This is a genomic window from Streptomyces sp. SCPE 10 (assembly GCF_051980735.1).
Taxonomy (GTDB): domain Bacteria; phylum Actinomycetota; class Actinomycetes; order Streptomycetales; family Streptomycetaceae; genus Streptomyces; species Streptomyces misionensis.
The window spans coordinates 7789735-7845918 of sequence record NZ_CP197069.1 but is presented as its reverse complement, the minus strand read 5'-3'; the positions used below and the strand labels follow the sequence as shown (position 1 = coordinate 7845918).

At 71.5% G+C, this 56184-nt stretch carries 49 protein-coding genes and 2 pseudogenes (2 of these 51 cut by a window edge); 25 read left to right on the top strand and 26 right to left on the bottom strand.

What is annotated here, in order from left to right; translation table 11 throughout:
- A protein-coding gene (locus ACSP97_RS35570; protein ID WP_440555930.1) for an NAD-dependent epimerase/dehydratase family protein crosses the window boundary here: on the top strand, positions 1–538 show its 3' portion. It extends 356 nt beyond the left edge of the window; only the last 538 of its 894 coding nucleotides appear in the window; its start codon lies beyond the left edge, outside the window; it ends in the stop codon at positions 536–538.
- A 136-nt stretch (positions 539–674) separates the two neighbouring features.
- On the opposite strand, the gene ACSP97_RS35565 is transcribed toward ACSP97_RS35570, so the two are convergent.
- Positions 675–1364: a DUF4166 domain-containing protein gene (locus ACSP97_RS35565; RefSeq protein ID WP_440555929.1), complete on the bottom strand. Its 690-nt coding sequence runs from the start codon at positions 1362–1364 to the stop codon at positions 675–677.
- The gene (locus tag ACSP97_RS35560; RefSeq protein ID WP_440555928.1) at positions 1361–2113 is read right to left on the bottom strand and encodes a hypothetical protein; all 753 of its coding nucleotides are present in this window, start codon (positions 2111–2113) and stop codon (positions 1361–1363) included. The genes ACSP97_RS35565 and ACSP97_RS35560 overlap by 4 nt, the downstream gene beginning before the upstream one ends.
- A 305-nt stretch (positions 2114–2418) precedes the next feature.
- Here ACSP97_RS35560 and ACSP97_RS35555 point away from each other — a divergent pair, with 305 nt between their 5' ends.
- Positions 2419–5580, top strand: coding sequence for an amidohydrolase family protein (locus ACSP97_RS35555; RefSeq protein WP_440555927.1), 3162 nt, complete (start codon positions 2419–2421; stop codon positions 5578–5580).
- A 424-nt stretch (positions 5581–6004) separates the two neighbouring features.
- Here ACSP97_RS35555 and ACSP97_RS35550 read toward each other — a convergent pair whose 3' ends face one another.
- Complete coding sequence (locus tag ACSP97_RS35550; protein WP_440555926.1) at positions 6005–6145, bottom strand: hypothetical protein; 141 nt, start codon at positions 6143–6145, stop codon at positions 6005–6007.
- A gap of 245 nt (positions 6146–6390) precedes the next feature.
- On the opposite strand from ACSP97_RS35550, the gene ACSP97_RS35545 reads away from it, so the two are divergent.
- The 5 genes from ACSP97_RS35545 to ACSP97_RS35525 all read left to right on the top strand — a co-directional run bounded on the left by ACSP97_RS35545 (position 6391) and on the right by ACSP97_RS35525 (position 10443).
- On the top strand, positions 6391–7509 hold the full coding sequence (locus tag ACSP97_RS35545) for an FAD-dependent oxidoreductase (protein ID WP_440555925.1): 1119 nt from the start codon (positions 6391–6393) through the stop codon (positions 7507–7509).
- Between the two features lie 291 nt (positions 7510–7800).
- On the top strand, positions 7801–7965 hold the full coding sequence (locus ACSP97_RS35540) for a hypothetical protein (protein WP_355151888.1): 165 nt from the start codon (positions 7801–7803) through the stop codon (positions 7963–7965).
- 2 nt (positions 7966–7967) lie between these two features.
- On the top strand, positions 7968–8243 hold the full coding sequence (locus tag ACSP97_RS35535; RefSeq protein ID WP_355151889.1) for a DUF4190 domain-containing protein: 276 nt from the start codon (positions 7968–7970) through the stop codon (positions 8241–8243).
- Between the two features lie 284 nt (positions 8244–8527).
- Complete coding sequence (locus ACSP97_RS35530; protein ID WP_440555924.1) at positions 8528–9367, top strand: SDR family oxidoreductase; 840 nt, start codon at positions 8528–8530, stop codon at positions 9365–9367.
- On the top strand, positions 9364–10443 hold the full coding sequence (locus tag ACSP97_RS35525; RefSeq protein ID WP_440555923.1) for a type I phosphomannose isomerase catalytic subunit: 1080 nt from the start codon (positions 9364–9366) through the stop codon (positions 10441–10443). The genes ACSP97_RS35530 and ACSP97_RS35525 overlap by 4 nt, the downstream gene beginning before the upstream one ends.
- 85 nt (positions 10444–10528) lie before the next feature.
- On the opposite strand, the gene ACSP97_RS35520 is transcribed toward ACSP97_RS35525, so the two are convergent.
- The 4 genes from ACSP97_RS35520 to ACSP97_RS35505 all read right to left on the bottom strand — a co-directional run bounded on the left by ACSP97_RS35520 (position 10529) and on the right by ACSP97_RS35505 (position 15392).
- The gene (locus ACSP97_RS35520; RefSeq protein WP_440555922.1) at positions 10529–11242 is read right to left on the bottom strand and encodes an HAD family hydrolase; all 714 of its coding nucleotides are present in this window, start codon (positions 11240–11242) and stop codon (positions 10529–10531) included.
- A gap of 195 nt (positions 11243–11437) precedes the next feature.
- Complete coding sequence (locus ACSP97_RS35515; RefSeq protein WP_355151893.1) at positions 11438–11899, bottom strand: hypothetical protein; 462 nt, start codon at positions 11897–11899, stop codon at positions 11438–11440.
- 140 nt (positions 11900–12039) lie between these two features.
- Positions 12040–13794, bottom strand: a complete 1755-nt coding sequence (locus ACSP97_RS35510; RefSeq protein WP_440555921.1) for a thiamine pyrophosphate-dependent enzyme — start codon at positions 13792–13794, stop codon at positions 12040–12042.
- A gap of 14 nt (positions 13795–13808) precedes the next feature.
- Positions 13809–15392 (bottom strand): FMN-binding glutamate synthase family protein, encoded by a 1584-nt coding sequence (locus ACSP97_RS35505; protein WP_435644544.1) that lies wholly within the window; start codon positions 15390–15392, stop codon positions 13809–13811.
- Positions 15393–15584: 192 nt separating this feature from the next.
- On the opposite strand from ACSP97_RS35505, the gene ACSP97_RS35500 reads away from it, so the two are divergent.
- From ACSP97_RS35500 to ACSP97_RS35490, 3 genes are read left to right on the top strand one after another with little or no spacing between them, the layout of a single operon-like run.
- Positions 15585–15731 (top strand): hypothetical protein, encoded by a 147-nt coding sequence (locus tag ACSP97_RS35500; protein WP_355151896.1) that lies wholly within the window; start codon positions 15585–15587, stop codon positions 15729–15731.
- Complete coding sequence (locus ACSP97_RS35495; RefSeq protein ID WP_358271913.1) at positions 15728–16339, top strand: PRC-barrel domain-containing protein; 612 nt, start codon at positions 15728–15730, stop codon at positions 16337–16339. The genes ACSP97_RS35500 and ACSP97_RS35495 overlap by 4 nt, the downstream gene beginning before the upstream one ends.
- Entirely contained in the window at positions 16336–16761 is a 426-nt protein-coding gene (locus ACSP97_RS35490; RefSeq protein WP_440555920.1) for a PRC-barrel domain-containing protein, read from the top strand. The genes ACSP97_RS35495 and ACSP97_RS35490 overlap by 4 nt, the downstream gene beginning before the upstream one ends.
- A gap of 238 nt (positions 16762–16999) precedes the next feature.
- Here the strand turns inward: ACSP97_RS35490 and ACSP97_RS35485 are convergent, their stop codons facing one another.
- Entirely contained in the window at positions 17000–17626 is a 627-nt protein-coding gene (locus ACSP97_RS35485) for a TetR/AcrR family transcriptional regulator (protein ID WP_358271909.1), read from the bottom strand.
- Positions 17627–17676: 50 nt separating this feature from the next.
- On the opposite strand from ACSP97_RS35485, the gene ACSP97_RS35480 reads away from it, so the two are divergent.
- Together ACSP97_RS35480 and ACSP97_RS35475 are read left to right on the top strand one after the other, a co-directional pair.
- Positions 17677–18603 (top strand): NADP-dependent oxidoreductase, encoded by a 927-nt coding sequence (locus tag ACSP97_RS35480; protein WP_440555919.1) that lies wholly within the window; start codon positions 17677–17679, stop codon positions 18601–18603.
- Positions 18604–18689: 86 nt separating this feature from the next.
- Positions 18690–18818: pseudogene (locus ACSP97_RS35475) on the top strand (IS630 family transposase); the annotation flags it as partial.
- 111 nt (positions 18819–18929) lie between these two features.
- Here the strand turns inward: ACSP97_RS35475 and ACSP97_RS35470 are convergent.
- The gene (locus tag ACSP97_RS35470) at positions 18930–19943 is read right to left on the bottom strand and encodes a YihY/virulence factor BrkB family protein (RefSeq protein WP_355151899.1); all 1014 of its coding nucleotides are present in this window, start codon (positions 19941–19943) and stop codon (positions 18930–18932) included.
- Positions 19944–20197: 254 nt separating this feature from the next.
- Here ACSP97_RS35470 and ACSP97_RS35465 point away from each other — a divergent pair, with 254 nt between their 5' ends.
- Positions 20198–20545: a VOC family protein gene (locus ACSP97_RS35465; RefSeq protein WP_358271905.1), complete on the top strand. Its 348-nt coding sequence runs from the start codon at positions 20198–20200 to the stop codon at positions 20543–20545.
- Positions 20546–20737: 192 nt separating this feature from the next.
- On the opposite strand, the gene ACSP97_RS35460 is transcribed toward ACSP97_RS35465, so the two are convergent.
- Positions 20738–21319 carry a flavodoxin family protein gene (locus ACSP97_RS35460; protein WP_355325513.1) on the bottom strand — a complete coding sequence of 194 codons (582 nt, stop codon included), beginning with the start codon at positions 21317–21319 and terminating at the stop codon, positions 20738–20740.
- Positions 21320–21755: 436 nt separating this feature from the next.
- Between ACSP97_RS35460 and ACSP97_RS35455 the strand changes: the two genes are divergently transcribed.
- From ACSP97_RS35455 to ACSP97_RS35440, 4 genes are all read left to right on the top strand, one after another.
- Positions 21756–23747, top strand: a complete 1992-nt coding sequence (locus ACSP97_RS35455) for a SpoIIE family protein phosphatase (protein ID WP_440555918.1) — start codon at positions 21756–21758, stop codon at positions 23745–23747.
- 240 nt (positions 23748–23987) lie between these two features.
- Positions 23988–24170, top strand: coding sequence for an SflA family class IV lanthipeptide (locus ACSP97_RS35450; RefSeq protein ID WP_440555917.1), 183 nt, complete (start codon positions 23988–23990; stop codon positions 24168–24170).
- A 2-nt stretch (positions 24171–24172) separates the two neighbouring features.
- The gene (gene lanL, locus ACSP97_RS35445; RefSeq protein ID WP_440555916.1) at positions 24173–26722 is read left to right on the top strand and encodes a class IV lanthionine synthetase LanL; all 2550 of its coding nucleotides are present in this window, start codon (positions 24173–24175) and stop codon (positions 26720–26722) included.
- Positions 26723–27016: 294 nt separating this feature from the next.
- Entirely contained in the window at positions 27017–27667 is a 651-nt protein-coding gene (locus ACSP97_RS35440) for an NAD(P)-dependent oxidoreductase (RefSeq protein ID WP_391869147.1), read from the top strand.
- On the opposite strand, the gene ACSP97_RS35435 is transcribed toward ACSP97_RS35440, so the two are convergent.
- Both ACSP97_RS35435 and ACSP97_RS35430 read right to left on the bottom strand, forming a co-directional pair.
- The gene (locus ACSP97_RS35435; RefSeq protein ID WP_440558525.1) at positions 27651–28535 is read right to left on the bottom strand and encodes an LLM class flavin-dependent oxidoreductase; all 885 of its coding nucleotides are present in this window, start codon (positions 28533–28535) and stop codon (positions 27651–27653) included. The genes ACSP97_RS35440 and ACSP97_RS35435 overlap by 17 nt on opposite strands.
- Before the next feature lie 41 nt (positions 28536–28576).
- Positions 28577–29509: an alpha/beta hydrolase family protein gene (locus tag ACSP97_RS35430; RefSeq protein WP_355325523.1), complete on the bottom strand. Its 933-nt coding sequence runs from the start codon at positions 29507–29509 to the stop codon at positions 28577–28579.
- A gap of 131 nt (positions 29510–29640) precedes the next feature.
- Between ACSP97_RS35430 and ACSP97_RS35425 the strand changes: the two genes are divergently transcribed.
- On the top strand, positions 29641–30270 hold the full coding sequence (locus ACSP97_RS35425; protein WP_355150836.1) for a TetR/AcrR family transcriptional regulator: 630 nt from the start codon (positions 29641–29643) through the stop codon (positions 30268–30270).
- A 177-nt stretch (positions 30271–30447) separates the two neighbouring features.
- On the opposite strand, the gene ACSP97_RS35420 is transcribed toward ACSP97_RS35425, so the two are convergent.
- Positions 30448–31236: an SDR family NAD(P)-dependent oxidoreductase gene (locus tag ACSP97_RS35420; protein WP_440555915.1), complete on the bottom strand. Its 789-nt coding sequence runs from the start codon at positions 31234–31236 to the stop codon at positions 30448–30450.
- 104 nt (positions 31237–31340) lie between these two features.
- Here ACSP97_RS35420 and ACSP97_RS35415 point away from each other — a divergent pair, with 104 nt between their 5' ends.
- On the top strand, positions 31341–32189 hold the full coding sequence (locus ACSP97_RS35415; RefSeq protein WP_440558524.1) for a LysR family transcriptional regulator: 849 nt from the start codon (positions 31341–31343) through the stop codon (positions 32187–32189).
- Positions 32190–32351: 162 nt separating this feature from the next.
- Here the strand turns inward: ACSP97_RS35415 and ACSP97_RS35410 are convergent, their stop codons facing one another.
- From ACSP97_RS35410 to ACSP97_RS35375, 8 genes are all read right to left on the bottom strand, one after another.
- Positions 32352–34991: a PA14 domain-containing protein gene (locus ACSP97_RS35410; protein WP_440555914.1), complete on the bottom strand. Its 2640-nt coding sequence runs from the start codon at positions 34989–34991 to the stop codon at positions 32352–32354.
- Positions 34992–35081: 90 nt separating this feature from the next.
- Positions 35082–37547, bottom strand: a complete 2466-nt coding sequence (locus ACSP97_RS35405) for a beta-L-arabinofuranosidase domain-containing protein (protein WP_440555913.1) — start codon at positions 37545–37547, stop codon at positions 35082–35084.
- 263 nt (positions 37548–37810) lie between these two features.
- Positions 37811–38902, bottom strand: a complete 1092-nt coding sequence (locus ACSP97_RS35400) for an aldose epimerase family protein (RefSeq protein ID WP_440555912.1) — start codon at positions 38900–38902, stop codon at positions 37811–37813.
- A gap of 54 nt (positions 38903–38956) precedes the next feature.
- A complete protein-coding gene (locus ACSP97_RS35395) occupies positions 38957–39982 on the bottom strand; it encodes a LacI family DNA-binding transcriptional regulator (protein WP_355150844.1) in 1026 nt (341 codons plus the stop codon).
- An 84-nt stretch (positions 39983–40066) separates the two neighbouring features.
- Entirely contained in the window at positions 40067–41068 is a 1002-nt protein-coding gene (locus ACSP97_RS35390; RefSeq protein WP_355150846.1) for an ABC transporter permease, read from the bottom strand.
- Positions 41065–42030, bottom strand: a complete 966-nt coding sequence (locus ACSP97_RS35385) for an ABC transporter permease (protein WP_355150848.1) — start codon at positions 42028–42030, stop codon at positions 41065–41067. The genes ACSP97_RS35390 and ACSP97_RS35385 overlap by 4 nt, the downstream gene beginning before the upstream one ends.
- Positions 42027–43676: a sugar ABC transporter ATP-binding protein gene (locus ACSP97_RS35380; protein WP_440555911.1), complete on the bottom strand. Its 1650-nt coding sequence runs from the start codon at positions 43674–43676 to the stop codon at positions 42027–42029. Before ACSP97_RS35380 ends, ACSP97_RS35385 begins: the two co-directional genes overlap by 4 nt.
- A gap of 116 nt (positions 43677–43792) precedes the next feature.
- Positions 43793–44908 carry an ABC transporter substrate-binding protein gene (locus ACSP97_RS35375; protein WP_355150852.1) on the bottom strand — a complete coding sequence of 372 codons (1116 nt, stop codon included), beginning with the start codon at positions 44906–44908 and terminating at the stop codon, positions 43793–43795.
- Between the two features lie 575 nt (positions 44909–45483).
- Here ACSP97_RS35375 and ACSP97_RS35370 point away from each other — a divergent pair.
- The 3 genes and pseudogenes from ACSP97_RS35370 to ACSP97_RS35360 all read left to right on the top strand — a co-directional run.
- Positions 45484–47739 (top strand): glutaminase family protein, encoded by a 2256-nt coding sequence (locus ACSP97_RS35370; protein ID WP_388312020.1) that lies wholly within the window; start codon positions 45484–45486, stop codon positions 47737–47739.
- Between the two features lie 276 nt (positions 47740–48015).
- Entirely contained in the window at positions 48016–48339 is a 324-nt protein-coding gene (locus ACSP97_RS35365; protein ID WP_440555910.1) for a putative quinol monooxygenase, read from the top strand.
- 218 nt (positions 48340–48557) lie between these two features.
- Positions 48558–48767, top strand: a pseudogene (locus tag ACSP97_RS35360) (MFS transporter); the annotation flags it as partial.
- Positions 48768–48864: 97 nt separating this feature from the next.
- On the opposite strand, the gene ACSP97_RS35355 reads toward ACSP97_RS35360, so the two are convergent.
- The 3 genes from ACSP97_RS35355 to ACSP97_RS35345 all read right to left on the bottom strand — a co-directional run bounded on the left by ACSP97_RS35355 (position 48865) and on the right by ACSP97_RS35345 (position 51272).
- A complete protein-coding gene (locus ACSP97_RS35355) occupies positions 48865–49743 on the bottom strand; it encodes an alpha/beta fold hydrolase (RefSeq protein WP_440555909.1) in 879 nt (292 codons plus the stop codon).
- Between the two features lie 73 nt (positions 49744–49816).
- A complete protein-coding gene (locus ACSP97_RS35350) occupies positions 49817–50395 on the bottom strand; it encodes a TetR/AcrR family transcriptional regulator (RefSeq protein WP_440555908.1) in 579 nt (192 codons plus the stop codon).
- Between the two features lie 220 nt (positions 50396–50615).
- Entirely contained in the window at positions 50616–51272 is a 657-nt protein-coding gene (locus tag ACSP97_RS35345; protein WP_440555907.1) for a TetR/AcrR family transcriptional regulator, read from the bottom strand.
- Positions 51273–51388: 116 nt separating this feature from the next.
- Between ACSP97_RS35345 and ACSP97_RS35340 the strand changes: the two genes are divergently transcribed.
- Complete coding sequence (locus ACSP97_RS35340; protein WP_440555906.1) at positions 51389–52396, top strand: N-acyl homoserine lactonase family protein; 1008 nt, start codon at positions 51389–51391, stop codon at positions 52394–52396.
- Positions 52397–52494: 98 nt separating this feature from the next.
- On the opposite strand, the gene ACSP97_RS35335 is transcribed toward ACSP97_RS35340, so the two are convergent.
- The gene (locus tag ACSP97_RS35335) at positions 52495–53346 is read right to left on the bottom strand and encodes a LysR family transcriptional regulator (protein WP_355150866.1); all 852 of its coding nucleotides are present in this window, start codon (positions 53344–53346) and stop codon (positions 52495–52497) included.
- A gap of 81 nt (positions 53347–53427) precedes the next feature.
- Here ACSP97_RS35335 and ACSP97_RS35330 point away from each other — a divergent pair, with 81 nt between their 5' ends.
- Positions 53428–53922: a cupin domain-containing protein gene (locus tag ACSP97_RS35330; protein ID WP_440555905.1), complete on the top strand. Its 495-nt coding sequence runs from the start codon at positions 53428–53430 to the stop codon at positions 53920–53922.
- A 211-nt stretch (positions 53923–54133) separates the two neighbouring features.
- Here the strand turns inward: ACSP97_RS35330 and ACSP97_RS35325 are convergent, their stop codons facing one another.
- Positions 54134–55123: a bacteriocin fulvocin C-related protein gene (locus tag ACSP97_RS35325; RefSeq protein WP_355527575.1), complete on the bottom strand. Its 990-nt coding sequence runs from the start codon at positions 55121–55123 to the stop codon at positions 54134–54136.
- A 443-nt stretch (positions 55124–55566) separates the two neighbouring features.
- Between ACSP97_RS35325 and ACSP97_RS35320 the strand changes: the two genes are divergently transcribed.
- A protein-coding gene (locus tag ACSP97_RS35320; protein ID WP_440555904.1) for an nSTAND1 domain-containing NTPase crosses the window boundary here: on the top strand, positions 55567–56184 show its 5' portion. Its footprint extends 2076 nt past the window's final position; the window shows 618 of its 2694 coding nt (coding positions 1–618); the start codon lies at positions 55567–55569; its stop codon lies beyond the right edge, outside the window.

Below are 56184 nucleotides of genomic sequence, written 5' to 3'. Positions count from 1 at the left end.
GCTGGACGAGAAGTACCTGACCGCGCACAGGGAGGGCCGCGCCCGCGTCGTCATGGGCCGCTCGGCCGACTTCGTCGGCCCCCATGTGCTCAACTCCACGCTCGGCGGCGCCGTCTTCCCCGGCGCGCTCACCGGCACCGAGGTGTACGGGCTCGGTGACATCGATCTGCCGCACAGCTACACCGACATCCGCGACGTGGCCGCGGGGCTTGCCACCCTCGGTGAGCGCCCGGACGGCGACGGGCGTGTCTGGCACCTCCCCACCGCACCGGCCCTCACCACGCGGGAGGTCTTCCGGCTGATCGAGAAGAAGGTCGGTCGGCCGTTGAACGTCGTGACCAAGTCGGAGCCGGAGGCCTTCGGCCCGTTCGACCAGGTCTTCATGGACTCCTACGCCGAGCTGTTCTATCAGCACAGCGAGCCCCAGGTCATGGACTCCAGCGCGATGCAGGAAGCCTTCGTGGTCAAGCCCATCCCGCTCGACACCACGCTCGACGACACCATCACCTGGTATCGCGGCTTCCTCGCTCGACGCTGACCTGCCCGCCCCCGCGCCACGTTCGTGAGGTGGCCGGTCGACGATCGAGCCGTTGCCGCCTGAGGCGGGGGCGAAGTCAGCGGAGGGCCTTGCAGGGATTTGGTCTTCGTCTACGGGGACTTCGCCGTGTCCGGGCTCATGCGCGCATCTCCTCCCGCAGCGGGCGCAGTCCCGGTCGCGTGCCGTGGGAGCGGGCGTCCGTGTACGACGCCGTGAAGGAGCCCTCGTAGCCGAAGAGCGGGCCGAAGCGGCGGTTCACCACGCTCACCCGGACCCGGAAGCGTCCGGTGGCGTCGTCGAACGACTCACGCACCTCGGCCGTGGCGCCGAGGAGTTCGGGGACGCGCACGTCCACCGGGCCCTCCCGGAAGCGGTGCTCGCCGGAGCGGATGAGCAGCGAGCCGTCCGGCTCGGCCGCGAAGTGCAGTTCGCTGGCGAGGTGTTGGTGGGTGCCGAGGTAGTCGAGGATCCGGTCGCCCTTCGGGCTGAGCACCATCTGGGCGTCGAAGCGAGGCGGGCGGCCGGGCAGGTCGAAGGTGCGCACGAAGCTCACCGTCTCACGGCCGAAGGTGTCGGTGTACGGGACGTTCTCGATCACGAAGGGGATGTCGCGGCCGGCCCGCGGGACGAGGATGTTGCGGGTGGCGCCGAGGGCGAGGAACGGCTTCACGTACGCCGGGCCGTGCCAGATCCGGTGCATGACGCCCCGCCCGGTGCAGGCCTCCCCGCCGGCCAGGCCCACCGAGAAGCGGCGCCGCAGCTCGGGATGGAGGCGGTCGAAGTCGTCGCCGAGCACGGTACGGAACATCGAGGCGGGCGCGGTCATCCGTGCTTCTCCAGGGTGTGCAGGACACGGGGGGTTCGGCTCTGGGCCGCGGGGGCGCGTCGGCACCTCCGGGCGGCGGGCGTGCGGGCGAGAGGGGCCTTGAAGAGGGCGATCGACATCACGGACACCAGCACGAGCGGGCCGAGACGGTCTGCGTCGGCCTCGAACGGCCCGAGGACTCCGATGCCGGGGTTCAGCCCCAGGCCGGTCAGGCACCCGGCGAGCAGCAGTGCCCGGACCGCCAGTTCGGCCAGCCAGTTGGCCCGGGCCCGCTCGGGGGTGATGCCCCGCTCCAGCCACAGCCGCAGCCGGTCGAAGGACCAGGCGGTCGCCCAGCCCATCAGGGGGCGGAACACGAGCCGGTCGGTGAGCGCACCGAGGGCGCCCCAGCGGGGCCGGTAGTCGTAGCCGGTGAGGAAGCGCACGCCGTGCGCGTCGGGCACGTAGCGCCAGTAGCCGCTCCCGCGGGCGAGCGGGGAGAGCGGGTGCGGGCAGACGAAGCGCAGGGCGGAGGTGCGGGTGCCGTCGGGGCGCTCCCGCTCGCCGGCGGCGATCCCGGTGCCGGACACCGTCAGGAAGGGCGGAACACGCACGGCGTAACGGAAGCGCTGGGGATCGCCCTCCGCGCGCGGGAGGTAGTCGATCTCCGAGAACCTCAGGTCCCAGCGCCGATGCTGGGCGGGGTCCTGGGTGCGCTCCCAGAGTTCGTCCAGATCGGCACGGATCTGCGCCTCCACGTAGAGACCCATGGTGTTCCCCCACATCTCCCGCGTTTGAGCGATCGCTCAAAATCAACTGGAAGGGAAAGTACACCATTTGAGCGGTCGCTCAAAGTCTGGATACGGAAAGCCCGCTCCCGGGAACGGTGAGATTCGGGCCGAGGCCCCGGACGGGCGGGGTCGCCGCGGCACGGGTACAACGGGAAGACCGTCCCGCGCGGCTGTCCTCCAGCGAGCACGGGCCTCGGCGCCGGTTGGCCAGGGAGCCCGGGCCGCCGGGAGGTGCGGGTGCTGCCGCGCGGGGCCCCGGGCGCCGGCTTGGAGAGGAACACGGCATGGACACGGCTCAGGGGTTCTTCAGCCGGCGGCGCTTCTTGGAGGCGTCCGCCGCGGGCGCCGCCGCGGCGTCCCCGCTGCGGTTGCGAACCTCCGCGGCCGGGCGCGTGCTGACGTACCGCGAGATGACCGGTGGATCGGTCACCGCGCGGTCCGGTGGGAAGTTCCTGATCGCCGAGGTGCAGGGAGTTCTGTGGCGGATCCCGCGCGCGGGTGGCGACGCCGTGCGGCTGACCGGCTGGGAGCTGGAGGCGACCCGGCCCGCGCTCTCCCCTGACGGCCGGACCGTGGCCGTGTGCGGGTACCGCGGCGGCGGCTTCCACCTGTGGACCCTGCGGCCGGATGGCGGCGGGCTGCGCGCCCTCACCGACGGTCCCTGGGACGACCGGGGCGTGGCCTGGTCGCCGGACGGCACCCGGCTGGCGTTCTCCTCCGAGCGCGGCGCGGATCCGGTGGCCGGCGGCGCTTTCGCCCTGTGGACACTGGACCTGGGCAGCGGCCGGATGGCCCGGCTCACCGGCGGCGCCCACGAGGACTACGACCCGGCGTGGTTTCCGGACGGGCGGTCGCTGGTGTGCGTGCGCGCCGCCCACACCGCGGACGGCGGTAACGACGGCGGCCTGTCCCTGGTGCGCGTCCCGGCGGCGGGCGGACCGGCGCGGGTGCTGCGCACGGTCACCGAGGGCCGGCTGCTGTGCCCGGCCGTCTCCCCCGCCGGCCGGATCGCCTACCTCCGGCTGACGGGCTCGAGCGGCTCACCGTCGCTGCCCGCTGCCACGGCGACGCTGATGGTGGACGACCGGGTGATCGCGGCGGGCGAGGACCTGGCGGCCGCCCCGCCTTGCTGGCTGGACGAGGACCGGCTGCTGTACGTGGCGGACGGCCGCATCCGCGTTCGCGGCGTCGATGCCCGTGGCGCCGCAGACGTCGAGGAGATCCCCTTCACCGCACGGATGCCCGTGCCCAGGCCGCCGCGCCGGCCCGCGCGGCGAATCCCCGACCCGGCCGTTCCCGCTCCCGTGCGCGGCCTCCACCGGCCGGCCCTGGCACCGGACGGCCGCAGCGCGGCGTTCGTCGCACTGAACGCCCTGTGGCTGGTCCCCCTCGCCGGCACGGGGCAGGCGGGCGTCCCGCGCCGGCTGGTGCAGGCCGCCGACGTGCACTACCTGCAGATGCCGGCCTGGGCACCGGACGGCCGCAGCCTGCTGTACTGCACCGATCGCGACGGCCTGAGCGCCGTACGCCGACTGCGCCTGGCCGATTCGCACGACGAGCAGGTCACCGGCGGCGGGCGGCTGTACCCGGCGCTGTCTCCGGACGGCTCCCTGCTGGCATGCCAGGACGTCGCCGGGAACGTGCTGGTACGCGACCTGGCCACGGGCGAGGAGCGGGTGGCGGCGCGCCCGCTGGCGGCCGACGGGCCGCCCGGCGCACCCACCTGGTCCTCGGACGGCCGCCACCTGGCGTTCTGCGATCGCAATCGGCTCAACCACCGCTTCCGCGAGGGCTACAACCTCATCCGGATCGTGGATGTGCGCACCGGTGCCGAGCGACGCCGGCTGCCCGCCGACCACCAGTCGCTGTCGGACCGGGTCGCGGCCGGGCCCATGTGGTCCCCCGACGGCCGTTGGATGGTGTTCGTCGCCGAGTCCGTGCTGTGGCTGCTGCCCGTCGCCGCCGACGGCACGCCCACGGGTCCGGCCCGCCGGCTCACCGACGAACCGGCCGACCACCCGAGCTGGGCCGGCGACTCCCGCACCCTCCTCTATCTCTCCTGCGGCACGCTGCGGCTGCTCTTCCTGGACGCCGCGCATTCCCCGGGCCGTCCGCGCACCTTGCCGATCAGGCTGACCGGTCGGCGGGAGCCCGGCGCGCGGGAGCCGCTGCGCGTCCACGCCGGCCAGTTGTGGGACGGCACCGGCAGCCCGCCACGCCAGGACATGGACATTCTGATCCGCGGCGACCGGATCACCGGCGTCGAGCCGCACCGCGCCCGCCGGCCGGGCCACCGCACCTTGGACGCCTCCGAAGGAACAGTGCTGCCCGGCCTGTTCGACAGCCACACCCACCCCTACACCGCCACCTACGGTGCCCGGCAGAACCTGACCTTCCTCGCCTACGGGATCACGACCACCGCCTGCATGGGCGGCCCGCTGTACGAGACGGTCCGGCTGCGCGAGTCGGCCGCCACCGGGCACGGACTCGGCCCCAGGTCGCTGGCGTGCGCCGAGCTGATCGACGGCGCCCGTACCGCGTACAGCATGGGACGCGCGCACCGCACCGAGGCGGGCGTTCGGGCCACGCTGCGGCGGGCCGCTGCGCTGGACGTCGACTTCGTCAAGACCTACGTCCGCGCGCCGGGCAGGACCATGTCACTGGCCGCGCAGGCCGCGCACCGGCTGGGCGTGCCGTGCGGCAGTCACCTGTGCTTCCCCGGCAGGCCCGCGGGCCAGGACCTGACCACGCATCTGCAGGCCACCCAGCGACTGCCGTACGGCCACGCGACCACTCCGCTCGGGCGGGTCCACCAGGATCTGCTCGAGCAGTACGCGGACGGGTCCTTCGCGTTGATCGCCACGCCGTTCACGGCGCAGTGCCTGCTGGGCGCCGACCGGACCCTCGCCGACGACCCGCGGGTGAACGCCCTGATGCCGCCCTGGGACGCCGCCGCCGTTCACGACCGTGCCGCGACCGCGCCCACCCGGCAGCAACTGGACGCCCTGGCGACGGAGATGGCCGACTACCGGCAGCTGACCGCACACGGTGCCGTACTCGCCCTGGGCACGGACTCGCCATTGGTGCCCGTGGGTCTCTCCCTCCATCTGGCGTTGCGCGCCCTGCACGGGCACGGTTTCACCGCCGCCGAGGCCCTGCACACCGCCACCACCGTTCCGGCCCGCCTCTTCGGCCTCGACCGGGACCTCGGCACGGTGGAGGCCGGCAAGCTCGCGGATCTGACGGTGGTCGACGGCGATCCCTTCCACGACTTCGGCACCCTGGTGCACACATCCGTGGTGCTGCGCGACGGCGTCCCCCACCGTCGGCAAGACCTGACCGGTCTCGGTGCGGCGGACACTCCCGCGCCTCCCCACACCACCTGGCTCGAAGTCGCCCGCCACTTCGAGCGGTCCTCCTGCTGCCACTTGGGCGGGGCCTCGTAGTCCGCCCCCCGTCTCCTCGCGACCGAAGGCCAGAGCGCGCCGACTGCGCACACGGCTGCGACGAAAGCGCGGCGGGGGCGTTTCCCTCGCCCGCTCACACCGTCGGCGCGGCGCCGGGGAAGTCCGTGGCGGTACCGGCCCTCGCGCACCACGTCATCCCCAAGCCGGAGCCGTGGGTCCGCCGTCGCCGTCCGCAACCCGCCGGCCGTTCCGCACACACCATGGCCGGTCAAGCCGCTCGTCTTGGGGGCGCGGCGGCCGCGTGGTGGGCCGCTCCCATGGTCGACGCGCGCCCCGTCCCGTCCTCCATGTCCCGGCGGTTCGTGGCGCCCGCCGCAGGACGACCGTTCTGCCGGCCGCGGCGATCGCGGTCGCGGCGGCCACCGGTCCCGCGGTCTGGCTGGTCGTCTGCTTCGCCGTCCTGCTACTCGCCCACCCGCTCGTCACCGACGCGCGGACGGTCGGTGTCACCGCCCCGCCCGGCCGCCGCGGGCGGCACCCGCGCCGGCGCCGCCGCCTCGACCGCAGTGGTGCCGATCGCCGCCCAGGCACCGGTCGCGGGCAACTCATGGGCACGTCTGCCGGAGCCTCACTCGCCATCGCCGCGACCACGATGTGCCTGGTACCGGCGCTGCGCACCGCTGCAACCCGCCTGATCCACCGACGAGTTGTATGAATCCGGCCGGTGACACGCACCCACCGGCCGGGAACTGATTATTCATTGGCTGCTTCCAGCACGGCTGTGCTTTCGTGGCGGAGCGCCGGATCTCCCGGCGGCAACTCGTCACCCTGCCGAGAGACAGTCATCCCATGCCCTCCACAGCCAATGCCCGCATCGCCATCGTGGGCGCCGGTCTCGGCGGCCTCGCCTGCGCCCGGGTCCTGCAACGTCACGGCCGCTCGGTCACCGTCTACGAACGCGAGGCCTCCGCCGACGCCCGGCCCCAGGGCGGCAGCCTCGACATCCATTCCGGTACCGGACAGGCGGCGCTGCGTGCGGCGGGTCTGATCGACGAGTTCCGTGCCCTGGCCCGCCCGGAGAGCCAGGAGTGGCGCATACTCGACCCCGCCACCGCCGCCGTCCTGCCCGTCCCGGGGCCGCCCAGCCATGACGACGACAGCCCCGAGATCGACCGTGGCCGGCTGCGCGCCCTCCTCCTGGACTCCCTCGCCGCGGACACCGTCCGATGGGACCGTGCCGTCAGCGCTGTCACTCCGCTCGAGGACGAAGACGGCACCTGGCGGCTCCTGTTCGAGGACGGGAGCACGGAAGCGGCCGACCTGGTGATCGGTGCCGACGGCGCCTGGTCCCGCGTCCGCCCGTCCGTGTCGCAGGCCGCGCCCGCCTACAACGGCGTCACCTTCGTAGAAGCCGGTTTCCCCGACTGCGACGCCCGCCATCCCTCGCTGGCCGCGCTCGTCGGCGACGGCACCATGCTGGCGAGCACCGGCGACAAGGCCCTGCTGGCGCAGCGCAACGGTCAGGGCCACATCCGCGTCTACGTCGCCTTCCGCGCCCCACAGGACTGGCATGTGGCGGCGGGCGTATCCCTCGACGACGCCGAAGCCGTACGCCGCTACCTGGTGGACCTGCTGAAGGGCTGGGACGAGAGCCTGCTCGACTTCGTACGCCGCAACGAGGGCGGGTTCACCGCCCGGCCGGTGTTCGTGCTGCCCGCCCCGCACACCTGGGAGCACGCCCCCGGCACCACCCTGCTGGGCGACGCCGCGCACCTGATGCCGCCCGTCGGGCTCGGCGCGAACCTCGCCATGCTCGACGGCGCCGACCTGGCCCGTGCCCTCGTCGCCGAGTCCACCGTCGAGGACGCGGTCCGGGCCTACGAAAGCGTCATGCTCCCCCGCTCGGCTCAAGCTGCCCTGGAGTGCGCGAAGGTGCTGGACGACATCCTCCCACCGCAGGGCGCCTGAACAGGCACCGGACCGGACACGGTGCCGCGGGTCTCCGCGGCGCGGCGGGCGGTGTGGGGAAGGTCGGCTGAGCGCCCTGTAGGCCGTAAACGGCCGTCGACAGCGGGGAGTTGGCGCATATGCGTGTGCCCGGGGACCGGTCCGTGGCGCCCCGGGAGCGTGAGACGCGCGCCCGCGGGTAACCGGCGATGTCATGAACGCGTTGAGGATTCGGTCGCAGAGTTCGCCATACGGGCGGGGCACCGAGCCGCCGTCCGTCGTCGCCGGCATCGTCGGACCGAGGAGGTAGCCATGCTCTTCCTGGTCGTCGCCCTGCTTCTGCTGGGGATCGTCCTGGGTTCGGCCGCCTACCTTCCGTGGCCCGTGACCGTGGTGGCCGGTGCGGTGATCGCCGTCTGGCTCGTCGTGTTCGCCGGACGCGAGCGGCGTCGGCGTGGCCGGACAGGGAGGGCCTGACGATGCGGCTGACCGCACCGCCCTCCGCCCGCACGGGCCGGAGGGACACCGAAGGCATGGCGGTGGCCTCCTTCGTCCTGGGTCTTCTGGGACTGCTCGTCCTCAACCTGGTCCTCGGCCCCATCGCCATCGTGCTGGCCCTCATCGCCCTGCGCCGGAACACCCCGCGCCGCTCGCGGGCACTGCTCGGACTGGGGCTCGGCATCGCCGACGTGGTCCTGTTCGCCGTCCTGGCGTCCCTCCACGGAGCCACGTCGTGGACGATCTGGGGCGGCTGAGCACTCCGGGGCGCCCGTGGCCTGTGCGGGCGCCCCGGTTTCGGCGTCCTCCCGCCAGGCGACGCGCCGCTCGTGCCACCCCACCGGGCCCGCCGTGCCGCGGGCAAGGCGGCCGGCAGAGCCGCTCGGCGGCGTGCGAGCGTTGCGCACGCAGTGCGCGCGAGGGCCCCGTGTGCGTGCCGGGACCAGTGGGGTACTCGGCGCCTCGACCGTTTCCACCGGGGCGCCGGTCCGCTTGACACCGGTATGGGCCCCGGCCCGCTCGACTCTTTTCCGGAGCCCACATGTCCCAGCCTCGTCAGCAGCAGGTCCCGCCCGGTACAACGGGCGAGATGACGCCCCGGCCGGATCACGGTGAGCACAGCTACCAGGGCTCCGGACGGCTGGCCGGCAAGGCCGCGGTGATCACCGGCGGGGACAGCGGAATCGGACGTGCGGTGGCGATCGCCTACGCCCGTGAGGGCGCGGACGTCCTGGTCTCCTACCTGGACGAGCACGAGGACGCGGAGGAGACCGCGCGGTGGGTGCGGGAGGCGGGACGCACGTGCGTACTGGTGCCCGGGGACCTGGCCGATCCGGCGCACTGCCGCTCCGTCGTCGACAAGGCCGTCGAGGAGTTCGGCCGGGTCGACGTACTGGTCAGTAACGCCGCGTTCCAGATGACTCACGACTCCCTCACGGACATTCCCGACGAGGAGTGGGACCGCACGCTGGCGATCAACCTCAGCGCGTTCTTCCACCTGGCCAAGGCCGCGGTCCCGCACATGCGGCCCGGATCGTCGATCATCGGGAGCACCTCGGTCAACTCCGACAGTCCCCCGCCGCAGCTGCTGCCGTACAACGCCACCAAGGCGGGCATCGCCAACATGGTCGGTTCGCTGGCCCAGATGCTGGCGTCGAAGGGCATCCGTGCCAACAGCGTCGCCCCGGGGCCGATCTGGACGCCGCTCATCCCCGCGACCATGCCGCCCGAGCAGGTCGAGAGCTTCGGCTCCGAGGTGCCGCTGGGGCGGCCCGGCCAACCGGCCGAACTGGCGCCGGTGTACGTCATGCTCGCGTCCGACGAGGCCGCCTACGTGTCCGGTGCCAGGGTCGCCGTCACCGGCGGGCAGCCGATCCTGTGAGCGCAGAGGACACGGCCCTGTACCCGTTGCGGCTGACCGTCACGGCGAAGCCCCTGGTCTTCGGCGGCCACGCCATCGCCCGCCGCCTGGGCAAAAGGGGCCTGCCCGACTGGAGCGTCGCGGAGACCTGGGAGTGCAGTGACGTCGAGGGCAACCGGAGTGTGGTGACCAATGGCCCGCTGGCCGGCCGGACCCTGCACCAGGTGCTGTCCGAACAGCCCGAAGCGCTCATGGGCGCCGGCTTCTCCGGTGCGCGCTTCCCCGTGCTCACCAAGTTCATCGACGCCGCCGGCACCCTGCCGGTACATCTGCACGCCGACGACGAGGCCGCCCGGCGCCTGGAGGGGCAGCCCAACGGAAAGACCGAAGCCTGGCACATCCTGGAGGCCGCGCCCGGCGCGACCGCCCTGTGCGGCGTCAAGGAGGGGATCACGGCCGACCGATTGCGTGCCGCGCTTCAGGCGCAGGACTTCGACGCCGTACTGCGTCGTCTGCCGGTGCGCGCGGGCGAGACCCTCTACGTGCCCGGCGGCACCCTGCACAGCTTCGGGCCGGACACCCTCGTCTACGAGATCGAGCAGACCTCCGACATCCAGCAGCACGCGATGCGCTGGCACATGGAGGACGGCTCGCCGGTGGACGATCAGGAACACCGGTCCAACCTCGACATGTTGATGCGGCAGGCCGACCTGGAGTACCGACCGGACTTCACGCCGGGATTGAGCATCCCCGTCGGGGACGGGGTGGAGCGGGTCTTCCTCTGCGCGGGCCCCTACTTCGCCCTCGAACGCTGGCGCGCCGGAACCACGGAACCCGTGCGCCACGCCTTCGCCACCGCGCACATCCTGTCGAACGTCGGCGCCCCGGTGCGGGTACGCACCGGGGCGTGGAGCGAAGAACTCGGCCGAGCGGAGACGCTCCTGCTGCCCGCGGCGTGCGGTGACGTCGAGATCACCGGGCCCGCCGACGTCCTGTTCGGCTACCTGCCCGACCTCGACCGCGATGTCCGCGGCCCCTTGCTCGCCGCGGGATACCCCCTGTCCCTCCTGCGACGGTTCACCGCGACGCCGGCCTGACGGGCGAGGAGCGCGCCCGGCGCCCGTCCGCGCTCGCGCGGCACCAGCGTTCCCACGAGCGTCGAGGTGAACCAGCCACCGCCTGCTACCCCTCCGCACGGGTACCGGCGCGACGCCGACCCGCCTCGGCGCGGCCGACGACCGGCGCGAACGCCAGGTCCTCGACGGCGTGGTCGGCCGGCCGGCACGGGGCGGGCGTCCTGGCGGCGCGGCCCACGGCGAAACACCGGGCGCCCGCGCGCCGACCTGCTTGAAGGCCCGCCGCCGAGTCCTCGAAAACCACCGCGTCGCCGGGTGCGACGCCCAGCCGCCGGCAGGCGAGCAGGTAGCCCTCGGGGTCCGGTTTGCCGTGGGTGACGTCCTCCGCGCTCACCACCGTGGAGAAGTGGTCGGCGATGCCGCACCGCGTCAGATGGTCCTCGGCGTAGCGCCGGCCGCCGGACGTGACGACGGCCAGTGCCATTCCGTCGCGGCGCAGGCGCCGGAGAAGCCGGTCGGCTCCGGGGACCAGCCGGACCGGGGGGAGGTCCGGTGCGCCGTTGAGCGCGGTGAGTTCCTCCCTCACCCGGTCCGCCGTGGCGTGCCTGCCGAACCTCGCGAGGTGTTCCTCGATCACCTCCCTGCTGCGCCGCCCGCTCAAGCCGTCGAGCACGTCCTCCCCGCAGTCGATGCCGTGGCCGGCGAAGAGCCGTCGCCACAGGGCCCGGCTCCTGGGTTCCGAGTCGATCAGTGTGCCGTCGAGGTCGAAGAGGGCGGCTTTCGCCGTGACGGGTATACCGGCGTCATTTTGGGCGGACATGGGGCTCCTTGTGCGGTCGTCGGCTCCGGGGAAGGGGCCCGGAGCCAGGTGCGGGACCGGCTTCTTGGCGGGTCTGGTGCGGTCTGTGTACCTGCTGCCGTGTTCCCCTTGCCCCGGCGGGAAACGGGCGGGGTCGAGACGGGCCGCGCGCACCGGGGCGCCTCACCGCGCCCCTACTCGCCGAGCACCGCGTCCCTACTCGTCGAGCGAGCGGACGGCGTCCGGCCGGGTGGTGTGGTCCGGGTGTCCCCGCGTGCGGCGCCGCTCCTTCAGCTCGGCCTCGTACAAGTGGTCCCTGCCTTCGACCAGTTCCCGGCGCGCCTGGCTTTCGATGTCCTTGAACGGCTCGTAGTAGGTGGCGTTGTAGGCCTCGATGATCTGGAACGTCCAGTGCCCGGGAATCACGTTGCGGCCCAGGATCTCCCGCTGCACCCGGTCCGCCCACCCGTGCTGGCCGGCCTCCCGCAGCAGCGCCACCGCACGGTCCAGCGCGAAGTCGGCCCCTCCGGTGAGCTGGTGGAAGGCGTAGAGGTGGCCGCGGGCACGTTCGGTCGTCTCCAGCGCCTTCGACAACGCCCCGAGGGCCTGGACGAGGGTGTCCGAGACATTCGGCGGGCGCTGGTGCGCACCGTCCGGGCCGTCATGGTGAGTGCTCATGCCCTCACGCATCCCCCGGCCCGGCCGGTTTCGCGCTCCAGCGCCGCCACATGGGCAACGGCGGCCACCCGTCCGGCGGGCACCCCCGGCCCTTCTCGCAGCTCAGGCGCGCGGCAGGAAAGGCGGACAGCTCGAAGCGGTCACTGCCCGTCCGTGTCCCCGTGACTGCGTACGGCCTCCTTCAGCTTGGCCACCGCGAAGCCCCAGCCCTGCTCGACGGTCGGCTGGGCCGGAACGGCTATCTCGTCGGGGTTGGTGAGGACGTCCAGCAGGACCGGGCCCGGGGTACGGAAGGCCCGCCGCACCGCGCTCTCCACCTCCGACGGGTCGGTCACCCGGATGCCGGTGATGCCCATGGCCTCGGCCACGGCGGCGAAGTCGGGATTGTCGAGCACGGTACCGAACTCGGGCAGCCCGGCCTGTTCCTGTTCGAGTTTCACCATCCCCAGCCGGCGGTTGTCGAAGACGACGAGCTTGACGGGCAGACGGTGGGTCTTGAGGGTCATGAGGTCGCCGAGGAGCATGCTCAGTCCGCCGTCCCCGCAGAAGGCCACGACCTGGCGCTCACGGTCCAGGCACTGGGCGCCCAGCGCCTGCGGCATGGCGTTGGCCATCGAACCGAGGTTGTACGAGCCGATGAGGCGCCGCTCTCCGCGCATCTCGACGAAACGGGAGAGCCACACCGTGGCCATGCCCGTGTCGGACGTGAAGACGGCGTCGTCGGCGGCGGCACGGTCCACCGCGGCGGCCAGCACCTCGGGCCTGATGTCGTGAGCACGGTTGTCCAGCGCGGAGCGCAGTCGTCCGACGAGGCCTTTGTCATGGCGGGGGTCGGCGAGCCGGGCCTGGCCGGCTCGCCACCGGTCGAAGCGTTCACGCGCCTTGTCCAGGTGCGAACGGTCGCGTGCGTCCCCGGGCGCGGTGGCGAGGTGGTCCAGGAGGTCGCGTACGGTGGCGCCGGTGTCCCCGACGAGCCCGACGTCGACCGGCACCCGGCGTCCGATGTGCGTGGCCTCGGTGTCGACCTGGATCACGGTCCTGCCCTCGGGATACCAGTCCCGGTAGGGGAAGTCGGTGCCGAGCAGCAGCAGGGTGTCCGCGTCCTGGAGGGCCGCCGCTGCGGCGGGGTTGCCGATCAGACCGGTCTGGCCGACCTGGAAGGGGTTGTGGTCGCCTTCGAAGCCCGCCTTCGCCTTCAGGGTGAGCACCATCGGCGCGGCCAGACGGTCGGCGAGCGCGAGGACGTCCTCGCGGGCGGCGCGCGCTCCTTCCCCGACGAGCATGGTGACGCGCTCCGAGCGGTCGAGGAGTTCCGCGGCGCGCCGGCCGGCCGCTGGGTCCGGCCGGCTCACCGGAGGGGTCAGCGAGAACCGGGGCGGCCGGTCGCCGGTCACCTCCCGCTCTCCCAGGTCGCCCGGCACGGTGAGGACGGCGACTCCCCTGCGGCCGAGCGCGTTGCGCACCGCCGTCTCCAGCATCTGCGGCAGTTGGTCGGGCGAGGTGATGGTGGCGCGGAAGACGGCCACGTCACTGAAGAGGGCGTCGTTGTCGACCTCCTGGAAGTAGTCGCTGCCGAGTTCGGCGAGCGGTACCTGGCCGGCGATGGCCAGGACCGGGGCGTGGCTCTTGGCGGCGTCGTACAGTCCGTTGAGGAGGTGGACGGAGCCGGGTCCGACGGTGCCCATGCACACGCCGAGGGTGCCGGTGAGCTGGGACTGGGCGCTCGCGGCGAAGGCCGCGGCCTCCTCGTGCCGGCAACCGACCCATTCCAGGTTCTCCGTGCCGCGGATGGCGTCGGTCAGGGGGTTGAGCGCGTCCCCCACGACACCGAACACCTGACGTACGCCGAGTTCGCTCAGGGCGTCGACGATGACGCGGGCAACGGTACGGGGCATGTGGGTCCTCCGGGTCAGACGGTGAAACGGTCGGGGTCGGCGGCCTTCCAGTCGGTCGCCCATGAGGCCGGTGGCTCGGCGAGCAACTGGCCCGGCCCGAGCCACTCGTACAGTTCTTCGTAGGAGCGTTCGGTGACGGGGTCGACGCGTCGGCGGAGCATGTGCGGACGCAGGTCCGCCGGATCCGTGACGCCCATGGACGCCATGATCTGGAGCGCGCCGGCCACGGTCGCCTCCTGGAAGCGCCGCACGCGAGCCGTCTTGTCGTGGACGTCGAGGGCGCGGGCCCGGCGGGGGTCCTGGGTGGTGACGCCGGTGGGGCAGGTGTTCGTATGGCACCGCTGCGCCTGGATGCAGCCGACGGCGAACATCATGGCGCGCGCGGCGTTGCCGTAGTCGGCGCCCTGCACCATGCGTTTGACGAGGTCGGTGCCGGTGGCGATCTTGCCGCTCGCCCCGATCTTGATCCGGTCGCGGAGCCCCGCGCCCACGAGGGCGTTGTGCACGGTGAGCAGCCCCTCGGTGAGGGGGGTGCCCACGTGGTCCGCGAACTCCAGCGGTGCCGCGCCCGTCCCTCCCTCGGAGCCGTCCACCACGATGAAGTCCGGGGCGGTCCCCTCCTCCACCATCGCCTTGCACACGGCCAGGAACTGCCGGCGCGAGCCCACACAGAGCTTGAATCCGGTCGGCTTGCCACCGGACAGTTCGCGCATGCGGGCGATGAACCGCACGAGTTCACGTGGCGTGGAGAACACACGGTGGTACGGCGGGGAGACGACCGTCCGCCCTTCGGGCACGTCCCGGACCCGGGCGATCTCGGCGTTCACCTTGGCTCCCGGCAGCACTCCGCCGATGCCGGGCTTGGCGCCCTGCGACAACTTCAGGGACACGCACTTGACGTGGTCGTGTGCGGCTTTGTCGGCGAACTCGGCCGCGTCGAAGTCACCGTCCTCGGTGCGGCAGCCGAAGTATCCGGTGCCGATCTCCCACACGAGGTCGCCGCCCGGGCGCAGATGGTACTCGGACAGGCCGCCCTCGCCGGTGTCCTGGGCGAATCCCCCGGCCGCCGCGCCCGCGTTGAGCGCGAGGACCGCGTTGGCGGACAGCGAACCGAAGCTCATCGCGGACACGTTCAGCAGCGCCATGTCGTACGGCCGGGCGCACTCCGGGCCGCCGATGCGCACGCGCGGCGGGTGCTCCGGCACCGGGCACGGGGCCATCGACGGAACCAGGAACTCGTGACCGGGGCGGTACACGTCCCGTTCGGTGCCGAACGGCTCCTCCGCGTCCGTGCCTTTGGCCCGCTCGTAGACGATGCTCCGCACGTCCCGGTCGAAGGGGCGCCCGTCATAGTTCCGCTCGATGAAGTACTGCTGCAGTTCCGGGCGTATGCGCTCCATGAGGAAGCGGGCATGGCCGAGAACGGGATAGTTGCGCAGCACCGAGTGCTCTCGCTGGACCAGGTCCCAGCCGCCCAGCACACCCAGGGACAACAGCGGAAGGGCCGCGAACCACCAGTAGGGCGAGCTTCCGACGGCTGCCGCGGCGCTCGCGAGCGCGGCGATCACGGTCAGGAAGACGATCACAATGCGTGTCACCCCTCGCGCATTGCCCGACAACCGGCCTCCATGCGCCCTGACCTCCCAAGAACCCGTCATTTCCGCGCGCGGCCGGGAAGGGACACGGCCTCGCGCGGAAGGCGTGCGACTCCCCTGCGCGGGAAGCAGGAAGCACAAGGACGCGCCGCACCGGGCGGCGGCCCTCGCGAAGACGTCAGGAGGAGGTCGGCGATGGAATGGTCTGGCTGGATTGTCTTCTTCATCGCGGTGGCGGTGTTACTCGCCGCGGCGGCAGTGGTCGTCCAGGCCAAACGCCGCAGCGGCACGGTGATCGCGGTACGTTCGGGTCGCCGGCCGGGCGGGGAGGGATCGCGGTGATCACCCCCCTGCTCGCCTCGGAACTGACCAAGCGGGTGGTCGTGACCCTGAGCGGCGAGGCGATCGCCCAGGTCAAGGACACCGTTTTCGACTTCACGGCAGGCCGGATCACCGGCTTCACCTTGAGCGGGCGCGGCCTGCTCGCCGGCCCGCTCAAGGTGAGCCTGCCCATGTCCGGAGTACACGCCATCGGCCCCTCCGCCGTGATGGTCCCGAGTGCGGCGGTCCTCGCGGAGCGGAAGGTGGTCCTGGCGGCCCATGAGGCCGAGCACGGGCAAGTGATCGGCGCGCCGGTCCTCACCGACCAGGGAACCGAAGCGGGCACGGTGCTGGACGTCGTGATCGAGACCGGCGGCAGCGGACGTCTGATCGGCTTCGAGATCGCCATGAAGGACGACACCGACACCGGTCACGGGAAGCGCAGGGCGTTCATCCCGCGCGGAGAGGCGCTCTCCGTCTCGGGCCGCGCCATGGTCGTCCCCGCGCACGCCCGCCACTTCGTCGCCGACGACCTGCCCACCTTCGGCGCCCAGGTCGAGGCCTTCCGCCGCTACACCGCGCGGCCGTCCCGGCTCACGCCCACGACCGATGAGGGGGCCCAGGCATGATGCTGGTGAGTCAGGCGCACGGGCTTCCGGTGATCACTGCCGAGGAAGCCGAACAGCTGGGCCGCGTGAGCGGCCTGACCGTCGACCCGCGCACGAGGAGCGTCGTCTGCGTGCGTCTGTCCGGCGCTCCGAAACACGCGACGACGATCGCCTGGGACCTGATCGAAGGAGTGGGACGAAGCGCCGTCGTGGTACGGTCCCTCGCCTCCGCCGGTCTCGGCCGGGACGAGTTCCCCACCCACCACGAGGTCCTCGGCAAGCGGGTCCTCACGGAAGCCGGCACCGAGCACGGCACCCTCAAGGACATCGCCTTCGACACCGCCACCGGGCACATCCACACGCTGTACACGGCTCTCGGCGAGATCTCCGGGAACCACCTCCTGGGCATCGGCGAGTACGCGGTCGTGGTACGCGGTACCTAGTGCTGCATCAGGCAACGTTTGCCCTGTTGACGACTGTGCGTAGGCGCTCCTCCAGAGCGTGCCCGCCCGGTGGGCGCCAGGGTCTTTCGTTTGGATCGGGCCGGATCAGGGAGCGGGGTCCGGTGCCGTGCATCGCAAGGCGGAGGAGGGCGACATGGCGGAGCCATGGCAACCGACGACAACGCCGCGAGGCGCGGTGCCAGGGCCTGCGAGCCCGGCACGATCCAAACGAAAGACCCTAGGTCACAACTGCCGGCGGCAGCCGGACTGCGGGGGGCAGCGGCGGCCTGACCGGCTCGGTCTGCATGCCCTGTATGAGCAGCGCGGCGAAGCGCCGAGAGGCGGCCACCGCAGCGGCCGGCGATGTGGTTCGGATGCCGCCGTTGGCCATGAGCACCATGATCAGGTCGTCCAGGACGAAATCCGGGCGCAGATTGCCCGCCGCCTTGGCCCGGCGGGCGAGCTCGGCGACCTTGCGCAGTGCCCGCTCCCGGGCTGCAGCGAAGTCGATCGCGCGTGGGAAAGCCGAGACGAACGCAGCGGTGAAGCCCCGGTCCTGTGCGTGCAGTTCACACACTTTCTCGATCACCCGGCAGAAGCCGCGCCATGGGTCCGGATCGGCCAGCCCCTCGTCGACGATGGCGGTGCAGGCCGCCATCTGCTCGGTGAAGACCTCGGTGACCAGCGCCTCTTTGGTCGGAAAGTGCCGGTAGAGGGTCGCGGGGCCGACCTCGGCACGCCGCGCGATCTCGCGCATCGCCACGTCCAGCCCCTCCGCAGCGAACACGGTGCGCGTCACAGCGAGGATGCGCTCGCGGTTGTCCCGGGCATCGGCGCGCAGGGAGTGAGGCAAACGGTTCGTCACCGCTCTCACTTTAGCTAAACGGACGGGGTGCTCCGATAGCGTCCGGCGCCATGAGAGCACTGCAATTCTCCGAGTACGGTCCCGCAAGCGTCCTCGAGGTCGCCGAAATTCCGGAACCGCACGCGGGACCAGGCCGCATCCGGGTGGCCGTAAAGGCCTCTGGTGTCACTCCCGCCGACTGCTACCTCCGCTCAGGCCGGTTCCGCGAGATGATGCCGCTGCGCCTGCCCCACGTCCTTGGCGTGGACGCTGCGGGTGTGGTCGACGAGGTCGGCCCAGGCGTCACCGGTGTCCGGCCGGGCGACGAGGTCTTCGGCATCGTCGATCTCGCCGAGCGCGGCGGCGCGAACGCCGAGTACGCCGTCCTGGCAGCCTGGGCGCCGAAGCCGGACGCGCTGAGCTGGGAGCAGGCCAGTGCCGCCGCGAACATCGAAACCGCCACGCGCGCCCTCGACCGGCTGAAGGTCACCGCCGGCACGACCCTGCTGATCGAGGGCGCTGCGGGCGGGGTCGGCACTGTCGCCATCCAGCTCGCGGCGGCCCGTGGCGCGCACGTCTTCGGTACGGCCAGCGCACGCAACCATGCGTTCGTCGCGGGACTGGGGGCGACACCGACCACCTACGGCCCCGGATTGGGCGAACGGGTCACCGCTCTGGCGCCGGACGGAGTCGACGTCGTCCTGGACTGCGCCGGATCCGGCTCGCTGCCCGATCTGGTGGACCTCGCAGGAAGCCCGGACCGGGTGATAACGGTCGCCGACCTGAACGCCGCGAAGTACGGGGTCCACCTGTCACGCTCGGCGGGCCCCGGCGCGGACCCGCAGGCCGTCGAAGGACTCGCCACGGCCGCCGCTCTCGCCCAGCAGGGCCGCTTCACTGTGCCGGTAGCGGCCGCCTTCACCCTCGAGAACGCGGCTGCAGCACACCAGTTGAGCGAGACAGGCCACGCCCGGGGAAAGATCGTACTTACCCTCTAGTGCCGCATCAGAGCACTTTTGCACTGTGGCGATGTGACGCGCCGTTCGGATGCTGGTCCGCACGGCGCGGTCGCCAGGCCGTGTGAGTGGCAGAACGAGTGCGTGTCCGCGAGATTGATGACGACGAGGGAAGGCGCCTGCTGCGGATCATCCGCAGAGGCACGGGGCCGGTGGTGACCTGGCGGCGGGCCCAGACGGTACTGTCCGCCCTCCAGCCCCATTCTGGGCGGCAGTGGGCCGAGCGCGGCGGGAAGCTGACGGCCTGGTCGGCGTCGACGTCCGAGGCGGTGGCGGAGATCGCCGGCCCCGGGTGACCGTAGCCCGCCTCAGCGGGCGTCGTCCGGCGGTTCTCGGTGCTGGGGTTCGGGCGGCGGATCGAAGCGCACGCTGATCTTCTGGAACCCCTTGAATGCCTCGGTGGCGGCGTACGACCGGTAGGCGCGGCGGTCCGCCGCGCTCAGCTGCACCCGGTCCGTGAACGGTGTCAGCAGGCTGCGGGGCCACAGGCGCATGACCCACACGGCCCCCGCCTCGGCCGCCATGATGAAGATCAGGGCCCCGACGTACAGCCAGGCGAGCAGGCCGAGGACGATGCCGAACATGCCGTAGGTGGCGGTGGCCCCGTGCAGCACGTGGCTGACGTAGTAGGAGCCCACCCACTGCAGCGCCTGCCACGCGCAGGCACCCCCCAGCGCGACTCCGGCGAGTCGGCGCAGCGGCAGTGCCCGGTGTGTGAGCAGCCGGTAACTCACGAGCAGCAGGAGCGTGTTCAGGCACACGGACCCGGCGGTAACGGCGAACCAGCTGCCGCCCCGCAGCCGCACACCGAACAGGTACGTCTGTGACGCCGCCACCGACAGCAGGGTGGACGCGCACAGCCCGACCGCGAGGACCAGCAGGAACACCACCCCCTTCAGCCTCGAACGAAGCGGGTCCGGGCGGGCGTGCCGGGGAACCGCCCATATCTTGTTGAGGGCGTACTGCGCGGCCTGGGCGACACCGAGCGAACCGTAGACGCTGCCCGCGATACCGGCGGCGAGCGCGGCCCCGTTGCCGCGGAAGGAGTGGATGTTGTGGCCGAGCTGGTCGCCGATGACCGGGAATTTGCGCAGCGCCGAGTCCATGACCTGCTGGCGCAGGGTGGGATCGTCGCTGAGGAAGGTGCTCAGGACGGCGACGAGAATGAGGAACAGCGGGAAGAGCGAGAGGAAGCCGTAGTAGGTGAGCAGGGCCGCGAGGTACAGGCCCTGGTCGTCGTAGAACTTGTACAGGACGCCGAGCGGCAGACCCACCCAGTGGTGGCGTCTCTGGAAGCCGTCGACGCGCTCGAGGAATCCCATGACCTGCGCTCAACCTAGGTGATCGATTCCAAGGGGGTGCCCTCGGAGACGCAACAGCACCCTATGCGACGCGCGACCATTTATCGAAGAAGCGTCCGGGCCTGCACCAGGGCGGTCGGCCGTGGGGATCGCGCCGCAGTCGGCAGGCGCGGGACGGGTCCGTTACGAAAGCGTGCCCGGTGGGGAAGCGGCGTGGTGGACGCGGCGTAGTACTCCTGGAGGCGGCCCGTCCCGACCTCGCTTGGAGTCGCCCGATGACCGTTCGCCGCGTCGTGCCCACCATCCACTCTCAGGCCGCGCAGGAGAGCCGGGAGTTCTACGGCCTGCTGGGCTTCGAGGAGGTCATGAATCACGGCTGGATCATGACTCTCGCCTCCCCGGCCAACCCGGCGGCGCAGATCAGCGTCACGGCAGGCGACAAGACGGCCCCGGTCACCCCCGACATGAGCGTGGAGGTGGACGACGTGGATGCCGCCTACGCGGTCATGCGGGAGCGCGGTGCGGAGATCGTCCACCCCTTGCAGGACGAGGAGTGGGGAGTGCGGCGGTTCTTCGTCCGCGACCCCAGCGGCCGCGTGGTCAACGTGCTGGGCCACCGCTGACGCCCCTCCCGGACGGCGCCGGCCGCCGGAGGGGACCCGCCGCCCCTGCCGCGTGACCGGCCAGGCCGCGCGGCAGCGCGATGGGCTGCCCCGGCCCGCGCCGGCCCCCGCAGGCGCCGCTCGGCGCGGAGGCTCCGGCCGCCTTCCACCTCGTGCACATGAGTGATGCCTGACGCGCCTGGCGGCGGTGGGTCAGGACTCGTGGGGGAAGCGGGCCAGGGGCGCGTCCTGGGTGAAGAAGGTCTTGGCGCGCAGGAGCGCGGTCTCGTCGGTGAGGACCTGGCCGGGGCGCGTGCCGTTGCCGAGCAGGACGCCGCCGAAGCGCATGCCCATGTAGGCCGCGGTGTGGTGGAGGGTGAGGACCAGTGGCTCGGCCACCTCCTCCTCGCGGTGTGCCATGGCGGTGACGCCCCACAGGGTGCGGCCGGCCATCTTCTCCCGGAAGCCGGGGTCGGGGGTGCGCAGCCACTTGCTCCAGTAGTCGAGGTAGCGCTTGGTGGCGGCGGAGACGGAGTACCAGTAGAGCGGGGAGGCGATCACTATGTCGGTGGCGGCGGCCGTCGCCTCGCGCAGCAGCGTCTCGTCGTCCTCCTCCACCGGCCCGAAGTCCGTGTCGTGGCGCTCGTCCCGGAAGTCGGGCAGGTGGAGCCTGGTGAGGTCGAGCCAGCGCTGTTCCACGTCGGCCGGGAGCTGGTCCGCGGCCGCCCGGGCGAGCAGCTCGGTGTTGCCGCCGGTACGGGCGCTGCCGAGCAGGAAGAGGAACGAACGGGTCATGGTCTGCTCCAGAGGTGCGGCGGTTGGTCCCGCCTGTCCAACCCTGACCGGCCGGCGGGCATTCCGGCGGCACGGCACGCGCCCGAGCGGCGACCGGCTTCGTGATCGGCGCGGCTGTGCCCACGGCCAACCGAGCGCCGCTCGGGCGTACTTCGCCGTCAAGTCGAACATCGGGGCCGGGGGACGCTGAGGGCGATCTCAGCTGATGCGCCCTCGCGTCCAGGCACGACGCACGGCCTCCTACGAGAATGGGTCGTGGAACGGACGGACTCGGGCCGGCGGGGTCGGCGTGGCGCGACTGGTACGGCACTCGTACCGGGAAGATGAGGAAGTCCCCGACGCCGACCATGGGAGAGGGCTACGCGGTGACGACACTGGCCTGGCGGAGATCTCGTCGACCGGACGGTCGGCGGGTGCGGATGCGAACAGGTCGGCCATGAGTCCGGCGAGCTCTCTCGATCCGAAGCTGTTCGACGAGACGGCGGCGGCGGTCGCGCTGTTCACCGGCCCCGAGCACCGGCTGGTCTACCAGAACGCGGCCTGCTGCAGGATGCTCGGCGCACGGCCCCTGGGGCTGCCCGCCAGGGAGGCGTTCCCCGAACCGGACGCCGCGGAGTTCATGACCGTACTGGACGACGTCGTCGCCACCGGCCGACCGCGCCAGATCCTGGAGTCACGTGAACCCGACCCGGGCGCCGTGGAACAGGCCAGGTACTTCGTCTACTCCTGCACGCCCGTCACCCTGCCCGGTGGACCCGGCGCCATGGTCGTCGCGATGGACACCACGGCCGAGACCATGGCGCTGCAGCGGTACGAGGCGCTGGTGTCGGCCGTGTCGCAGATGGTGTGGGTCGTGCGTGCGGACGGCTCCGCGGAGGAGGTCGTCCCCGGCTGGCAGGAGCTGACCGGTTCCCCCTGGCGCGGCTGGATCGACGACGACTGGTACGCCTACATCCATCCGCGGGACCGTGAGGGACTCGGCCGCGCCTGGCGTACCACCGCGGCCCAGGAACCTCCGGCTGTCATGGAGGCCACTTTCCGGGTGCGGACCACCGACGGCTCCTATCGCCATATGTCGACCCGCTGCGTGCCCATCCTGCATCACGGCCGCGCCAAGGAGTGGGTCGCCGCGACGGACGATGTCGAGGAGACATGGCGTGCCACGCTGCGTGAACATGTTCTCGCGCGCGTGGCGGAGGTGGCCGCCGGCAGTCTCGAAGAGGTCTTCGCGGCGGTCGTGCGGACGGTCGTACCCGAACTCGCCGACTCCTGTGTGGCCCTGCTGTTGTCCCACGAGGAATGGCCGCTGCCGAAGAACGCGACCGTCACGGCCCGGCGGGTCGCCTCCGCGATCCGCCCGGGGCTGCCGGCCGCACCCGCTCTGCGGGGGCAGAGCGTCCCCGTCACGAGCACCGTGCGGGAGATGCTGGAGAGCCGGGTCCCGCGGACTTTCCATCTCCCGCCCGCCGGGCGGTTCCCCGCCGACCTGGTCCCGGCCGTCACCGAGCGGTGGCTGATCGCCGCGGGCGCCACCAGCCTGACACTCGTGCCGCTGGTCGTCGACGGGACCGTCCTCGGTTACGCCGCCACCAGCACCAACGGCGACACCCCGGTGCCCGGCCCCGAAGACGTCGAACTGCTGCGCAAAGTCCTCCACCTCGCGCAACGGCCCATCCACCGGGTCCTCGACCTGCAGCGCGCCCGCCGGATCGCCCTGCGTCTCCAGCGCGCCCATCTCACCGAGCCGCCGACCGTGCCCGGCGCGTCCGTGGCCGCCTGTTACGAGCCGGCTAGCTCGGCCGACGAGATCGGCGGGGACTGGTACGACGCCATCGTCCACTCCGACGGCACCCTGGCCCTCGACATCGGAGATGTCGCCGGCCACGATCTCACCGCGGCGACCGCCATGGGCCAGTTGCGCAGCATGTGCCGCGGCCTCGCCTGGAACATGGGGCCCGAGTGCACACCCGGGACCGTCCTGGCCATGCTCGACGACGCCGCCGACGGGCTGGCCATCGCCTCGTTCGCCACAGCCGTCCACACCCATCTGCGGCGGTGTCCTGACGGCACCTGGCGGATGGCATGGTCCAACGCCGGGCACCCACCGCCCCTGCTCGTCCCCGCCCGCGGGATGCCCCACTTCCTCGTCGGCACCGGTGAGGACCCCCCCCCGCTGTGCGTAGACCCCAGGACCCGCCGCACCACCCACACCCGGACCCTCGCCCCCGGAGACACCCTCCTGTACTACACCGACGGCCTCATCGAAACGCCCGACTCCTCCCTCGACGAGGGTCAGCAACGTCTTCTGCGAGCCGTCAGCCACCACCGCGGCGAACCCCTACCCGAGCTGCTGCGCAACCTGCAGAGTCTCTCCGACGCCCGCGACGACACCGCCCTGATGGCCTTCCGCGCCGACCCGGGCGGCTGACCTCGGCCGCCGATCAGGAGGCGGCCGTCCGGGCAGGCCGGCACCGGCCGTGTCCGAAGCCTGTGCTGATGGTGGTGCCGTCGTGCTGCCCGGCACCCGCGAGAGCGGTGCGACCTGACCTCTTGTCAGGAAGGTCGCCGCTGCCTACGTTTGTGCGGCACGTCCCTGGCACAGCGGGTCCGCCGGCCCGCGTCGCCCATTTCCCGCTCCTCAGCGCACGACAGACCATGGAGGCTTCACATGCCCGTAGCCGTGCCGGAACTGCTGGAAGCCGACGGATTCCGCGACGCGGGTCCGCCGGAGATCGACGACGAGGCGATCGTGTTCGAGGACGACGACCGCGGCGACCGCGAGCACACCGCGTGCCTCTCCGACCCCTGGGTGACCGCCACCACCCGCTTCTCGTGTGACCTGAACTCGTAGCGGTGGCCGTCTCCATCGCCGGCCGCAGCGGTTGGTCCGACGAGACGTGGTCGTACCTGAACGATCCGCGGATGCCGGCGATGGAACACGGCTGGAAACTGCACGTCTCGGCGCGCCCCGGCGATCTCGACGCCGTGATCCGGCTCGTCCTGCCGGTGCTGTCCCGGCATGTCTGCCACGCGAAGTTCGCCCGCGACCCGCAGACGCTGCGCCGCCTCAACTCCGGGGTGGTGAGCGCGGGAGCCGTCGGAAAGGCGGTCACCGTCTACCCCCTGGCAGGCACGGTGGTCGAGGTCGCCCGGGAACTCGCCGCCGTACTCCGTGACCGGGAGGGCCCGCAGATCGTCAGCGACCGGCGGGTCGACCCGAGGGCCCCGGTCTACTACCGCTACGGCCCCTTCACCGGCGACTACCGGACCGGCCGGGCCGGGCGGCTCGAATCCGTGATGACCGGACCGGACGGCCAGGTCTTCGACGGCTTGGCCGTCGGCCGCTACCGGTGCCCGCCGTGGGCCGAGGACCCCTTCGCGAGTGGTCGCGAACACGGTGCCGAGCCGTCCGCGCCCGGCCTCGGCGGCGGACGCTACAGGGTCACCGCCGGCATCGTGCGTGCGGCCCGGGGCAACGTCTACCGCGCGGTGGACCGTACTCTCGGGCGGCCGGTGGTGGTGAAACAGGCGAGGGCCTTCGTGGGCGAGGACGAATCCGGTACGGACGCCCGCCACCGGCTGCGCAACGAGCGCGGGGTCCTCACCGCGCTCGACGGTGTCACGGGCGTGCCCCGCGCACTGGACTACTTCGCCCACCAGAGCAACGAGTACCTGGTGATGAGCAGTTGCGGCGACCGGGACCTGCGCAGGGAGGTCCTGCGCAACGGCCCCTACCGGGACGACGACACCCGGCCGGCGCGCGCCCTGTCCGTCCTCGCCACCCGGCTCCTGCGGGTCCTGGACGCGATCCACGGCCGGAACGTGGTCGTGCGCGACCTCAAGCCCGACAACGTCGTGCTCGACGACTCGGGCCACTGCCACGTGATCGACTTCGGGATCAGCGAGCTGGACGGCGCCGGCCCGGGAGGGGCGACCCCCGGATACAGCGAGCCGGTTCTGCGCACGATGGGACCGGCCGCTCCCGCCGACGACCACTACGCCCTCGGCGCAACCCTCTTCTTCGCCGCCACCGGCATGGATCCGGTGATCGTCGACAGCGACCACGAGGTCAACCGGGACCGGACCCTGGCCTGCCTGGCATGGGCATTGCCCGGGCGCGTCCACCGGGAGTTCCGGTCGTCCATCAGCGGCCTGCTGAGCTTCGATCCCGCCGTTCGGACCGGCGCCGCCGACCGCCTGCGCACCGGAACGGCGGCAGGCGCACGCCGGCCCGTGCGCCGGCCCGCGCGTCCCCGGCTCGACGGCGACCTGCTGGACGAGGTCATCGAGCACACGACCGCGTTCTGCGTCGGTGAAGCGCACGCGATCGTGGACCCGGTGCGGGCCGCACAGCTGAACGTCCCCACCTCGATCGATGTCTACGGCGGCAGTTCGGGACTCGGACTGGAGCTCCTCCACCACGCGCACCGGCCCCAAGTGCGTTCGGCCGTCGCCGAGTTGGCACGGTGGACGGCGAACCAGTCCAGGAACCTCCCACCCGGCTTCTACACGGGGCGCACCGGCGTCGAACTCTTCCTGACCCAGGCCGGATTGGAGACCGCGTCGGGGGCGGATCCGCGGTCCGGGCATCCCGTCCTGCCGGACCGCGCACCGGGCGGCGGACCGCCGGAGGCGGATCTGATCGCGGGCGCCGCCGGTATCGGCCTGGGCCGGCTGCTGCTCGCCCGGCACGCTCTCCGGTCCGGTCGCCGACCCGCCGCGGACCGGCACCTCGCCGTCGCCGCCGAGTGCGACCGGATGCTGGCGTCGGGCACCGCCCGGCTGAGCCCGACCGGGGCGGACACGGCCGGTGGTGCCGCGCTCGGCGAGGGCCTCGCGCACGGCGAGGCCGGTGTCGTCTGCTTCCTGCTCGAATACGGCGGCGAGACCGGGGACCCGGACGCGGTCGGCCGCTCCGAGCAGGCCGCCGCGCGCCTGGCCGCCGTGACGCCCGACATCATCGCGGCGGCCGCCGAACCGGGGGCGACACGCCGCTACGGCTCGTGGTGCCGGGGCCTGGCCGGCGTCGGAACCGTACTCGTCCGGGCCGCCGAACGCCTCGGCGAGCCCGGGTACCTCCGCCTCGCCCAGCGGGCCGCGCGTGCCTGCGCCGCACTGGCACCGCGGATGCCGCTCGTCACGCAGTGCTGCGGACTGGCCGGAGTGGGCGACCTGATGGTGGACGTCGCAAAGGCGTCCGCGTCCGAGGAGTTCTGGGACGCGGCCGAGACCGTCGCCCTGCTCATCCTGAGCCGCAGCGGCGGCACCTGGTCCCGGCCCGTGTTCCCGGACACCGGTCTCGCCCGGCCGAGCGCGACCTGGGCCGGTGGCTCCGCGGGCGTGCTGGCCTTCTTCCGACGGCTGCACGACCGGGGTGGCCCCCGGCTCGGCCTCCTGGCCTGACCGGGGGCCGCCGTCACCGGTGGCGGCCCCCGGCCCCCGCGTCGGCACGGCCACGACCGGCCCGGCCCGACCCACGCTCCCCCATCCCCTGGCTTGCAGCGCCCGCACGGACGCTGTCCGGGGCGGTCAGCGACGGCCCCGGGCCGGCCCTGCGTGCCCTCCTTGATCGACCAGGTCAGGCGGTGTCACCTGATGGGGTCCAGTTCACCTGGTGCGGCCGACACCTCATGGCTTTCACGAGAGGGCTCGCTAGCCTCCGGATCCGGAGACGATCAACCGGAAGTGGAGACTCTCATGTCCAAGATCGCCGTGTTCGGCGCCAACGGCACCATCGGATCCCGCATCGTGGACGAGGCCCTTCGCCGGGGCCATCAGGTCACAGCCGTCGTGCGTGACCCGGCGAAGCTCACCAAGAGCGACCCCAACCTGACCGTGGTCACCGGTGACGTGCTGGACCCCGCATCCGTCGCCGAGGTGGCCAAGGCGCAGGACGTCGTGGTCAGCGCGGTCGGCGGAGGTGACGGCCCGGGCCACATCGCCACCATCAGGCCCGCCGCCGAGTCACTGGTCGCCGGGGTGCGCTCACTTGGGGGCAACGCACCCCGGCTCATCACGGTCGGCGGCGCCGGGTCCCTGCGCAGGCCGGACGGCACACGGCTCTGGGACACCGAGGGCCTGCCGGAGTTCCTGCTGCAGATCATGCACGCCCACGGCGACGCCCTGGACTATTACCGCACCGTCAGCGACGTGAGGTGGACCAACGTCAGTCCCGCGGCCACGATCGAGCCGGGCGAGCGCACCGGCACATACCGCATCGCCGCAGACGACCTGATCGTCGCCGAAGACGGCAGCAGCCGCATCTCCGCCGAGGACTACGCGGTCGCCCTGCTCGACGAGATCGAGCAGCCCCGGCACATCGGCGAACGTTTCACCGTCGGTTACTGACCGCCGGTCCCGGGCCAACCCCCGTGTCGGACAGAGGACCGATGACGGTGTCGGCGACCCAGCGTGCGACGCCGGCCGGGTAGGGCGCGCCCAGTCCGAGCACGATGTGGCTGAAGCCGCCTTCGAGCGCCGCGCGGATGGTGCGGCGGGTGCCCTCGGGCCGGTCGTACGAGACGGGCAGGACGATGGACCGAGTGATCTCAGCCGGGTTCCGGCCGATCTCCTCGCACAGCCGGTCCAGCGCGGCGCTGCGCTCGACGGCCTTGTCGATGCTGCCGCCGGGCATGTTCCACCGGTCCGCATGCCTGGCCACCACGCGCAGCGTCGGGGTGGCCTGGCCGCCGATCAGGATCGGCGGGTGAGGGTCCTGGACGGGTTTGGGACTGCAGAACGCGCCCGTCAACTGGTGGTGGTCGCCCTGGAAGTCGAACGGCGCGGTTTCGGTCCACAGTCTGCGGATGATCGTGCGCGCCTCGGCGAGGCTCCCGACCGCGTGGGCGGCATCGTGGAAGGGGAGACCGTGAGCCGCGTACTCACGCCGGGCCAGTGGCACGTCCGGGCGAGAGCCCGCGCCGATGCCGAACTCGAGCCGGCCGCCGGAGACGGCGTCGACGGTGGCGGCGATCTTGGCCAGCATGGCCGGTGGACGGAACCTGTTGCTCGTGACCATCACTCCGAGTCGCAACCGCTCGGTTCCGGCCGCGAGTGCGGACAGCAGTGTCCAGCCCTCGAAAGTGGGTCCGTTCGGGTCGCCGCCGAGCGGCATGAGGTGGTCGAACAGCCAGGCGTGCTCGATCTGTTCGATGCCGTCCGCTTCACGCCAGACCCGCAGGATGTCGTCGTAGGCGACCTGCGCCGGGGCGGTCATGATGCCAAAACTGGGCGTGCCTGCCGGCACGAGGGTGTTGGTCACTTCGAGTCGATGCTTCCCAGCGGGGCATCGGCCGCCGCCAGCGCCCGACGGACGGTGGTCCACGCGCCCTGGTCGAGGCCCAGCGCGGTACGCAAGTACGCCAGCGTGGCCTGCTGCACGAGCGCGACACGCTCGGGGCTTTCGTCGGTGGTGCGCGTGTCGTTGGCTCCCTGGATGCCGCCGAGTCCGTGTTCCGCGCCGAACAGGGTCAGCAGATCGGTGGCGCCCGGGCTGAGCCGGTAGCCGTCGGCGAACCAGTCCGGACCGCGTACCGTCAGCGGGGACTGGTCGTGGTCGCCGGCGACCACGAGGCTGGGCGTCTTCAGCTCGGCGAAATCAGGGCTCATGAACGGGAAGTACTGGCTGGCGAGCGGGCTCAGGTCGGCGCCGCCGGTGCCGGGCAGGGACAGCAGCACGGCGGCACTGACACGCGGGTCGGCCATGCTCTCACCGGGGATGCCGTCGGCGCCCACGACCCGTGCCCCCGCGAGGGTGCTGGCGGTCTGTGCGCCCCAGGAATGCCCGGCGACCGCGATGCGGTCGTGGTCGACGCGGCCGGCCAGCCCGGGCACCGCGGCTTCGATCCTGTCGAGCCGGTCGAGGACGGCGGTGAGGTCGGCGGTGCGGATGCGCCAGATGAGCGGGGAGCGCGGATCGTCGGGGGCGAGGCCGAGGGAGTCGAGATGGGTGGGCTGGACGACCACGAACCCGCGGGCGGCCCAGTGGCCGACCAGCGGTGCGTAGTCGTCCATGGTCAGGCTCATGCCATGGGAGAAGACGACGACGGGCAGGTTGTCGCCGGTCGTCGGCGCCGTGATCCGTACCTGCAGGTCCTGACCGCGGTCCGGGGCGGCCAGCGAGATCGGGCTGACGGAGATGACCGGGGTGGTGAAGTCGTTGCCGCCGTCGGCGGACGTGTTGTCGCTCACGAGACGAATGCCTTTCTCGGACGAGCCCAGTGGGCCCCTGCTGCGCGGTGTCTGGCAAAATGAAATCCGGAGCGCCGCTCCGGATCACAATACGGAGCAACGCTCCGCTTTGCAAGCAGGAGGTGTGCACGATGTCCACGGCCGACACGCCGTCAGCATCCGCAGGACGTAAGCGAGCCGACGTACGCCGCAACGAGCAGAAGCTCCTGGACGCGGCCGCGGCCGTCTTCGTCCGCCTGGGGATCGACGCCCCCGTGCGGGAGATCGCCGCGGAGTCAGGCCTCGGCATGGGCACGATCTACCGCCACTTCCCCACCCGGGCGGACCTGGTGGTGGCGGTCTTCCGGCATCAGGTCGACGCGCTCGCCGCCGTCGACGCGGCGCCCACCGCCGGCACGCCGTACGAGGTGCTGCGGCAGTGGGTCCACCAATTCGCCGACTTCCTGGTCACCAAGCACGGCCTCGCCGAGGCGCTGCACTCGGACCAAGCGGGATTCGAGAGTCTGCACAACGAGTTCGTCGAGCGCCTGATGCCCGTGCTCGACCAGCTGTTGAAGGCGTCCGCTGCCGCTGGATACACGCGCTCCGACGTCCGGGCCTACGACTTCATGCTCGCCATCGGCAACCTGTGCATCGGAGTGGAGAACTTCCCCGACTACCAGGCCCGCCGCATGATCGACCTGCTGCTCGCCGGCCTTGCCCGGACCGCCCCGGCAGCGACCGCCGAGGAGCCGGAACAGGCCGACGCCGGCCGCCCGTAACCCGGCACGGGCCACGAGAGAACGCACCGGCCCCCGTCGTGCGGTGCGGGGCGACGGCGTCGGCGTGCGGGTCGTCGGTGAGACGAGCGGAACCCGCTCGGCGCCCTGGCGCACCCGCACGCCGCGGTCGGCGAGGCGCTGTGCCCCGGCGACCTCACCCTCGTCGGCGACGGGCCGTCACCAAGGGATCTCGCCCTCGTCGGAGAAGAAGCGGCCCGTCGGGCCGTCGTCAGGGATGGTGGCCAGGCGGATCGCGGAGACCGCGCCCTGCTGCGCGGTGCGCACCCCCTGGAAGGCGTTGAGGTCGGTGGCCGTGTAGCCGGGGCAGACGGCGTTGATCAGGATGTTCGTGTCGGCCAGCTCCTTGGCGTACTGAACGGTGACGGCGTTGAGGAACGTCTTCGACGGCGCGTAGGCGACGGAGATCGGACCCGTCTCGGTGCCGGGCGTGGTCTGCAGCGTGAGGGAGCCGACCCTGCTGGAGACGTTCACGATCCGCGGCGACGGGGAGCGCAACAGCAGCGGCAGCAGGGCGTTGGTGACGCGGATGACGCCGATGACGTTGGTCTCCACGGCCGCCCGCACCCGGTCCGGGTCGACCTTCGTGGGTTCCTGCGGGCCGCCGCCGGTGATGCCCGCGTTGTTGACCAGCACGTCGAGCCGTCCGGCCCGCTCCTCGATCAGCCGGGCCGCCGCGGTCACGCTCGCGTCGTCCGTCACGTCCAGCGGTACCCCGAACGCGTCGAGCCCGGCCGCGCGCAGCTTCGCCACGGCGGTCTCGCGCCGCGCCTCGTTCCGCGCACCGACCCCGATCTTCCAGCCGAGGGCGCCCAGCCCGGCGGCGATCTCGTACCCGATGCCCTTGTTGGCACCGGTCACCAGCGCGACCTTCCGGTTCTCGTTCCGGTCACCGGCCTGTCCGTCGAGCTGTTCACCGGCGATGTTCGTGTCGTTCGTTTCGCTCATGCCTCCGATGGTTCTCCCGCACCCCTCGGCGGGTCCAAGACCGATCGGGTGGGCGGCGATACCGGCCGGGTATCGCCCCTGCTCGGCCGGGTTAGGCTGGCATGGTGGAGACACGTGAGCTGCGGTACTTCGTGGCGGTTGCCGAGGAGCTGCACTTCGGCCGGGCCGCGCAGCGGCTCGGGATCGCCCAGCCCCCGCTGTCGCGGGCGATCGCCGGGCTGGAACGGCGACTGGGTGCCGCCCTCCTGGAGCGCGGTACCCGGGGTGTCACCCTGACCGGGGCCGGGGCGGTGCTGCTGCGGGAGGCGCGGGCCGCGCTGGACGCCGTGGAGGCGGCCGAGCGGCGCACCCGCCGGGCCGCCCTCTCCGGGGCCGGCCGCCCCGCCGTGGTCCTGGCCGCGAAGGCCGGCGCCTCCAGCGAACTGCTGGCGAAACTCCTCGACGCCTACGCGGCCGAACCCGGCGCGGTCGCCGTGGACGTGCTCCTGTGCGGGCCGGGCGAGCAGGCGCAGGTGCTGCGCGACGGCCGGGCCGATGTGGCGCTGCTGCACCGGCCGTTCGACGACACGGCCGGTCTGGACACCGAGGAACTGCACACCGAGGGCCAGGTCGCGGTCCTCCCGGCGGGTCATCCGCTCGGTACGCGCCGGGAGTTGCGGCTCGCCGACATCACTGGCCTGCCTGATCTCCCCCTGCCCCGCTGGCCCCGCGCCGACGGCACCTTCCCGGACGGCCCCGGTCCGCAGGTGCGCGACCACACCCAGCTCACCCAGCTCATCGCCCTCGGCCGGGCCTGCGCGATCGTCCCGGAGACGGGCCGCGCCGGCCTGGGAGAGGGTCTGGCCGCCGTGCCGGTCGTCGACGCCCCGCGCGTCACGACGGTCATCGCCTGGCCCCCGCACAGCCGCTCCACGGCGGTCGCGTGTCTGGTCCGCGCGGCGACCGCGCTGTAGACCGCCGCCCCACCGAACCGGACTCACGGCGACCTGGGGTCGCCGCAACCTGTCCTGCCCGTGGGCCGGTTGCTCGGACACGACGAGGCACGGCCCTCTCGGGACCGGGTGACCGGTCCCGAGAGGGCCTGAGCCGAGCTGTACCAGGTGTGGGGGCCTCCGTCAGTGAGCCGTGCCGCCTGCTGCGGCGCCGGCCGCGATCACCTTGCGGTTGATCTCCCTCACCTGGTCGGGATAGACCTTCAGGACCGCCCGGTCGTAGGTCACCAGACCGTTGAGTTCACCCTCGACGTCGCTGATCTGGGTGAAGACCGAGCCGGACAGGGTGGTGGACGCGTTCGCCAGGAGTTGGCTCGTGTTGTCCACGTAGGTCTTGGTCATCTCCGCGATGTCGGTGGGTCCGTCACCGTAGTCCTGGCCGCCCGCGACGCCGGCGATGTGCCCGGGGATCGTCAGCGAGTAGCCGCCGTGCTCTCCGTCGACGGCCGCGCGGGTGGAGTCGGGCGCGGGGTTCGCCGGGCCGTGGTAGAGGTGGTAGTCAATGACGTCACCGCGGCCGGAATCACCCTTGGAGGCGCAGCAGTTGACTCCCGAGTGCGCGTCGACGAGACGCGAGGGGTCCTGCTTCTTCACCGAGTCGGCGAGATCACCGGTGGACTGCTTGCTCTGTTCGCCCCAGCCCTCGTTCATCATGGTCCACATGACGACGGAGGGGCTGCTGATGTGCTGGTCCACGATCTCGTGGACCTCCTTGTCGAATTCCGCGTTGCTCGCGGCGTCGGCGGAGTCGGTGTTGCGGCTGGGCATGTCCTGCCAGACCATCAGCCCGAGCCTGTCGGCCCAGTAGTACCAACGGGCCGGTTCCACCTTGATGTGCTTGCGCACGGCGTTGAAGCCCAGCTGCTTGTGCAGTTGCAGGTCCGACTTCAGCGCGGCGTCCGTCGGCGCCGTGTAGACGCCGTCGGGCCAGAAGCCCTGGTCCAGAGTGGCCAGGAGGAAGGTGGGCTTGCCGTTGAGCTCGATCTTGTTCACCCCGCCGACCCGGGCGACCGATATCGATCGCATGCCGAAGTAGGAGCCCACACTGTCGTGCGAGCGGCCGTCGGCCAGGGTGACCTTCAGGTCGTAGAGGAACGGGTGGTCCGGGCTCCACAGCTTGGGGTGTGGGATGTGCAGCCGCAGCGGGACGCCCGCCGCGCCGGTGACGGAACCGACGCGCTCGCCGCCGTCGAACGCGGTGGCGGTCACCCGGGCCGAGGACTTCGTCCCGGCACTGGGGCGCACCGTGACCGACAGGGAGTCGTCCTTGAGGTCGGGCGTGAGGACCAGCGAGTCGACGCTCTCCTCCGGAACCGGCTCCATCCAGACGGTCTGCCAGATGCCCGAGGTCGGGGTGTACCAGATGCCGCTCGGGTCGAGCGACTGCTTGCCGGTCGCCTGCTGGGAGGGGTCGGTGGTGTCCTTGACCTTCAGCATGACGGTCTGGTCGCCGCGGCGCGTGACGGCGTCCGTGATGTCCGCCGTGAACGCCTGGTAGCCGCCGGTGTGGTGGGCCACCTGCTTGCCGTTGACGTAGACCCACGCCTCGTAGTCGACGGCCCCGAAGTTCAGGTGGAGACGGTTGCCCGACCCGACCCGCCAGGAGGCCGGCACCTTGAACGTGCGCCGGTACAGCGACCAGTCGTGGTGCTCGGCGACGCCGGACAGCGGCGCCTCCATCGGGTAGGGGACGAGGATCCTGCCGCTCAGTCCGCTCGTGGGCAGCGGGGCGTCCTGCGTCGTTGCCTGGAACTGCCAGGTGCCGTTGAGGTTGGTCCACCGCTTGCGCGTCTGCTGCGGACGCGGGTAGTCGGGCAGCGCGTTGGACGGCGAGACGTCCTTGGCCCACTTGGTGGCGAAGTACCAGGTGGAGTCGTTCTGCGCGAGGCTGGAGAAGACGTCCAGCGGGCCGGTGGCGGTGTTCAGGCCGCCCTGCCCGTCGTAGCTGACGCGCACCTGGGACTTCATGGCCGCCGGGGTGTCCGAGGCCGCCGCGGTGAAGACCAGCTTGGAGTGATCGGCGGCGTCCGTGGTCACGGCCGGGTTCCAGCGGTGGCCGCCGGCGATCACCGAGACGTGCTTCGTGACGTCCGCCGGTACGGAACTCACCGCGGCGGGCAGCTGTACCACAGCCTTCCGGCCGGTGGAGTCCACGGTGCTGTGCAGGTCGAGGGGCGCGAAGCCGGCCGGCTGGTGCAGGGCGGAGTCGGGGACGGGCTGCCGGTCGATTCCGGGGCCCGACCACTCGGTCTGGATGTACGCTCCGCCGTTGCCCTGGTTGTAGTCGAAGGACAGCTGGTGCATGCCGGCCGTCAGCGTGATCGGCTGCGATGTGGTCTGCACGTCCCAGTCGGTCGTCCAGTGGTCGATGACGCTCGCACCGTCGAGCGACATGCGGAAGCCGTTGTCGCCCTTGATGTAGAACGTGTACGAGCCACCGGTGGGCACGTCCAGCATGCCCGTCCAGTGCACGGCGTCGTTCAGGGTGGACCCGGCGCAGTCGCGCAGCGTCGGCAGCAGGTCCTTGACGTTGAGGGAGTGCTGGACGCCGGTGCTGCCGTAGGTGGCGAAGTCCAGCGACGTGCTGTCGGAGCTGAGGTAGCAGTCGCTGCGCAGGCCCTGCGGGGTGACGGTGGCGGCCGCCTCGCCGGCCGGTTCGGCGTGGGCGAGGGAGGCCGGTGCGAGGAGTGCGCCGCCGAGCAGCAGCGGAGCCGCGGCCGCCAGTCTGCGCAGGAGCGCCGTGCGGTGTCTTCCGGGACTCAAGGCGATCTCACCTTTCGTTGGAGTGATGCGTCGGCCTGCCCGCCGTCCGTTCACGGCGTCGGTTGCCGACCCGGTGGGTTCTGCCGGCTGTCAGGCGCGCGGCCCGTCCGGCTGGATGCGCCAGGCCAGCACGCCGCCGGAGAACCCGGCACGGAGCCGCGCGGTGATGCGCAGTGCCGTGGTCGTGAGGGTGGGGAAGGAAAGCTGGTTGAACCGGTCGGTGGCGACGCCGTAGCCGGTGGCGCCGTCCACCGGCTGCCACCGGCCGTCCGCGGAGAGGTGCTCCAGCCGCCAGGAGTCGGGGACGCGGCAGGCACCGTGGCCGGAGTCGTCGTACCAGTACACCGATACCGCGTTGACGCGGACGGGTTCGGCGTAGCTGTACTGGATCCACTCCTCGGTCCCCGTGCGGTCCCACCAGGTGAAGCGCGGAATCGTCTGGTCGTAGGAGCTCGACGGCTCGACGGCGGCGTTCATGAGCAGCGCCTGGGGGCTGTCGACGCCGCTGAAGGAAGCGGTCACCGCCGCCCACTGGAGTGCCTTCGCGGCCGTGGAGGCGGTCGGGAAGGACGTGATGCGCAGCCGTGCGGCGGCCGCCGGGACGAGCGTGAGGTGTTCGACCGGTTCCGTGGTGCGGGCCGGGCTCTGCTGCAGCGGAGCCACGACGTCCTGGTCGTCGCTCACCCAGCCGGTCAGACGCCGGCCCTTGGCCCGCATCACCACCGGAGTGCCGGACTGGGTGAAGGGGTTGGCGGCGCGGGCGCGGGTGCGTTCCACGGTGAAGGACCGGGCGGGTGCCTGCCGGTCCAGTTCCAGTGCGTAGTTCCACGGCGAGGCGGGGCGCACCTCGTACTCCGGCCATGCGCTGCTGCCGCCGGAGCGCTCCCACTTCTCCTCGATGCGCAGGGAGTAGACGAGGGGGCCGTGGTGGACGGAGACCGAGTCCTCGTTGGCGCCCCAGGTGCGCACCGTCGTGCGCATCGGCAACCGCAGCACGATCTGGTCGCGGTCGTGCCACCGGCGGTCGACAACGAGGTAGCCGCCGCTGCGCCGGACCGGTGCCGGACGCCCGCCCAGCCGGACCGAGGGCTCCTCGCACCAGCCCGGTACCCGCAGATAGAGCGGGAAGTCGACGGCGCGCGGGGTGGACACCGTCAGGGTCACGGTGTCGTCGAAGGGGTAGTCGGTGCGCTCGGTCACGGTGACCGTCGTGCCGTCACCCACCTTGGCCCGTACGGAGGACTCGGCGTACAGGGAGGCGCACAGTCCGCCGTCGATGCTCGCGAGCCACATCTCCTCGGCGTAGTAGGGCCATCCCATGCCGTAGTTGTGGGGGCAGCAGCGGTACTGGTGGATGCCGGGCATGTACGCCTGCATGGCGAAGGAGTTGTTGAACTGGCCGTGCGACTTGGCAACGTTGTCCAGTTGGATGCCGTTGGCCGCCGTCACGTAGTGGGTGCCCTTCTGCTGCGGGTCGAAGGCGGCGGGCAGCGTGTTGACAGCCAGGTCCTCGCAGCGGTCGGCCCACACGGTGTCACCGGTGATACGGGTGAGTATCTGGTGGCTGTGCATGTACTCGACGATTCCGCACGTCTCGAAACCCTGGCGCGGGTCGTGGTAGCCGGGGCGTGCGTTCTCGTCCGCGGCGAAGCCACCGCCGGGGAACTGCCCGTAGCCGCCCATGACGGTGTCGTAGACCCGGTGCGTGGCCGCGAGGAACGAGGGGTCGCCGGCCAGCACGCCGTACTGTGCGGGTTCGCGGAAGCCCTGGGCGAGGTTGACGTTGTGCCAGGTCGGGATCGTGTGGGTGTAGTCGGCGCTGTGGGTGTGCATCGTGCGGACCAGGTCCAGCAGCCAGTCGTCGCCGGTGCGGTTGTAGAGCCAGTAGGCGGTGTCGATGGTGTCTCCGACGCGTGCCGAGCCCCAGCCCTGCCCGAAGAGTGTGCCGGGCTGGGCGTGGAGGTACTTCAACCAGCCGGTCAGCGCCGGTACGACGCGGTCGTCGCCGCTGTACTCGTGCCAGGTGCGCAGCGCGTCCAGGACCGGCATGTGGGGCCAGAAGTCGGGGCCGCCGTTGAGGGAGGTGCGCAGGCCGGCGGGGCCGAAGAAGCCGTCGGGCTGCCGGGTGGCGAGGATGCGGTCGATCCAGGTGCGGGTGAGTTCGAGGGTACGACTGTCCTGGGTGACGTAGCCCAGGTCGCCGAACCCCCTGAGCCAGTAGGGGAGTTCTTCCCAACCGTCCCGCTCCGGGACGGACCACCCGCTGGTCCCGGCGTCCAGGTAGTCGGACACCTCGGGCATGCGCCCGTTCAGGCCGTCGAGCTGGAGGTCGAGTTGGGTGCGCAGCCAGCCCTTCGGGGTGATGCTGCCGGGCGGCAGCCGCAGGAACGGCTCCTGCCGCAGCGGGGCGCGGTTGGCGGTGTAGTGGGGACCGGTGCCTGGGGCAGCGGCGAGAGGGCTCGGGGTCGGGGCGGCCTGCGCGGGTGCGGCGGTGCCGGTCAGGGCGACGGCGCCGGCGACGGACATGGTTCCGGTCAGGAACGTGCGGCGTTCCATAGGGGTGTCCCTCCTGGTCAAGGACCGGGCTCTGCGGTCGTGCGGAACAGTGCAGGGGCATGTGACGGAAAGACCGGCACGAGGTCCGGCGGGCTCCGCCGTGGGGTGCCGCCGTTCGATCGCGCCGGGCGTGCTTCGCCGACGGCCGTCGGCGGTGCGTTTCCGACGGCGGTCGAGGGGTCCGGTGGCAGTGGGTCGCGGCGCGCGGGTGGACGGGGCGGGACATCTGCGCCGTCGCGTCGCGGACGGCCGTCCCGCGGTCCTCAGGACAGGGTCAGGTGCGGGAACCGGAACTCGGTGCGTGTGTGGTACTCCTCCCCCGGTCGCAGGACTGTGCTCGGGTACTCCGGCCGGTTCGGCGAGTCGGGGAAGTGCTGGGTCTCCAGGCAGACGGCGCCGTGGCGCTCGTAGGGCTTGGCGTCGGCTCCGGCGAGCGATCCGTCCAGGGTGTTGCCGGTGTAGACCTGTATGCCGGGCTCGGTGGTCCACACCTCCATCCGCCGGCCGCTGCCGGGGTCGGCCAGGCGTGCGGCGCGGCGCAGCGTCCCCCGGGCGGCGACCGGGACGAGCACCCAGCAGTGGTCGTAGCCGCCGGCCGCGGTCAGCTGGTCGTCCTTCGCCTCGATCCGCTCGCCGATGGGGCGAGCGGCCCGGAAGTCGAAGGGGGTGCCCGCGGTGGGCGCGAGCGGGCCGAGCGGGATCGCCTCGGCGGTCACGGGCAGGTAGGCGTCGGAGTCGAGTTCCAGAGTGTGTCCGAGCACGTCGCCGTGGCCGGCGCCGGCGAGGTTGAAGTACGAGTGGTTGGTGAGGTTGACCACGGTGGCGCGGTCGGTGCGGGCCCGGTAGTCGATGGCGAAGGTGCCGTCGCGGTCGAGGCTGTAGGTGACCTGGACGTCCAGGGTGCCGGGGAATCCCATGTCTCCGTCGGCACTGCGCAGTTCCAGGCGCAGCGCGGCGGCGTCGGAGCCGTTGTCCGGGGCCGGGGCGCCCTTCCAGACCCGTCGGTGGAAGCCGGCGGGGCCGCCGTGCAGTGCCTGGCCGCGGTCGGTGGCGGGTACGTGGTGGGTCTCTCCGTCGAGGGTGAACTCACCGTGGGCTATGCGATTGCCGTAGCGGCCGATGAGCGCCCCGAAATAGGGGTTGGGCGCTGAGTACTCCGCCATGCCGGGCAGGCCGAGCACGATGTCGTCGACGCTCCCGGTGGGTGCCGGAACGCGCAGGCTGGAGACGATGCCGCCGAAGGTGAGCACGTCCGCGCTGACCCCGCTGCCGGAGTCCAGCCGCCAGCGGTGCACCGGTGTGCCGTCGGGCGCGGTGCCGAACGGTGAGCCGGTCAGGGTGGGGTGGGGTGTCAAGGTCGTCGTCCTCGGTCGTCGGGGCGATGGGGGTGGCGGCACCCAGGGTGCCGGTCAGGGCCTGCGGATCGCGGTGGACTCGCGCACGATCAGCCGGTAGCCGGGCAGGATCCGGCGGGGCGGAAGCGGTTCGGCGTTCCCCCGGTCGGCGATCCGCTCCACCAGGCACTCCACGGCGAGGCGGGCGAGGTCGGACTTGTCGGGGGCCACGGTGCTGAGCGAGACCGCTCCGTAGCGTGCCTCCTCGATGTCGTCGAAGCCGACCACCGCGATGTCGTCGGGCACTCGCAGGCCGCGTTCCACCAGGGTGCGCATGGCGCCGAGCGCGACCAGGTCGTTGTAGGCGAAGACGGCGTCGGGGCGTTCGTCCCGGTCGAGCAGGGCGGCCATCGCGGCGGCGCCGTCGGCCCGGTCGTAGCCCTCGGTGGCCACCACCATCGATTCGTCGGGGGTCAGGCCGGCCGCGGTGATCGCCTCCCGCCAGCCGCGCAGCCGCAGGTGGGCGGGCTGGCGGGCGCTCTCGCGGCGGGCGCCGAGGAAGGCGACTCGGCGCCGTCCGAGGTCGAGCAGATGACGCACCGCGATCCGGGCCGCGCCCACGTTGTCGATCATGATGTGGTCGTAGGGGGCGTCGTACTCACGCTCGCCCAGCAGCACCATGGGGGGTCCCTCGGGCCGGGCCAGCAGGTCCTCGCGCTCCAGCCCGATCGGGCTGAGGATCAGCCCGTCGATGACGTGCGAGCGGAAGCCCTGCGACACCAGCAGCTCCTTCTCCCGCAGGCCCGCGGTGTGGTCGAGCAGCACCGTCAGGTCGTGCCGGGCCGCCACGTCGATCACCGCGCCCGCGACCTCCGCGAAGTAGGGGTTGCCGAGCTCCGGGATGGCCAGTGTGATCAAACCGGTGCGGCCCTTGCGCAGGTGACGTGCCGTCAGGTTCGGCCGGTAGCCCAACTCGTCGATGGCCCGCTGGACCCGCGCCCGGGTCCGAGGAGTCACGTGCGGGTAGTCGTTGACCACGTTCGACACGGTCTTCACCGACACACCGGCGCGCTGCGCGACATCCTTCAGGCTGACACCCACGGCGATCCTTTCTCAGAGGGCGGAGGATGGTCTCGGCCGTCCGCTGGGCGGCCGGGCGGGCGCGTCAGGTTCGGCGGCCGCTGCTCACTCGAGCTGCTGAGTGCGGCTGAGCAGGGTCTGCATCAGAACTACCACAGCGAGAAACGCACCGTTCACGGTGTCGGTGAACGCCGAGCCGTACTGCGAGAAGTAGTGATCGATGAGGTTGTGGATGACGGCGAGCAGCAGGACGCCGCTGACGGTGCCGCTGACCGAGCCGCTGCCTCCGGTGAGCAGGGTGCCGCCGATGACCACCGAGGCGATCGCGGTCAGCTCGTAGCCGATGCCGATGGTGGTCACCCCGGAGCCCAGGCGCGCTCCGCCCAGTGCGCCGGCCGCGGCGGCCAAGGTGCCCGACAGCAGGTAGGCCAGCACCTTGGCGCGGGCCACCGGCAGGCCGAGCAGCAGCGCCGCGTTCTCGTTGCCGCCCATCGCGGTGAGGGTGGCGCCGAAGCGGGTGCGGGTCAGCAGCAGCGCGCCCAGGGCGAAGAGCACGGCCACGATCAGCACCGGGGTCCAGGTGCCCGCGCCGAGCGACCGGAAGGCGGAGTGCTGCGGCACGAGGTAGGTGGTCGCGCCCTCGTCGGTGACGGCCTGCATCAGGCCGCGCAGCCCGAGGAGTCCGACGAGGCTGACGATGAACGGCGCCATGCGGGCCCGGGCGACCAGCAGTCCCTGCACGGTGCCCCAGGCGGCGCCGACGGCGAGCGGCAGCAGGATCGCGAGCCAGGTGCCGTGCGTGGAGCCGTAGGCCCCGAGCACTCCGCCGAGCGCGTACATGGAGCCGACGGAGAGGTCGATGCCGCCGGTGATGATGACGAAGGTCATGCCGAGGGCCAGCAGCCACACGAAGGCGTTGTTGCCGAGGATGCTGCTGATGTTGGACCAGGTCGGGAAGGTGTCGGAGGTCGCGGAGGCGACGGCGACCACCAGCACCAGCACGGCCAGTGCGCCGCGCCGTTGGATCCGCGGGGCGATCCGCTCGCCGAGGGAGGGCCGCACGGCGTCCGCCCCGGGCTGCCCGGTCGCAAGGACGGTCGAGGTCATCGGGTACCACGCTCCTGGGAGGCGTACACGGCGAAGCAGATGATGGCCGCCTCGACGATCTGGGTGTACGACGTGTGCACGTTGTGCTGGGTGAGCACCGCGGTGATCAGCTGCATGAACAGGGCTCCGGCGACGGTGCCGAGCACCCGTACCCGGCCACCGGACAGCGGGGTGCCGCCGACGACGACCGCGGTGATGGCGTTCAGCTCCATGTTCAGGCCCTGGTTGGCGGGGTCGGCCTCGGCGCCGTGGCTGACGATCAGGACGCCGGCCAGCGCGGCCAGCACCCCGGAGATCACGTACACGGTGATCAGCACGCGCCGCACGGGCAGCCCGGACAGCCGGCTGGCCTGCCGGTTGTCCCCGACGGCCACGAGTTGCCTGCCGAACGTGGTACGGCGCACCAGCAGACCCGTGAGCAGCGCGCACACCGCGGCGATCCACGCCATCTCCGGTACGCCCGCGACACTGCGCGAGCCGAGGCCGAGGATCCCGGACTGGAGGACGGGCTTGGCGGAGTTGCCGTTGATGATCTCGGCCAGGCCCCGCACGCCGATCATCAGCGACAGGGTGGCCACGATCGGCTGGATCCGGGCGAAGGCCACCATCGCGCCGCCGACCGCGCCCGAGACCGCGCCGAGCAGCAGGGCGACCAGCAGCGCTCCACCGAGTCCGTAGCCGGCGTACAGCGGTACGACGGAGGCGGCCAACGCGATCACGGCGCCGACCGACAGATCGATGCCCTCCGTGCCGATGACCAGGGACATGCCGAGCGCCACGAGCAGCGTGGGCGCGAGCTGGAAGAGCTGGACGCGGATGTTGCTCATCTCGACGAACGACGCGTCCATGCCGACGGCCACGCAGAACAGCACGACGAGGGCGGCGTAGACGCCGTACTCCTGGAGCAGGCGCAACAGGCGGGCGCGGTCGGCGACGGGGCCGGACCACGTGAGCGAGGTCATCGCTGGTTCTCCTTGACGGGGGCGGACTCGGACGGCGTGGCCGGCGCGGCGGCGGGCGACACGGGGGCCTCGCCCCCGGGGCCGGGTGCGGCTTCGCCGGCCGCGTCCCCCGGTGCGGTGGCGAGCGCGTCGAGCAGGCCCTCCTCGGTGACCTCCGCGCCGTCGAGGTGTCCGACGACGTGTCCGTCCTTGAGGATCACCACCCGGTCGGAGCCCTCGATCAGTTCCTCCAAGTCGGAGGAGATCAACAGCACGCCGAGGCCGTCGCCCGCGAGTTCGTCGATCAGTGCCTGCACCTCGGCCTTGGCTCCGACGTCGATGCCTCGGGTCGGCTCGTCGAGCAGCAGCACCTTGGGGTTCAGGCACAACCAGCGGGCGAGCAGCACCTTCTGCTGGTTGCCGCCGGACAGATCGCTGACCTTCTGGTCGGGGCCGGAGGCCTTGATCCGCAGCCGCTTCATGAAGAACTCGACGATCTCGTCCTGCTTCGCCTGCGAGACCAGTCCCGCCCGTGACAGGCGCGGCAGCGCGGCGAGCGAGATGTTCTCGCGCACCGACAGGTTGGGGATGATGCCCTCGGTCTTGCGGTCCTCGGCGAGCATCACGACGCCGGCCCGGATCGCGGCGGCGGGACTGCGCCGGTGCATCGCAGTCCCTTCGACCTCCACGGTGCCGCCGTCGGTGGCGAGCGCGCCGACGATCGCCTTCGCGGTCTCGCTGCGGCCGGCCCCGAGGAGTCCGCCGAGGCCGACGACCTCGCCGGGGTGGACGTCCAGCGAGACGTCGTGGAGGCGGTGACGGGCCGACAGACCTGTCGCGCGCAGCACGGGCCGGCCTTCCCGGCGGTCGTGGCGTTCGGTGTCGAAGGCGGTGGTGCCCTTCTCCCGGACGGTGGACATCTCCCGGCCGAGCATCAGGGAGACCAGGCGCAGCCGCTGGAGTTCGGCGATCGCGCCGGTGTGCACGACCGCTCCGTCGCGCATCACGGTGACCCGGTCGCAGATCGTGTAGAGCTCCTCGATGCGGTGGCTGACGTAGACCACCGCGATGCCCTGCTCCTTCAGACGGCGGATGACCGAGAAGAGCGTCTCGACCTCGCGCGGTTCGAGGGAGGAGGTGGGCTCGTCCATGATGACCACCCGTGCGTCGATCTGCACGGCACGGGCCAGCGCCACCATCTGCTGGGCGCCCAGCCCCAGTTCGCGCAGCGGGCGGGTGACGTCGACGTGCACGCCGTAGCGGCCGAGCACCTCGGCGGCGTCACGGTTCATCCGGGCGACGTCGACGAGCCCGAAGCGGCGCGGTTCGCGGCCGAGGTAGAGGTTGCGCGCGACCGACATCAGGGGGACGAGGTTGACCTCCTGGTAGATGGTGGAGATTCCGGCCGCCTGTGCCTCCAGCGGGTTGCGGAAGTCGCGTGCGCGACCGGTCAGCCGGACCGTGCCGGAGTCCGGCCGGTACACCCCGGTCATCACTTTGATCAGTGTGGACTTGCCCGCGCCGTTCTCGCCGATGAGCGCGTGCACCTCGGCGGGGCGCAGGGCGAACTCCACGTCGCGCAGCGCGTGCACGCCGGCGAAGCTCTTGTTCACCCCGGTGACTTCCAGTACGAAGTCGCCGCGGGGATCGAGGTCCTGCTGGACCACGTCTGCCTCCTCATACGGGACTGCCGGATGCGGTGAGGGCGGCGCGGCAGCCGTTGCGGCGGGTCCGGTGGCCGCGGAAGGAGAACCTCCGCGGGCCACCGGAGCCGGCGGGCCGGTCAGTACACCAAGCCCTGGGACAGAGCCTGCTTGGCGTTGTCGGGCGTGAAGTGACCGTCCTTGATGATCACCCTGCGCTGCACGCCGGTGGTGCCGTAGAAGTCCTGCAGCGACTTGAACGCGAGCGGACCGAACCGCGGGTTGGTCTCGATGTCGGCGACGGCCTGGCCGGCGGCGACGTTCTGGACCATCTGCGAGATGCCGTCGATGGTGACGATCTTGACGTCCTTGCCGGGGGTCTTGCCCGCGGACTTGATCGCCTGGATGGCGCCGAGGGCCATCTCGTCGTTCTCGGCGTAGACCGCGTTGATGTCGGAGTGCGCCTGGAGCAGTTGCTCCATCACCTTCTGGCCGTCCGTCTGGGCGAAGTTGCCGGTCTGGGAGGCCACGATCTTCATGTTCGGGTACTTGGCCTTGACCTGGTCCTCGAAGCCCTTGGTCCGGTCGGTGGTGACGTTGTTGCCGGGGCTGCCGGTCAGGATCGCCACGTGCGCGCTGCCGCCGGTGGCCTTCGCCAGGTCGTCGGCGGCGATCTGCGCCTGGCCGTAGAAGTCGGAGCCTGCGAAGGCGATGAAGTCGGTGCAGGCGGTGCCGGTGACGGAGCGGTCGATGGTGAGCACCGGGATCTTCTTGGCCTTGGCCTGGGCCAGCGCGGGGCCGAGGCCGTCGGAGTTCTCCGGGGCGACGATCAGGACCTTGGCGCCCTGGGCGATCATGTCTTCGATCTGCGAGTTCTGCGCGTTGACGTCGGCGTTGGCATTGCGCTCGATGAGCTTGACGCCCAACTTCTTGGCCTGCGCCTCGATGCTCTTGGTCTCGGTGGCTCTGAAGGGGTTGCTGGTGGACTCCGACTGCGAGAAGCCGACGACGGTCTTTCCGTCGGTGATGTCGAGCTTGGGGACTCCGCCGCCGTACCTCTGGTAGGTGCAACCAGGGCCGTCGGCGGAGTCGGTGGGTGTCGCGAGCTGCTGGGCGGCCGCGGTCTCGGCGGCGCTCGCGCCTGCGTCGGACTTGGGCGAGTCGTTGCCGGTCTTCGTGCAGGCGGTCGCGGCCAGGCACAGGCCGGCGGTCAGTACGGCGGCGGAAACGGCCTTGGACCGGAGGGAGGCGTACATGCGCCGATCACATCCTCGTCGAATAAGTCTGGGTGTGCGGAGCTCTGGTGGAAGAGCGAAGAGGAATCCGGCCGGGCGGGATTGCGGACGACCTGGCCTGACGGTTCGTACAACGATGCAGAGGCACAGTGGACGACAGCGCCGAAAGCTGTCAAGGCATCAGACGGTGTTCATCAAAATCGGCTTGTGTCGCGGACCCGTACGTCCGGCGGCGAGGGAGTCGGTCAGGGTTGCCAAGCCGCCCCCAGTCAGTCGGCCGGACGCCTTGCCCGTTACATAAATACAGGTCAGGCCAGGTATCAGCAGAGTCCAACTCGCCTGCGAGGGGCCTGAAACGCTGGGGATTTACGTTGAGTCCGAAGGGTGGACATGGCATCTCCGCTGTGCTGTCATCGTCCTGCTTCAATTTTCCATCGTTGTAGGAACAGCCTCCGATTCCTGCTGTGTGGTCGATGCCGGACCTTTCGCGCGTTCCTCATGGCTTCTTCCGGCGGACCGACGTGCCCGTCCAGCTCTCGCGCGACTCCCCTGCCCTTTCATCGCTTTCCCCGAGCGGGTTCCTCCAGGAGAACCGAATGACCCCGAGACACGACAACGCCGGCCTGCCTGCCAACGAGTCGAGCACTCCCGAGTCCGGTATCGACTCCAGCGCCCCCGCCAGAGGGCTCAGCCGCCGCGGCCTGCTGCGGTGGACCGGCACCGGCCTCGGCGTGGCCGGTGCCGGTCTGCTGCCGGGTTTCGCGCAGAGCGCGCAGGCCGCTTCCGCGACGGCGCGGGAGACGGCCGCCCCCGCTTCCTCCGGCGGTCGCTTCCCCGGTCTGGCCGCCCCGTCCTTCGATCCGATCCGCCCCCCGGCCGTTCCGCTGGCCGTCCGTTCGCCCTACCTGAGCACGTGGCTGAACGCCGACCTGCCGGCCGGCCATTGGCCGGCGTTCTGGACGGGCCACACCACCGCGATGACCGGTGTCATCCGGGTCGACGGCACCAACTACCTGTTCCTGGGCGCACCGAACGTCCCCGACCACCCGCTCTCCCGCGGCGTGGTGCAGCGCTCGCTGACCCTCACCGCGACCCGCTCGCAGTTCGTCTTCGAGGCCGGCGGCGCGGAGTTGACCCTGACGTTCCTGTCCCCCGTCGAACCCGGCGACCTGCGCCGCCAGTCGATGCCGCTGTCGTACATCGCCGCGGACGTGCGCAGCCTGGACGGCAAGGCGCACGACGTCGCGCTGTACTTCGACATCTCCGGCGAGTGGGCCTCCGGCAACTCCGGCACGAAGATCCGGTGGTCGCAGGAACAGCTGTCCGGCTCGGGCGGCACGACGGCGACCGCCCTGTCCTTCACTCCGGACAGCCCCGGAGTGCTCAAGGAGAACGGCGACATGGCGTCCTGGGGCACCGTCGTGTGGAGCGCCACCAACCGCTCCGGGCTGAGCTGGCAGATCGGCTCGGACACCACGGTGCGCGCCGCCGCCCTGGACGGCAAGGCGCTGACCGACTCCGCCGACACCCGTCAGCCGCGCGCCATCAACGACGGCTGGCCGGTCTTCGCCTTCCGATTCGACCTCGGCAGCGTCCACGGCTCCACCAGCGCGCTGCTGTCGGTCGGCCACGTCCGCGACCCCGCCGTCAGCTACCTCGGCGAGCAGTTGCCGCCGCTGTGGAGGTCGTACTGGTCGAGCTGGCAGGACATGGCCGCCTTCTTCCACTCCGACGCGGCCGCGGCACGGAAGCGCACCGCGGCCCTGGACCACAAGGTGCGGAAGGAGGCGACGGCCGCGGGCGGCGCCAAGTACGCCGCGCTGTGCGCCCTGGCACTGCGGCAGGCGTACGCGGGCACCGAACTGGCCGGCCGCAAAGGCAAGCCCTGGGCGTTCCTGAAGGAGATCTCCTCCGACGGCAACGTCTCGACCATCGACGTGACCTATCCGGCGATGCCGGTCTTCCTCTACCTGGACCCGCAGTACCTCGGTCTGCTCCTGGAGCCGCTCTTCGACTACGCGGAGAACGGGGGCTGGCCGAAGAAGTTCGCGGAGCACGACCTCGGCTCCAGCTACCCCAACGCGACCGGACACAACGACGGCAACGAGGAGGACATGCCGGTCGAGGAGTCCGCCAACATGCTGCTGATGACGGCCGCCTACCTGGCGCGCAGCAACTCCGCCACGGCCCGCGCGTTCGCGTCCGCGCACTACACGATCCTCAAGCAGTGGGCCGACTACCTGGTGGACAACACGCTCGACCCGGGCTACCAGAACCAGACCGACGACTTCACCGGCTTCATCGCGCACAGCGCCAACCTCGCCCTGAAGGGCATCCTGGCCCTCGGCGCCATGGGGAAGATCGCGACCGCGGCAGGCAACTCCTCGGACGCCGGCCACTACGCCGGCATCGCCCGCGACTACATCGGCCAGTGGGTGGACAAGGCCCAGGACCCCGACCAGGACCACCTCAAGCTGGCCTACGACCAGCCCGGTACCTGGAGCCTGAAGTACAACGGCTACCCCGATGTGCTGCTGGGGCTGAACCTCGTGCCGCGCGAGGTGGCTCGGAAGGAGGGCGACTGGTACCTGTCGCAGGCCAACCAGTTCGGCATCCCCCTGGATGTGCGGCACAGCTACACCAAGGGCGACTGGGAGATGTGGACGGCCGCGTGGCTGCACGACCACCCGGTCAGCGACCTGCTGGTCTCCCAGCTCTACCAGTTCGCGAACGCCTCCCCCTCGCGTGTGCCGTTCACCGACTGGTACGACACCACGGCGAACACTCAGAACGGCTTCCAGGCCCGCCCGGTGGTCGGCGGCGTCTTCGCCCTGCTGAGCTTGCGCTCGTAAAGGGCCTCCGCGAACCGTGCCGACGGTGGCCTGCCATCGCCGGGCGAAAAAATGGCAGACATGCCACGGGGCATCCAACCTGCGTTCGGCATACGGCGAATGCCGCATTCACCAGAATGCGGCTGCCGGACCGCGATACCGAGCGATCAGGAGACCCGTCGACACGACCCGGGGTCGAGTAGTCGGCCCCGGGCCAGGGCGAGTTTCTCCACCCGCCAACGACAGGCTGATGCCCCGGTTTACGGCAAATCATCCCGCGTGGCATACCATCGGCGAATGATCTTCATCGTAGTCAAGTTCCCCGTGAAGCCCGAACACGTCGAAGAATGGCCGAAGCACGTCGAAGCCTTCACCCAGGCCACCCGCTCCGAGCCCGGCAACCTGTGGTTCGAGTGGTCCCGCAGCCTGGAGGACCCCGACACCTACGTCCTCGTCGAGGCCTTCCAGGACGGCACCGGCGAGGCGCACGTCAATTCCGACCACTTCCGCGCCGGCCTCGAAGCGATGCGCCCCCTGCTGCGCCGCAGCCCCGACATCGTGAGCACCACGATCGAGGGAGCGAACGGCTGGAGCGCGATGGGCGAGCTCACCATCGACTGACGGCTTCGGCCTCCGCTTGCCGCCGGGGCCCGAGGGGGACGCGAAAACCGGGTTCGACGCCCGCGCGCACCGAGAAGCCGACCCGGGCGGCGCCCGCCCCAGGCGGCCCGGAACGCTGCGGTTCCCGAGCCGCATCATCGGCATCGCGCGGAGGAGGGGTGGCGCAGCGGGCGTGCCACTGAGGTTGAGCCCTTCGACCTGCTGCTCGGAGTGGACCAGGCGCCGCTGAACAGATCGTCGGGCAAGCCGGGCCCGACATCGGCAATATGCGCGGCGGCCTCGTGGCAGATGCGACCTCGGGAGCAGTCGCCCTTGTCAGCGGTGGGCTGCTCTGTCTCGGGGCCGTGGCCGTGGTGGGCGCCGCGACTCCAGAGCTGCGCAGGTCCTCCGCGTCCTCCTCCTCCGCCCGGACGGCCCCGGCCCGTTGACGTCCCGGCCGGCCGGCTGTCGGCCGCAGCCACGGGCCGGGCAGCTTCGGGGTCGGCCGCCGGGGCCGAAGCTGCCCGGCGGCCGGAGGGTCGGCGGCTACTGGTGTGCCGCCAGGAACGGCAGGACGACGGCGGCCATCTCGTCGGGCACTTCCTCCGCAAGGTCATGGCCCGCGTCGAAGACATGTCCGGTGACATCGTGGGCCACGAACCGTGCCTGTTCCGCGTTGCGGTCACCGATGAAGGCGGAGCCGCCGAGCGCCAGCACGGGGATGTCGAGCTTGTTCCGGGCGGTCTCCCGGTTCTGTTCGGCGTCGGTGAGCATCGCCCGGTAGACGGCGAGCATGGCGCGGATGCCGCCGGGCAGGGAGTAGCAGCGCACGTACTCCTCGACGGCGTCGGGGGTGGCGGTGTCGGGATGGCTGCGCTCGTTCTTGATCATGTAGGTGATCAGTTCGCGTTCGTGTCCGGAGATCAGCATCTCGGGCACGTCGGGCTGGAAGTAGAAGCCGAGGTGCCACAGGTGCATGCCGGAGACGTTCTCGGGGGTGAGGGCCGTGTGGTCCTCGAAGCCGAAGCCGGGAAGCAGTGCCTCGGCGAAGACGAGGGAGGTGACGTGGTCGCGCCGGCGGGCGGCGAGTTGGTAGCCGATCACCGCGCCCCAGTCCTCGCCGATCACGGCGTAGGTCTCGTGGCCGAGGCCGGCCATCAGCTCGGCGATGTCGTCGCTCATCGTCGCCGAGTCGTAGCCGTCCGCGGGGCGGGCGGAGTCGCCGAGACCGCGCACGTCGGGCACGACGACGGTGTGGTGGGGCGTCAACTTCGGGACCAGGTGGCGCCAGTGGTAGCCGGTCTTCGGCACTCCGTGCAGCAGCACGACGGCGGGGCCCGAACCGGCCGTCCGGAAGTGAAGGCTCGTTCCGTTGACGGCCGCACGGCCGGTCCGCAGAGGTGCTCCGTCGTGGTCGTACATCATGGGACATCCACTTTCTTGAGCGTTCGTTACAGAATTTGGGCATGGAAAGGTCCGGCCCGGCTTCGACGGCCCGTCAGTCGAGAGTGGTCAGCGCGACGTCGATGAGGGGTTCGAGGGCGCGCGGGTCCGGGGTGATCTTCGAGGAGACCAGCAGGCCGTTGAGGAAAGCGACGAGGAAGGCCGCGACCGTGTGCGGGTCGTGCCGGTCGGCGATCTCGCCCCGGTCCCTGGCGGCCCGCAACACCTCGGTCAGCGCCTCCCGGCTCGCGTCCTGCATATCGCGCACGGTGCGCCGGGTCGCCACGTCCTGCGGCAGCCGCTCGCAGACGGCGTTGACGGCCAGGCAGCCCTGACCGTCGCGCTCGACGGCGATGCGGACCCGCTCGGTCAGCAGCGCACGGATCGCCGCGCGGACGTCCGCCCCCTCCTCCAGACTGCGCAGGGCTGCCGTCGCGAGGGTGGCGCGGTAGTGCTCCAGCGTGGCCCGGTACAGGCCGTCCTTGTCGCCGAACGCCGCGTACAGGGATCCCTGCCCGATCCCCAGGTGCTGGGTGAGGTCGCGCACCGAGGTCGCCTCGTAGCCGCGCGTCCAGAACAGCTCCATGGCGCGGCTCACCGCCGCCTCGGTGTCGAACTCCCGGGTCCTTGCCATGACCCCACCGTAACCTATCTGGATCGATCGCTCAAGAAACAGTCCGGGAGCGGAACATGCGCCGACCCGCGGGCCGACCTCACGGCCATTCGCCGTCGGCGTCCTCGGTGGCGTCCGTGTCACGCAGCGGGCGTGGGCCCTGCGTCAAGTCCGTTTCCGAGCGAGACACCGTCCGGGTCGCGCAAGGTGGCCATGGCGTTGAAATCGGCCCGGGTTCCGTCTATCTCCGGGCGGGCGAAGTGCCTGGGGCGGCGGAGGCGAGCCCGGCGACGATCACGGTCGTCAGGGTGTCCAGATAGACCTCGTCCACCGGCGGGGCGCCGGGGAGGAGCAGCCGCAGCAGCAGGGGCGAGATCAGCAGGTCGGTGCCGAGTTCGGGGTCGAGTCCGACGGGCAGTTCACCACGCCCCACGGCCCGCCGCAGCATGGCGGCGGCGGCCTCGCGGCGCGGGGCCAGGACGGCGAGACGCAGCGATTCGGCGAGCGCCGGGTTGCGTACCGACTCGCCCAGCAGGTCGACGGCGATCCGTACCACCCGGGGGTCGGCGGTCTGGGCGACGGTCAGGTCGAGGAAGCCGCGCACATCCCCCGCCAGGGTGCCGGTGTCGGGCACCTCGGGGACTTCCCGGCGCACCAGGCGGGCCACCAGGTCGAGCAGCATGGCCTCCTTGGACTCCCACCTCCGGTAGAGCGCGGCCTTGCCGACGCCGGCGCGCCTGGCGACCGCATCCATGGCCAGGCGGCGCCAGCCGGCCGCCGCCAGCTCGTCGAAAGCCGCCGCCTCGATGGCCGCGGACACGGTCTCGTCCTGGGCGGGGCCGCGGGTGCCGCGGCGGCGGCCGGGGGCGAGGGCGTCGTCATCTGCGATCTCTGGCATGTCCCTACCGTACCGAAAATGCGGAACTCTTGCGTTCCTGGTTTTTCAGGGTCTACGGTCTCTTCATAACCCGGAACTTGTTGGTTCCGTGTTTCTATCCTCACCCAGGAGGGGTCATGGACAGCTCCACGGCAGTGCGGGTGATACCGCTCCGCGTCGGCCGCACGAAGGTTCCCTACGGCCAGTTCTACGGCGGACTCGACGGCTACAGCGGACTGGACCTCGCGACCGACAAGTCCGCGTTCATCTGGGTCCCCATCCACGCGTACCTGATCGAGCACCCCAGCGAGGGCCCGGTCCTGCTCGACACCGGCATCGGCCCCGCCCAGGCCGAGGACCACGCCGGCTATTACGGCGGCACGGTGCTGGAGTACTTCACCGACGACGACGAGTACGACCTGCCCGCCGACCAGCGCATCGAGGCCCAGCTCGCGCTGCACGGCCGCCGCCCCGAGGACGTCTCCCGGGTGATCGTCACACACTTCCACGAGGACCACATCGGCTCACTGCCGCTCTTCCCCCATGCCGAAGTGGTGCTGGGCCGTGCCGAATACGAGGCCCGCGACTCGCTCATCCTCGGCCTGGTGCCCCTGGCGTACAAGCGCTCGGTGGCCGGAGTAACGAGGTGGCGGCCGGTGGACTTCGCCGGTCCGGAGGTCGGCGGCTTCAGCGGCTCCCACGACCTGTTCGGCGACGGCTCGGTGGTGCTGCTGCCGACGCCGGGCCACAGCCCCGGCTCCACCAGCGCCCTCGTCTCGCTCGGCGAGCGGCGCGCGCTGCTCACCGGCGACGCGCTGTACACCGTGCGGCATTTGGCGGTGGACGACGTGCGACAGATGCAGACCGGCGCCGACGACGTCTTCATCGACTCCGTACGGCGGATGCAGTGGCTGCACCGGCTGCTGCCGGACCTCGTCGTGCTGCCGGCACACGACGACACGCCCTACGGCGAGTTGCTCGTGCGTGATCTGCTCGCGCACGACGGGCGGCTGTCGCAGGAGGCCTTCGCCTGGCTCAAGGAGTACGAGGCGACCACGTTCGACGCGGCCTACCGCCTCAACCCGGCACGCCGACCGCGCTATGTCGCGGATCCGGCAGGAGGAACCCTGGGATCCGTGGTTTGACAACCGCCCGACCCTCCCCTCGGAGGGCGTCAAGTCCTGTTCCGGATGATCTGGTGTCACCCGTTCATGAGAGTTGGGGTAGCGCCGGCTGCCGGTGGTCAGTGGCGGTACGCGGTTGTCGCGAGTTCGACGAAGGACCGGATCAACGGGTTGGTGTCACCTTCCTTCCACACCGCCACCACTCTGCTCGGCGGCATGTCGGTCAGCGGCACCACGGCCAGCTCCGCGGGCAGGTCGTGCCCGAGCGGGGCCAGGCCGACCGTGCCGTTCCACAGCACGGTCTGCAGGCATTCCTGAACGGCGCGCACCACTGGGCCCTCGCGCGGTCTGCCGCCGTTCCAGTACGACTGCCAGACGGGATCGGTGCCCTGCGGGAACTGGAACCAGCGGCGGTCGCTCAGTTCGGCCAGCCGCAGCCCGTCGCGCCTGGCCAGCGGATCGTCCGCGCGCAGGACCACGCCGACCGGATCGTTCCGCAGCGCGCGCACCGTCAGGGCGGTCACGTCGAACGGTGCCCGGGTCAGCGCGACGTCGACCAGTCCGGCGCGCAGCCCGCAGGTCGGGTCGGTCAGATCGGTGTCGCGGATGCGGATGTCGATACCGGGATGGCTTCGGCGGTAGGCGGCGGCCAGCCTGGCCACTCCCGGGTCGGTGCCGTCGCCCAGGATGCCGATGGTGATGGTCGCGAGGCCGGCCGCCGCCTTCACGCGTTCCCGGACGCGGTCGGCATGGTCGAGCAGGGCCCGCGCCTCGTCGAGCAGCACGGTGCCCGCCGGCGTGAGCGTGACGCCCGCGGGTGAGCGGGCGAAGAGCAGGGCACCGACATCGGCCTCCAACTGCTTGATCGCCCGGCTCAGTGGCGGCTGACTCATGTGCAGCCGGGTGGCGGCCCGGCCGAAGTGGAGTTCCTCGGCGACCGCCACGAAGTAACGCAAGGTCCGTAGCTCCACGCTGCCACGATACCCACGGGGTATCGGCGCTGCGGGACAGGTCTTGGACAGCCCTGGGGGCCCGGCGGTGAACTCGTGAGCATGACCGAAGAAACCAAGGCCGGCGAGCCGCGGCCCCGACCCGCTGTAGCGGTGATCGGGCCCGGCGATGGCGAGATGATCGTTCTGGGTACCACGCGCATGCGGGTTCTGGAGGACGGCAGCCACACCGGGCACCGCCTCGCGATCGCCGAGTCCGTTCTCGCCCCGCACACCGAGGGACCGCCGCAGCACCGCCACGCCCGACACGACGAGGGCTTCTACGTCCTGTCCGGCACCGTGCGGTTCACCGTCGGGGACGAGGACTACGACGCGGTGACGGGCACCCTCGTGATGGTGCCGCCCGGCACCCCGCACACCTTCGCCAACCTGACCGACCAACCCGCCGTCATGCTCAGCACCTTCACGCCCGACCTGTACGTGCAGTACTTCCGGGACCTCCAGGAAGTACTCGCCGGCGGCCGGCCGCTGACGCCCGAGGCCAACATCGACGCGATGAGCCGCTACGCGACCGAGCCCGCCACCGATCCCGCCTGAGGTCGACGGCACGGCACGGCCCGGGCACGTGGCGCCGGTGGCCGTCTCGACCCGATCGACCACGTAGGACGGATGGGCGTCGATGAGCGCGTCCCGACTCCGGTTCGGGCCCCGGCTGGGGCGGGCCATCGGCCCGCCCCAGGAGCGACCCATGGATGCCGCGATCACGGATCGGCTCCGCGGCCGCCGTCCAAGGTCGCCTGGCCGAGGGCTAGTTGATGCAGAGCCCGTTGCACACGTACTGCCAGAAGGCTCCGCAGCCGCGATACATCTGGCAGCCGCCTTCGCCGTACTGGCAGTGGGTGGCGTTCGTGCACTGGTCGTCCTCGTCCGTGCAGGTGCAGGCACCGCCCGCGGGACGCGCCGTGGCCTCGGCGCCCTCGGCCGGGCCGAGAGTGCCGAGCAGGGCGCTGCGGCCGTCCGGGCCGAACGCTTCCGAGGCGGACCGGCTGAGCCGCTTCAGGGCGGGGGTGGCCGCTGTCCGGTTGTCGTCGGCGAAGTGGTTCGGTGAGGAGGCCCAGGCGACAGCCTGGTCGTAGACGGCTCGCTGTTGCGGTGTCATGTCGGGCCGGGTGGCACGGTAGTGCTCCAGGTGTTCGAGCCACATCCGGCTGCGGGCCTTCGCGGACAACTCGCTGTAGATGGCGCGACGGTAGACGAGCGGATAGGTCACCAGGTCGCTGTAGCGCTGCGGCAGACTGTTCTTGTTGCGCTGCGCCCAGGCCAGCGCGGTCCGGCAGGAGTCCTCCGCGAACGCCGGTGTCCTGCCCAGGAGAACGATCCCGGCCGCCACCGCCGCGCCGGTTCCCAGCCGCAGGAACTGCGACCGCCCCATGGCGTCGCCGTGCCCGGGTGCCGGCAGGGGGCGCCGGCTCTCCTGCCGCAGTCGGCCAAGCCCCCGCAGCACGGCCGTCGTCGAGCGAACACCGAGGTGCCGGACGAGCGGCAGCGCCATGGCCGCCCCGGTCCACTGGCGCGCCTCGCCATCGGTGACCTTGATCAACGTCGGCGCGGGCGGCGCTTCCTCACCCGGACGGGTCGTACGCCACTGCCGCACCTCGGGGTTGGACAGCGGCAGCACTTCGAGCTTTCCGTCGCCCGCCTGCCGCACGGTGGCGGCGATCTGGCGACACGTCGCGCACGAGGCGTCGAACGCGAGAATCCACCGTACCTGCGGCGGCGTGGCCGTGTTTTCGTTCATATTTCCTCCTTGGTTTTCCGGATTCCGAAGAGACGTCCTCGGGACTTCTCCCGCGTGACGTCGTGTCCCGTGCGCGTGGGCACCCACCGGCTGTTTTCGGCGCTCGGGCTTTCGGATTCCTCGAACTCTTCGTGGACGGCCTGTGGCAGTTCCCCGGACATGTCTAGCCCTTGCGGGTTGTTCGGCTTCGGAGGGCTGGTGCCGAACAAACGGATACCGAAAAATGTGATCTCACAGCACATGCGGGGGGAGGTGCGGACATGCCGCGTGGCGAGCGTCCGCTCGATGCGGGAGACGGTCCGTTACTGCGCTTTGCCGCGAGACTGCGCGAGCTGCGCCACAAGGCGGGCAGCCCGGCATACCGGCAGATGGCCGAACGCGCCCACTACTCGGTTTCGACGCTTTCCGAGGCGGCGGCCGGCCGTCGGCTTCCGACGCTTGCCGTGACTCTCGCATATGTGCGCGCCTGTGACGGGGACCCGCTGGAGTGGGAGCGCATCTGGCGTGAAACGGCAGCCGAAACGGACGTACCGGAGCAGTCCCCCGTGGAGCCCGGGCAACGAGCGCCCTACGCGGGGCTGGCGGCATTCCGGACGCAGGACGCGGAGTGGTTCTTCGGCCGGGAACGGCTGGTGGACCAGGTGTTGCAGCGGCTCCGGGAACAGCGGTTCGTCATGGTGATCGGTGCGTCGGGATCCGGGAAGTCGTCGCTCCTGCGGGCCGGGCTCGTGCCGGCACTGGAACAGCGGACGGTGGTGTTCACCCCCGGTCCGCGCCCTCTGGAGGAGTGCGCGATCCACATCGCGGCGATGGCGGGCGGCACGCCGGGGCGGTGGTACGAGGAACTCTCCGCCGACCCCGCGAACCTGCACCGCGCGCTGCGCCAAACCCTCGCGGCGGAGCCACCCGAGAGTGAAGTCGTCCTCGTCGTGGACCAGTTCGAGGAGACCTTCACCCAGGGCGCCGCGGAGGATGCCGCCTTCATCAGGGCGCTGGTGACCGCCGCACGGGCACCGAACAGCCGCTGCCGGGTTGTGCTGGGGGTCCGCGCCGACTTCTAC

Bases quoted from the DNA above. Each gene is read 5' to 3' on its own strand.
- ACSP97_RS35370 (WP_388312020.1), top strand. From the start codon at position 45,484: ATGACCCCGAGACACGACAACGCCGGCCTGCCTGCCAACGAGTCGAGC.
- ACSP97_RS35355 (WP_440555909.1), bottom strand. From the start codon at position 49,743: ATGATGTACGACCACGACGGAGCACCTCTGCGGACCGGCCGTGCGGCC.
- ACSP97_RS35385 (WP_355150848.1), bottom strand. From the start codon at position 42,030: ATGACCTCGCTCACGTGGTCCGGCCCCGTCGCCGACCGCGCCCGCCTG.
- ACSP97_RS35455 (WP_440555918.1), top strand. From the start codon at position 21,756: ATGAGTCCGGCGAGCTCTCTCGATCCGAAGCTGTTCGACGAGACGGCG.
- ACSP97_RS35540 (WP_355151888.1), top strand. From the start codon at position 7,801: ATGCTCTTCCTGGTCGTCGCCCTGCTTCTGCTGGGGATCGTCCTGGGT.
- ACSP97_RS35480 (WP_440555919.1), top strand. From the start codon at position 17,677: ATGAGAGCACTGCAATTCTCCGAGTACGGTCCCGCAAGCGTCCTCGAG.
- ACSP97_RS35440 (WP_391869147.1), top strand. From the start codon at position 27,017: ATGTCCAAGATCGCCGTGTTCGGCGCCAACGGCACCATCGGATCCCGC.
- ACSP97_RS35345 (WP_440555907.1), bottom strand. From the start codon at position 51,272: ATGCCAGAGATCGCAGATGACGACGCCCTCGCCCCCGGCCGCCGCCGC.
- ACSP97_RS35515 (WP_355151893.1), bottom strand. From the start codon at position 11,899: ATGAGCACTCACCATGACGGCCCGGACGGTGCGCACCAGCGCCCGCCG.
- ACSP97_RS35530 (WP_440555924.1), top strand. From the start codon at position 8,528: ATGTCCCAGCCTCGTCAGCAGCAGGTCCCGCCCGGTACAACGGGCGAG.
- ACSP97_RS35365 (WP_440555910.1), top strand. From the start codon at position 48,016: ATGATCTTCATCGTAGTCAAGTTCCCCGTGAAGCCCGAACACGTCGAA.
- ACSP97_RS35340 (WP_440555906.1), top strand. From the start codon at position 51,389: ATGGACAGCTCCACGGCAGTGCGGGTGATACCGCTCCGCGTCGGCCGC.
- ACSP97_RS35490 (WP_440555920.1), top strand. From the start codon at position 16,336: ATGATGCTGGTGAGTCAGGCGCACGGGCTTCCGGTGATCACTGCCGAG.
- ACSP97_RS35555 (WP_440555927.1), top strand. From the start codon at position 2,419: ATGGACACGGCTCAGGGGTTCTTCAGCCGGCGGCGCTTCTTGGAGGCG.
- ACSP97_RS35390 (WP_355150846.1), bottom strand. From the start codon at position 41,068: ATGACCTCGACCGTCCTTGCGACCGGGCAGCCCGGGGCGGACGCCGTG.
- ACSP97_RS35350 (WP_440555908.1), bottom strand. From the start codon at position 50,395: ATGGCAAGGACCCGGGAGTTCGACACCGAGGCGGCGGTGAGCCGCGCC.
- ACSP97_RS35450 (WP_440555917.1), top strand. From the start codon at position 23,988: ATGCCCGTAGCCGTGCCGGAACTGCTGGAAGCCGACGGATTCCGCGAC.
- ACSP97_RS35500 (WP_355151896.1), top strand. From the start codon at position 15,585: ATGGAATGGTCTGGCTGGATTGTCTTCTTCATCGCGGTGGCGGTGTTA.
- ACSP97_RS35460 (WP_355325513.1), bottom strand. From the start codon at position 21,319: ATGACCCGTTCGTTCCTCTTCCTGCTCGGCAGCGCCCGTACCGGCGGC.
- ACSP97_RS35560 (WP_440555928.1), bottom strand. From the start codon at position 2,113: ATGGGTCTCTACGTGGAGGCGCAGATCCGTGCCGATCTGGACGAACTC.
- ACSP97_RS35425 (WP_355150836.1), top strand. From the start codon at position 29,641: ATGTCCACGGCCGACACGCCGTCAGCATCCGCAGGACGTAAGCGAGCC.
- ACSP97_RS35465 (WP_358271905.1), top strand. From the start codon at position 20,198: ATGACCGTTCGCCGCGTCGTGCCCACCATCCACTCTCAGGCCGCGCAG.
- ACSP97_RS35435 (WP_440558525.1), bottom strand. From the start codon at position 28,535: ATGACCGCCCCGGCGCAGGTCGCCTACGACGACATCCTGCGGGTCTGG.
- ACSP97_RS35420 (WP_440555915.1), bottom strand. From the start codon at position 31,236: ATGAGCGAAACGAACGACACGAACATCGCCGGTGAACAGCTCGACGGA.
- ACSP97_RS35520 (WP_440555922.1), bottom strand. From the start codon at position 11,242: ATGTCCGCCCAAAATGACGCCGGTATACCCGTCACGGCGAAAGCCGCC.
- ACSP97_RS35375 (WP_355150852.1), bottom strand. From the start codon at position 44,908: ATGTACGCCTCCCTCCGGTCCAAGGCCGTTTCCGCCGCCGTACTGACC.
- ACSP97_RS35330 (WP_440555905.1), top strand. From the start codon at position 53,428: ATGACCGAAGAAACCAAGGCCGGCGAGCCGCGGCCCCGACCCGCTGTA.
- ACSP97_RS35470 (WP_355151899.1), bottom strand. From the start codon at position 19,943: ATGGGATTCCTCGAGCGCGTCGACGGCTTCCAGAGACGCCACCACTGG.
- ACSP97_RS35565 (WP_440555929.1), bottom strand. From the start codon at position 1,364: ATGACCGCGCCCGCCTCGATGTTCCGTACCGTGCTCGGCGACGACTTC.
- ACSP97_RS35510 (WP_440555921.1), bottom strand. From the start codon at position 13,794: ATGCCCCGTACCGTTGCCCGCGTCATCGTCGACGCCCTGAGCGAACTC.
- ACSP97_RS35405 (WP_440555913.1), bottom strand. From the start codon at position 37,547: ATGGAACGCCGCACGTTCCTGACCGGAACCATGTCCGTCGCCGGCGCC.
- ACSP97_RS35545 (WP_440555925.1), top strand. From the start codon at position 6,391: ATGCCCTCCACAGCCAATGCCCGCATCGCCATCGTGGGCGCCGGTCTC.
- ACSP97_RS35325 (WP_355527575.1), bottom strand. From the start codon at position 55,123: ATGAACGAAAACACGGCCACGCCGCCGCAGGTACGGTGGATTCTCGCG.
- ACSP97_RS35535 (WP_355151889.1), top strand. From the start codon at position 7,968: ATGCGGCTGACCGCACCGCCCTCCGCCCGCACGGGCCGGAGGGACACC.